This window comes from Micromonospora sp. NBS 11-29 (genome assembly GCF_002140155.1).
GTDB lineage: Bacteria > Actinomycetota > Actinomycetes > Mycobacteriales > Micromonosporaceae > Micromonospora.
In genome coordinates, this window is sequence record NZ_NAPR01000011.1 from 150,367 (window position 1) to 203,960 (window position 53,594).

Here is a 53,594-nt window from a genome sequence, read left to right on the forward strand (position 1 = left end):
AACGGGGTAGTTGGGGGCAGGCCACACCGCCGGTGCGGCAGTCGAGACAGCAGCGGCGGGGAACACGTACCCTTTCCGCATGTCCTCCCCCGCAACGGGCGCGGCCACGCTGACTCCGCGCCGGTCGAGCCGGTTCGTGGCCTGGGTGCGTGCCTGGCGCGCCGGGCTGGTGCCGTTCGACGAGGTCGCCGACGCCATCGCCGGCGACGAGGAGCACCTGGTCGCGGACGCGCCCGGCACCTGGACCGACGTGTCCCTGCGGGAGGCGCTGCCCAGCCTGGCCAAGCACTCCCCGGACGAGATCCGCCTGGTGCTGCCCGCACCGGGCGACCCGCGCGGGCTGCCCGGCCCCGGCGCGTTCACCGGGGCCGCGCTGCTGGCCGGTGAGGCCGTGGTGGCCAGCGGGCTCGGGCTGGTGCCCGAGGTCCGCACGCACACCTCCGGGTCCGGGATGACCTGGGAGACCGTGCTCTGGCGGGTCCACCCGCTGCCGGTGGACGCGCCGAAGGCGTCGCTGAGCACGCCGGGCGCGGCCGAGGCCGAGGCCGAGCTGGCCGCCGCGCTGGCCGAGACGACCGCGGCGCTGACCCGGCTGGACGTCGCCCAGTGGCGGCCCGAGCTGGCCGGCGCGCTCGCCGCGCTGCGTCGCCCGGACGGCACCACCGACCTGCCCCCGGGCTTCGACCCGCGGGCCCGCCGCCTGTTCGCCCGCGCGGCCGTGCTGGACCGCGTGCTCGCGCTGGCCGGGGAGAGCGCGCCGGGCGGCGCGGTGAACACCTACGAGGCGCAGCAACGCGACGCCGCGCTGCGGCCGCTGACCACCGCCTGCCGGCAGGCCCTGGTGGCCGCCTGCAACGCCCCGCTGCGGCTGTAGGGAGCCCGGCTCAGACCTCGTCGATCAGGTCGGCGACCGAGTCGACGATGCGGGACGGCCGGTACGGGTACCGCTCGGCCTCCACCCGGCTGCTGATCCCGGTCAGCACCAGGATCGTCTCCAGCCCCGCCTCCAGTCCGCACAGGATGTCGGTGTCCATCCGGTCGCCGATCATCGCGGTGGACTCCGAGTGCGCGTCGATGGTGTTCAACGCCGAGCGCATCATCATCGGGTTGGGCTTGCCGACGAAGTAGGGCTCCACCCCGGTCGCCTTGGAGATCATCGCGGCCACCGAGCCGGCCGCCGGCAGGGCGCCCTCGACCGAGGGGCCGGTAGCGTCCGGGTTCGTGCAGATGAACCGGGCGCCGTCGTCGATCAGCCGGATCGCCTTGGTGATCGCCTCGAAGCTGTAGGTGCGGGTCTCCCCCAGCACCACGTAGTCCGGGGCGAAGTCGCTGAGCACGTACCCCACCGCGTGCAGCGCCGTGGTCAGGCCGGCCTCACCGATCACGTACGCCGTGCCGCCCGGCCGTTGGTCGGCCAGGAACTGGGCGGTGGCCAGCGCGGACGACCAGATCGCCTCCTCCGGCACGTCCAGCCCCATCCGGGCCAGGCGGGCCTGGAGGTCCCGCGGGGTGTAGATCGAGTTGTTCGTCAGCACCAGGAACGGCTTGCCGGAGGCACGCAGCTTCTTGACGAACTCCGGGGCGCCGGGCACCGNTTGCGGTCATGCATCGTGTCGTCCCCAGGGTGTCGAGGTGATCGGGCTCAGGGCCGGCGGGCCGGGGGCACGCAGCACAGCGCCGGGCAGGTGTCCCAGGCCGGCAGCTCGCCGAGCCGGCGGCGCAGCCGCTCGCCGTCCGGCGCGGTGCGCTCCGACACCAGCTCGCGGACCATCGCCACGAAGCGCGGGTCGGTGCCCGGGGTGCCGGCCCGGACGAAGTCCAGACCGAGCTGCTTGGCCGTCTCCAGGGCCTCGGTGTCGAGGTCCCACACCACCTCCAGGTGGTCGGAGACGAACCCGATCGGGCTCACCACCACGCCGGTCACGCCCTGCTCGGCCAGGGCGGTCAGGTGGTCGTTGACGTCCGGCTCCAGCCACGGCACCCGCGGCGGGCCGGACCGGCTCTGCCAGACCAGGTCGTACGCCAGGTCGGGGGCGGCCGCCGCGTGCACCAGCCGGGCCGTCTCCGCCATCTGGGCGGTGTAACGGCCGCCGTGCGGGCCGGCGGTGGCCGCCGCCGAGACCGGGATCGAGTGCGCGGTGAAGACCAGCCGGGTGCTGTCCCGCCGGGCCGGGTCGAGCTGGGCCAACGCGTCCCGGACCGCGTCGACGTGCGGCTCGACGAAGCCGGGGTGATCCCAGAACTGACGCAGCTTCTCGATCAGCGGGGCGTCCGGGCCGACCGCGGCGCGCGCCGACGCGATGTCCTCCTGGTACTGCCGGCAGGAGGAGTAGCCGCCGTACGCGCTGGTGACGAACGCCAAGGCCCGGGTGACCCCGTCGTCGCGCATCCGCGCGACCGTGTCGGCGAGCATCGGGTCCCAGTTGCGGTTGCCCCAGTAGACCGGCAGGTCGACGCCATGGGCGGCGAAGTCGTCCCGGATCGCCGCGAGCAGGTCACGGCACTGCTGGTTGATCGGCGAGACGCCGCCGAAGTGCAGGTAGTGCTCGGCGACCTCGGCCAGCCGCTCCGGCGGCACCCCCCGCCCCCGGGTCACGTTCTGCAGGAAGGGGAGCACGTCCTCGGGCCGCTCGGGACCACCGAAGGAGACCAGCACCAACGCGTCGTACGCCATGGTGCCCATTCTCCCCCGCCCACCGTGACGCTCGTGCGACGCCCCCTGCTCAGCGCGGTAACGGGTGTTAAGCGGGGCCCCTTCCTATGCAGAATGCGTTAAGAAGGTGCCCCTCCTTTCACCTCAGGCGCCGATGGCGTGGTAGCCGCCGTCCACGTGGACGATTTCGCCGGTGGTGGCCGGGAACCAGTCGGACAGCAGCGCCAGGCAGGCCCGGGCGGCCGGCTCGGTGTCGCCGAGGTTCCAGCCCAGCGGGGCCCGCTCGGCCCAGGCGTCCTCGAACTGCTCGAACCCGGGGATGGACTTGGCCGCGATGGTGCGCAGCGGCCCGGCGGCGACCAGGTTGCTGCGGATGCCCTGCTTGCCCAGGTGCAGCGCCAGGTAACGGGAGGCGGACTCCAGCCCGGCCTTGGCCACGCCCATCCAGTCGTAGACCGGCCATGCCTTGGTGGCGTCGAAGGTGAGGCCCACCACCGCCCCGCCGGCGGACATCAGCGGCAGCGCCGCCATGGCCAGGGACTTGTAGGAGTAGGTGGAGACCTGCAGGGCGGTGGCCACGTCCGCCCAGGGCGCGTCGAGGAAACCGCCGCCGAGGCAGCTCTGCGGGGCGAACCCGATCGAGTGCACCACCCCGTCCAGGCCGTCGACGTGCTCGCGTACCTTGTCGGCCAGGCCGGCGAGCTGTTCGTCGTTCGACACGTCCAGCTCGATCACCGGCGCCGGCTCGGGCAGCCGCTTGGCGATCCGCTCCACCAGGGAGAGCCGGCCGTAGCCGGTGAGCACGACCTGGGCGCCGTTCTCCTGGGCGAGCTTCGCCACGGAGAAGGCGATCGAGGCGTCGGTGATGACGCCGGTGACCAGCAGCCGCTTACCGGCCAGGAGTCCGGACATTGCGTAGTTCCTCCGCGCTCTCGCTCAGTGACCCATGCCGAGGCCGCCGTCGACCGGGATGACGGCGCCGGAGATGTAGCCGGCCGCGTCCGAGGCCAGCCAGGTGACCACCCCGGCCACCTCCTCCGGCTGGGCGAACCGGCCGGCCGGGATGGCCTTGCGGTATTCGGTGCGACGCTCCTCGGGCAGCGCCGCGGTCATGTCGGTGTCGATGAAGCCGGGCGCCACCACGTTCGCGGTGATGTTGCGGCTGCCCAGCTCGCGGGTGATCGAGCGGGCCACGCCGACCAGGCCGGCCTTGCTCGCGGCGTAGTTCACCTGACCGGCGCCGCCGTAGAGGCCGACCACCGAGGAGATGAAGATCAGCCGGCCCCACTTCGCCCGGAGCATCTTCGTCGAGGCCCGCTTGGCGACCCGGAACGAGCCGCTCAGGTTGGTGTCGAGCACCCGGGTGAACTGCTCCTCGGACATCCGCATGATCAGCGTGTCGTCCGTGATGCCGGCGTTGGCGACCAGCACCTCGACCGGGCCCAGCTCGGCCTCCACGGCGGCGAACGCGGCGTCCACCGACTCGGCGTCGGTCACGTCGCACCGCACCCCGAACAGACCCTCAGGGGCCTCCCCGCTGCGGTGCGTCACCGCCACCCGGTCCCCCTGCTTGGCGAAGGCCTGCGCGATGGCCAGGCCGATTCCCCGGTTTCCGCCGGTCACCAGCACGGTGCGGGCCACGGCTCCCCCTCTGCTCCGCTGATCTCTCGGTCGGTCGGAGCCTAGGGGTTACCGGCAGGTAAGCGCTAACCCGAGCAGGTCACCGCCGGACCGGGCGTCCGACGCCGGACCGGGTCAGGTCGGGCGCTCGGCCGCCCGCGCGGCACACTCACCCCCGGTGTACGATCGTCGCGTCTGCGGGCCGGTTCGGTGCCCGCGCTCCGGGCCCCGCCGACTACAGGAGGTGATCGCTGTGCGAGATAGCGATCCTCCCAGTCGTGGCCGGGCCCACCGTCAGCCCCGCTGAGCCACGGCTCGGTCGACGCGGCTGACCCGCTTCCCGCCCTCCGCACCGCACCCGCTTCCCGGCGCCCATCGCCGGGGGTGGCCCTGCCGCGCGGCGGAGCACCCGGTCACGACTTCGTGCGCGTACCTCCTGATCCCCCGCGCGGCCCGCGTCACCGGGCCGACAGTCGCCACGGAGCACCCCCATGAGCCGTTACGTCGCCCCGCTGGGCTTCACCCTCGCCGCCGTCTGGGTGGCGGTCCTGTTCGTCCTGGCCGGCGGCGGTCACTGACCACCGCCGGCCCGGCCCGGCTCAGATCAGGCGGGACGTCCAGAGCAGACTCAGCGCCCCGGCGCAGAGCGCCAGCAGCAGCGCGATCCCCGCGTACCACTGGGTGATCTCCCGCGGCTCGGTGCGGTAGCCGATCGAGCTGCCCATGTCCTGGTAGACCTGCTTCAACTCGGTCGCCGTGGCCGCCTCGTAGAAGTAACCCTGGGTGGTCTCCGCGAGCTGGGAGAGCGCGGTGCGGTCCACCGGCACCCGCTGGAGCTGACCGCCGATGTCGACCTGACCCGAGTCGGTGCCGAAGGCGATGGTGGAGACCGGCACATTGGCCGCCTGCGCCGCCGCGGCCGCCTCCTCGACCGACCGCCCCGACGTCCGGTAGCCGTCGGAGAGCAGCACGATCCGGGCCGGCGGGATGCCGGCGGCGCCGTCGGCCGGCACCGACCGGATCGCCTCCAGGCAGGTGAACACCGCCTCACCGGTGGCGGTCGCCTCGGCCAGCACCAGCCCGTCGATGGCGGTGGCCACCGCGGCCCGGTCCTTGGTCGGCGGCACCAGCACGTTCGCCGCCTTGGCGAACGAGACCAGCCCCACGTTGTAGCTCGTCGGCAGCTCACCGACGAACTGCTTGGCCGCCTCCTGGGCGGCCTCCAGGCGGTTCGGCGACACGTCGTCGGCCTGCATGGACAGCGACACGTCGACCGCGAGCATCACGGTGGCCCGCTCCAGCGGCTCCCGGGTGTCCATCGCCGGCCGGGCCAGCCCGGTGGCCAGCACCAGCAGACAGAGCAGGAACGCGGTGGCCGCGGCGTGCCGCCGCCAGCCCAGGCCCTTCGGCGCGAGGGTGCGCAGCAGGTCGACGTTGGTGAAGCGCAGCGCGTACTGCTTGCGGTGCAACTGCCGCCACACGTACGCGGCGGCGAGGGCCAGCACCGGCAGCACGGCGAGCAGCCACCACGGTTGCAGAAAACGGATCATCGGGTCGTCCCTCGGGTACGGGCGTGCCGCTGCCCGGCGACGAAACGCACCATGTCCAGCAGCCAGTCTCGGTCGGTACGCAGGCGCAGGTGGGCCGCGCCGGCGGTGCGCAACTCGGCGGCGATCGCACCCCGTCGGGCGGCCGCCGCCTCGGCGTACCGGCGGCGCAGCCGCGGATCGGAGGTCTGCACCTCGTGCAGCTCGCCGCTCTCCGGGTCGACCACCGGCAGCACCCCCACGTCGGGCAGTTCCAGTTCCAGCGGGTCGACCACCTCGACGGCCAGCACGTCGTGGCGGACCCGCAACTTACGCAGCGGGCGGCCCCACTGCTGCGGCGGCGCGAGGAAGTCGGAGATCACCACCGCCACGCCGCGCCGTCGCGGCGGCCGGTTGAGCATGTCGGTCAACGCGCCGAGGTCGCTGCGGCCGGGGCGGATCTCGGTGCCGGCGACGGCACGCAGCAGCCCCTGCGCCTCCTTGCGGCCGGCACGGGCGGGCAGCCGAGCGTACGTCCCCACGCCGGTGCCGACCACCGCCCCGATCCGGTTTCCGCCGCGTACGGTGAGGTGGGCCAGCGCGGCGACCGCGGCGGTCGCCACGTCCCGCTTGAGCCATCGCGCGCTGCCGAAGTCCAGGCTGGCCGACAGGTCGACGGCCAGCCAGGTCTCCAACTCGCGGTCGGCCACCGTACGCCGCACGTGCGGCATGGTGGTGCGGGCGGTCACCGGCCAGTCCATCCGGCGTACGTCGTCGCCGGGGCGGTATTCCCGGGACTCCCCCGCCTCGCTGCCGGGGCCCGGCAACAGGCCGGCGTAGTCGCCCTGGAGCAGGCCGTCCAGCTTGCGCGTGACCATGAGCTGCAACCGGGCCAGGACGGCGCCCGAACGGTCGCCGGTGGCCGGCAGGCGGGTGGGTGGAGTCACGGCCGCTGCCCGGGCCAGCCGTTGTGCGGCGCGGCCGGCGGCGGGACGGCCTGCTGGCGGGGCGCCACCGCGGGCAGCGGGATGGTCGACATCACCCGGTGCACGATGTGGTCGGCCGGCACGTCGTCGGCGAGCGCGTCGTAGCTCAGCACCAGCCGGTGCCGCAGGATGTCCGGCGCGATGTCCTGCACGTCCTGCGGCAGCGCGTAGTCCCGCCCGCGCAGCAGCGCCAGCGCGCGGGTGGCCCGGACCAGGCCGAGCGAGGCGCGGGGGCTGGCGCCGTACTGGATGAGCTGGGCCACGTCGGGCATGCCGTGCTCGGCCGGGGCACGGGTGGCGAGCACCAGCCGGACCGCGTAGTCGACCAGCGCGTTGTGCACGAAGACCTGGTCGGCCTTGCGCTGGAGGGCGATCAGGTCCGGGGTGTCGAACACCCGGGCCGGCTCGGGCGGCGCGACGCCCATCCGGTAGACGATCTCGCGCTCCTCGGCGTCGGTCGGATAGCCCACCACGATCTTCATCAGGAACCGGTCCCGCTGGGCCTCGGGCAGCGGGTAGACGCCCTCCTGCTCGATCGGGTTCTGGGTCGCCATCACCAGGAACGGGTCGGGTACCCGGTGGGTCTCGCCACCGATCGACACCTGCCGCTCGCTCATCACCTCCAGCAGCGCCGACTGCACCTTGGCCGGGGCCCGGTTGATCTCGTCGGCGAGNGGAAGTTGACGAAGACCGGGCCCAGCTCGACGTCGAACTTCTCGCTGGACTGCCGGTAGATCCGGGTGCCCATGATGTCGGCGGGCACCAGGTCCGGGGTGAACTGGACCCGGGCGAAGGAGCCGCCGACCACCCGGGCGAGCGTCTCCACGGCGAGCGTCTTGGCCACCCCGGGCACCCCCTCCAGCAGGCAGTGCCCCCGGGCCAGCAACGCGACGAACATCCGCTCGACCATCCGGTCCTGGCCGACGATCACCCGCTTGATCTCGAAGAGCGCCCGCTCCAGCAACGTCGCGTCCTGCGCCGGGGTGGTCGCCGGGGTGGTGGTCGCGGGCGCTGCCGTCGGAGTGCTGGTCACCGGGGGTGGCGCGGCCGGTGGCGCTTCGGTCGGGGTCGGCACGTCGGGCGTGGTCGGCTGGGCCACCGGTCCTCCACAGCTGGGTCGTCGTCGCGGCGTGGTGCACACCAAGACTGTCATGCCTCGCTGAGAGCCGAGGGTGGGAGAGGCACGATTTCCGCCGCGCCGTCACGCCGCGCGGAAAACGCTGAACACCGCTGGACAACAAGGGGTCCGCCGTGTGTACGATTCACCCCGTCGCCGGGCGGCTCCCCCCGTGGCCGCCCGGCGCTAACGCTCCCGGCGTGCGGCCCTAGACTCGCCCCGGTGACCACTCCCACCTCGGACGACGCGCTGATCTGCTCGGCGCGGGGGTGTCGCGCCCCCGCCGCGTTCGAGCTGCGCTGGCACAATCCCCGCCTGCACGCCCCGGACCGGCGCAAGACCTGGCTGGCCTGCCCGGCACACCGCACCTCCCTGGGTGACTTCCTCGACGCGCGCGGCTTCCTGCGCGAGGTGGTGCCGCTGCCGGGATCGCCTACGCTCGAATCGTGAGCGAGCAGACCATCCGACCCCGCACCGCCGGCGGACGCGGCGGGTTTCCCCGGTGAGCGGTGACGACCATGCCGGGCGACCGGTCGCCCCGCCCGGCCCGCTGGAGCCGTGGCCGGACACGGTCCGCTGGCAGCCGATCTCCCGCGACCTGATCTGGGTGGAGCTGATCCGGCTCGGCATCGTGCTCGCCGTGACGCTGGCGGTGCTCGGCGTGGCCTGGGCGATGGCCGGGCACTGGCTGCTCGGGGTCGCCCTCGCCGTGGCGCTGGCGCTGTTCGCGTGGCGGGCGGTCACCATCGTGCGCGCGGTCAGAGCCTGGGGGTACGCCGAGCGGGACGACGACCTGCTGGTCCGGCACGGCCTGCTGGTGCGGCGGCTCTCCATCGTCCCGTATTCGCGGATGCAGTTCGTCGACGTGAGCGCCGGCCCCCTGGAGCGCGCCTTCGACCTGGCCACCGTGCAACTGCACACCGCCGCGGCGGCCAGCGACGCCCGGGTGCCCGGCCTGCGGCCGGCCGAGGCGTCGCGGCTGCGGGACCGGCTGACCGCACTGGGCGAGGACCGGGCGGAGGGCCTGTGAGTCCGGCGAGCGCGCGGCGCGAACCGATCCGGCGAGCCCCGCAGTCGCGAACGGCGGCGTTCCGGTGAGCGAGCCCGGCGCGTCGGCGCCCCGGGAGGACCGCCCCGTCCCACCGCCCGCTCCGGGACCGGTGACGAACGGGCACCCGTGGCCATCCGCGCCGGTACACGGCCCGCCCGCCCCACCTCCCGGCCACGCCCCACCTCCCGGCCCGGCACCGCAACCACCGCCGCCCGGCCACGCCGGACCGCCCGGACCGGCACCGCAACCGCCACCTCCCGGTCACACGGAGTGGCCCGGACCGACACCCCAGCCCACTCCGGGCCCCGGTCCGGTCACGGCGACCGGGCCGTGGCCGGGACCCGTCCCGCCGCCGCCCGGGCCGTGGGGTCCCCCGCCGGGCGGTGCGGAGCCGCGCCGACGGCTGCACCCGCTGAGTCCCGCCCTGCACGGCGCGAAGTCACTGGTCGTGGTGATCGCCGGGCTCTCCTGGTCGACCCTGTCCCGGGTCGGTTTCGGCTGGTTCTCCGTGCTGGTCGCGGTCTTCGTCCTCGGCGCCACCGTGCTGTCGGTGGTGAGCTGGTGGAACACCGGCTACCACATGGTGGGACGCGAACTGCGGGTGCACGAGGGGCTGCTGTGGCGGCGCACCCGGGCCATCCCGCTGGAGCGGTTGCAGGCGGTGGAGGTGGTCCGGCCGCTGCTGGCCCAGCTCACCGGCCTGGCGGAGCTGCGCCTGGAGGTGGTCGGCGGCGGCAAGACCGAGGCGCCGCTGGCGTACCTCGGGGTGACCGAGGCGACCGCGCTGCGACAACGGCTGCTCGCGGTGGCCGGGCACGCCCCGGCACCCACGGCCGCGCCGGCCACCGCGGGAACGCCGCCTCCGCCCGCGCCCACCGGCCGCCGGCTGCACGCGGTACGCAACCAGGATCTGCTGGTCAGCCAACTGCTCACGCCGCAGGCGTTCCTGCTGCCGTTCGGCCTGGCCTTCGTGGTGGCGCAGTTCGTCCGCGAGGGCTCGTGGTCGTTCGTCGCGGTCGCGAGCACACTGACCGCGATGGCCGGCGTGATATTGCAACCGATCCGCCGGGTGCTCGACGACTGGAGCTTCCGGCTGGACCGGGACGGCGACGTGCTACGGGTGCACAACGGGCTGTTGGAGACCCGGGTGCAGACCGTGCCGCTGCACCGGGTGCAGACCGTCGGGGTGACCTGGCCGCTGCTCTGGCGGGTCAAGGGCTGGCTGCGGCTGCGGCTGGAGGTGGCCGGTTACTCCGCCGCCGAGCCGGACGACCGGAACCGCCCGGACCGGCTGCTGCCGGTCGGCGACGCGGGCACCGGCGGGCTGGTCGTGGCGGAGGTGCTGCCCGGCGTACGCCTGAATGAGTTACCGACCACGCCGCCGCCCGCGCGGGCGCGCTGGCTGCGCCCGCTGAGCCGGGCGAGGGTCGGCGCCGGCCTGCACGAGCAGGTCTTCGCGGCCCGCGCCGGGCTGCTGACCCGACATGTGACGCTGGTGCCGTACGCCCGGATCCAGAGCGTGCGGGTCACCCGGGGTCCGGCGCAGCGGCTGCTGCGGCTGGCCACCGTGCACGCCGACACCGCCGGAGGGGCCGGGGCGGCGGCGGTCGACCGGGACCTGGCCGAGGCGTGGGCGCTGGCCGCGGAGCTGACCACACGGGCGCAGGCCGCGCGACACCCGGGCCCCGGCCGCTGACACACGTCCGCCGGCCCGGCCGCCCAGCGGTCCGGGCGTCGGGGGCGGCTAGCCGCGCTCGGCCGGTACCGCGTCCCGGTCACCGGCGTTCCGGTCGCCCGGGGACGGCGGTCCGGCGGGCGCGGTGTCGACCGTCGCGGCGGGCTCCCCGGCGGCACGCNCCACGTACGCCCAGCCGACCAGCACGTCGATCAGGTAGTGCTCGCCGCTGTACATCAGCGTGAACGTCATGGCCAGCGGATACGACAGCAGCAGCGGCCACCACCGCCGGCGCACCGAACGCAGGAAGAACAGCACCACGAACAGCGCGAACGCGGTGTGCAACGACGGCATCGCGGCCACCGGGTTGGAGGCGATCTGCCCTGCGTTGAGCAGGTTGCCCGCCCCGTGCATGCCGATCTCCCGCCACCCTCGGGTGGAGATCCGCGCCACCTCACTGAGCAGCCCGTTCTGCGCCGCCCACCAGGGCGGCGCGGCCGGATAGAGGAAGTAGGTGACCAGCCCGGCCGCGCAGAGGAAACCCCACCGCGCCATGTAGCCGACCCAGCGCTGCCGGTTGCGCATCCAGAGCACCGCGGCCGCCGCCAGCGTGGCCACGAAGTGCGAGAAGTAGATCCAGCTCACCAGCACGTCCCACCAGCGCACCTGGGCCGGATCGTAGAGGTGCTGCTGGAGCCAGACGGTCGGCACCTCGCCGCCGGTCGCCCACCCGGTGAGGAACCGGTCGGCGACGATCAGTTCCATGGCATGCGGGGTCGCGCCGTTGTCCGCGAAACCACGGGACAGGTTGTACGCGGCGAGCAGCAGCACCACCGGGATCCAGTCCCGGGCGAAGCGCAGGTGGCTGCGCCACGGCCGGGCCGAATTCCAGGCGATCGTGCCCGCCCAGATCCATACGAACGCGTAGGCCGGATCGGTGGGCAGGCCGATGGCGAGCCACGCGGCCACGAAGGCGACGCCCCAGACGGTCATCGCGATCACGCGACGGCGCCCGCCGTCGGGAGACGCGGGCGGTCCGGCGGGGGCGGGGGGCGGAGGATCTGTCAACACGGCCATCGCGGACAAGGTTAACGGCGGGCGACCGGCGTGCCGACGCCGACCGCCGGGCGGCCTGCGCAACCCGGCGGCGTCGACCCGACCCCGCCAGCGCGGCGGCGCGGCGGCGCTGGCGCAAGACCAGGTCTGCGCCGGGCCTGACGGGACCCCCGGCACGGCACGACGGCCCAGCTGGCAGTACGGCACGACCGCCGGAGATCCTGTTGGCCCTGCGAACGTGGGGACGTCAGGCATCGAGGCGTCCGGGCCGGCCGCTTCGCGGTAGCGGGACTGCGGCGCGATCACGGATGTCGCACTTCTACTCTCGGTGACCACAGCGGAGCGTGGACGACTCCACTGGAATATACCCCAGCGTCATAATTATGCCTCTCAGGCATATCACGTCCCTTGCTCATGTTTCGCTGGCCATGACACCGCCCGGCGCGGAGCGCCAACGGCGGCGACCCGTCTACGCCATCAGGTTCGTAGGCGCGATGGAGCGACCCGGGCCTACGCGGGAAGGCACATCGGATGAGCCGCCACCCGGCCACCCGGCCACCCGCCGGCTACGCGCGTCGGTGGCGGTGCGGACGGCGGACGGGCCCGACCGGGCTGCACTAGGCTCGGCCGCATGCAGGAGCAGCCGGAGTCGCCCTTCGTACCGGGCCTGACCGCCCGGGTCGAGCTGACCGTCACCGACGCGGACACCGCCCGGGCCGTGGGGTCGGGCGACGTGCCGGTGCTCGGCACCCCCCGGGTGCTGGCGCTGGCCGAGGCGGCGACGGTGGCGGCCACCGCGCCCCGGATGCCGTCCGGCGCCACCACCGTCGGGGTACGGGTCGAGCTGGAGCACCGGGCCGCCACCCCGGTCGGGCGCACGGTGACCGCGCACGCCGAACTCGTCAAGGTCGACGGTCGCCGGCTGGTCTTCGAGGTGACCGTCACGGACGGGCCCACGGTCGCGGCGCAGGGGCGGGTGGAGCGGGCGCTGGTCGACCGGCAGCGCTTCGTCGAGCGGGCCGCACGCGCGTGACGACCGCCGGCTTCGAGGAGATCGCTCCCGGCGTACACCTGCTGCGCGAACCGCTGCTGAGGGTCAACGTCGTGCTGGTGGTGGGTGACGGCGCGGCGCTGCTGGTGGACACGCTCTCCACCGCCGGGCAGGCCCGGGAGCTGGCGGCCGCCGCGCGGGCGGTGACGCCGCACCCGTGGACGATCGTCAACACCCACCACCACTTCGACCACTGCTTCGGCAACGCCACGCTGGCCGGGCCGGACACCCCGGTCTACGCGCACGCCCAAGCCGTGGCGGTGCTGCGCGACCACCCGGAGGAGCTGCGCCGGGCGGCGTACGAGGAGATGCGCGCCGGGCAGCCGGCGCTGGCCGAGGAGCTGGCGCGGGCCGAGCTGCGGACGCCGACGCACGAGGTACGCGAGGAGACGGTGCTGGACGTCGGGGGGCGGCGGGTGCTGCTGCGCCACCCCGGGCACGGGCACACCGACGCCGACCTGGTGGTGCGTGTGCCGGACGCGGACGTGCTGGTCGCGGGTGATCTGGTCGAGCAGAGCGGACCGCCGGCGTTCGAGGAGTCGTACCCGTTGCAGTGGCCGGACGCGGTGGCGGACCTGCTGCGGCTGACCACGCCGACCACGGTGGTGGTGCCCGGCCACGGCGAGCCGGTCGGCCCGGAGTTCGTCCGCGAGCAGCACGCGCAGCTCGCGCGGCAGGCGTGGCTGATCCGCGCCGGTCACACCGGCAGCGCCCCGCCCGAGCGGGTGGCCGCCGAGTCGCCGTTCGGCGCCCGACCCGGCCTGATCGCGGCTCGCCGGGGCTACGCCGAACTCGACGGCACGGCCTGACCACCCGGCGCGACGGGACGCGGACGGAGACGACCGGACGCCGGACAGCGCCGAAAGGCGGGGCGTGGCCGGGACGTCGGATCCGGAACGGCCGGCGCGGGCGGACGACGGTGCGCGGCGGGCCGGTCAGGTGCGGGCGCGCAGAGCGGTGAGCAGGGCGGCGACGTGCGGGGCAGCGGCCAGCACGGCCGCCCGGGCCACCGGGTCGAGGCCGGCCAGGGACTCGGTGAGCAGGGCGGCGCGGTGCATCTCGTAGTCGGCCATCCGCCGGCTGGCCGCCTCGGTGATGTGCAGCCGGACCACCCGGCGGTCGGCCGGGTCGCGGTCGCGGCGCAGCAGCCCGGCGTCGGTGAGGTCGCGGACCAGCGTGCTCACCGTGTTCGGCGCGGTGCCGAGTCGACGCGCCACCTCCTTGCCGCTGATCCCGGGCGCGGCCCGGACGAGCAGGAGCAGTTCCACCTGGGCCTCGGGCAGCGGGTCCCGGTCGGCGCGGGTGCCGGTCTTGCGGCGCAGCAGCCGGTGCAGCTCCCCCAGCGCGGCCCCGAACCGCGCGATCTCCTCGTCGGCCGTCACGGAGTCACCTGCTTCACATCGCAACAGTTCTGCCTACAGAGATAAGGTTACCCGGACGCACCAGATCCAGGGGGTACCTTCCGTGAGCCAGCCCGTGCGGACCGCCGCGCGCCCGCCCGTCGACCGTCCCGCCGCGCCGGGCGGAGGCGTGACCCTGCTGGTGCTGCTCGGCACGCTTACCGCGATCGGCCCGCTCTCGCTGGACATGTACCTGCCGGCGTTCCCGGCGATGACCCGCGAGCTCGGCGCCGACCAGGCCGGCATCCAGCTCTCCCTGACCACCTGCCTGATCGGCCTGGCGGTGGGCCAACTGGTCACCGGCCCGCTCAGCGACCGCTGGGGGCGGCGGCGTCCCGTGCTGGTCGGCGTCGTCGCGTACGCCGTGTTCGCGCTGGCCTGCGCCGCGGCACCCAGCGCCCCGCTGCTGGCCGGCGCGCGATTCGCCCAGGGGCTCGCCGGCGGCATGGGCGTGGTGGTCGCCCGCGCGGTGGTCCGCGACCTCTACTCCGGCCGGGACGCGGCGAAGTACTTCTCCCGGCTCACCCTGGTCTTCGGCGTGGCACCGGTGGCCGCGCCGAGCGTCGGCAGCCTGGTGCTCCGGTTCGGCTCCTGGCAGGCCGTCTTCCTCACCCTGGCGGTGATCGGCGCGCTGCTCGCCGTCGCGGTCGCGCTGCGCCTGCCGGAGACACTGCCGGCGGAACGTCGCAGCACCGGGGGCCTGGCCGACACCGCCCGGACCATGCGGTCGCTGGCCGCCGACCGGGTCTACCTCGGGTACGCGCTGACCCAGGGCTTCGCGTTCGCCGGGCTGTTCGCGTACATCTCGGGGTCGTCGTTCGTGTTCCAGGACGTCTTCGGCGTCTCGGCGGCGGTGTTCAGCGTGGTCTTCGGGGTGAACGCGCTCGCGTTGGTCGCCACCGGGCAGCTGAACGCCCGGCTGCTCGACCGGTTCAGTCCGCGCCGGCTGCTGGTCACCACGCTGGTGGTCGGCCTGGTCACCGCCGCCGGCGTGCTGACCGGCGCGCTCGCCGGCAGCCTCGCCGTCACGGCGGTGGCGCTGTTCGCCTTCGTCGGCTCGCTGGGCATGGTGATGCCGAACAGCACCGCGCTGGCGCTGGACGCGCACGCCCGGCACGCCGGCACCGCCGCCGCGTTGATGGGCGGCATCCAGTCGGTGGTCGGCGCGCTCGCCGCGCCTCTGGTCGGCCTCGGCGGCGAGGGCAGCGCGCTGCCGATGGCCGCCGTCCTGGCCGGTGCCGCCGCCCTCTCCCTGACCGCCGTCCTCACCCTGGCCCGCTCGCGCTGACCCGCCGGGCGCCCGGCGTTCGGTGTTAACAAGGGGCCCCGCCTCTACCCGAAGCGTTAAGAAGGTGCCCCTCCTTTCACGCGAAGCGGGTGGTGACGGCGGGGCGGGTGGGCATGGCGGTGGCACCGCCGGGCGACTCGCACACCAGCGCGGCGACCCGGAGCGCGAACGCCACCCGGTCGCGCCACCCGGCGGCGTCGGCCGGCTCGCCGGCGACGAGCAGCTCGGCCACCAGCGCGCCCATCACCGAGTCGCCGGCGCCGGTGGCGTCCACCGCGTCGACCTTCGGCGCGGGCACGCGTACCACGTCGTCGGCGGCGGCGACCAGGGCGCCGTCCGCGCCGAGCGTGACCACCACGGTGGTCGCGCCCAGTTCCCGCAGGTACGCGGCCACGCCCTCGACCGGCTCCGCCGGGTAGAGGACCCGGGCGTCCGCCGCGCTCAGCTTGACCAGGTGCGCCCCGGCGGCGAACTCGGCGACCACGCCGCGTAGCCGGTCCAGCGCGTCGGGGCCGGTGAGCAGGCTGGGGCGGACGTTCGGGTCGAACACGCGCAGCCCGCCGACGGTCCACCAGGCGCGGCGGGCGGCGGCCAGCACCGGCGGGTCGAGCAGCACGATCGAGCCGCAGTAGAGCACGTCCGCGCCCTCGACCAGCGCCACGTCGAGGTCGTCCGGGCCGAGCAGGGCGTACGAGCGGGGCTCGCCGTAGAAGCGGAACTCGGGCTCCGGGCCGGCGAACGTGGCCACGGCCAGCGCGGTCGGGGCCGGCACGGTCACCGCCCCGGCCACGCCGACGCCGGCGTCGGTGAGGAAGGCACGGATCCGGCCGGCGAGCGCGTCGTCGCCGAGTGAGCCGACGAACTGCACGTCACCGCCGAGCCGGGCGACCGCCACCGCGACGTTGAGCGGGCCGCCGCCGATCGCCTGCCGGTAGACGGGCACCCCGTCCTGCTCGGCGTCGAGCAGGTCGACCAGCGCCTCGCCGAGCACCACCGCGTACCCCATCCGGGCCCCCTCTCTCGTCCTCCCCCGATCCTGTCGCATCGCGGAGGCGGACCGCGACGCGACCCGGACATCGATCGGCGGCTATTGCGCGCGGCGGTCCGACGTGGTGAGATGGCGGTTACCGGGAGGGCGCGGGGGGCTGCCGCGCATCCGGGTCGAGCCGACGCGAGGGCATCCACGGTCCGTGGCACGGACCGCAGGCGGTGCGCGTCCCCGACGGCCCCGGCCGCACGCCGGGCGTGGGCACCGCGATCGTCGCATACCGCTCATCCGGCGGGGCGTACCCGTTGTCGGGTCCCGCTCCGCGAGTCAGGAGATCCCCGTGCACCGATCCCGCACGGCCGCACTGGTCACCGCGGCCCTCACCCTGGCCCTGGGCGCGTTCGCCCTGGCCTCCAATTCCGACCCGGCCGCCGCGCACGGCGCGGCGATGACGCCGGGCGCCCGCACCTACCTGTGCTGGAAGGACGGCCTCACCGGCAGCGGTGAGATCCGGCCGAACAACCCCGCCTGCGCGTCGGCGGTGGCCCAGAACGGGGCGAACTCGCTCTACAACTGGTTCAGCGTGCTGCGCTCGGACGCGGGCGGCCGGACCACCGGGTTCATCCCCGACGGCAAGCTGTGCAGCGGCGGCAACCCGAACTTCAGCGGCTACGACGCGGCCCGCAACGACTGGCCGGTCACGCACCTGACCGCCGGGCGGTCGATCGAGTACCGCTACAGCAACTGGGCCCACCACCCGGGCACGTTCTACTTCTACGTGACCAAGGACAGCTGGAGCCCGACCCGGGCGCTGGCCTGGAGCGACCTGGAGGAGCAGCCGTTCCTCCAGGTGACCAACCCGCCGCAGCGGGGTGCGGTCGGCACCAACGACGGCCACTACTACTTCACCGGCAACCTGCCGAGCAACAAGAGCGGCCGGCACATCATCTACTCGCGCTGGGTCCGCTCGGACAGCCAGGAGAACTTCTTCGGCTGCTCGGACGTGACGTTCGACGGCGGCAACGGCGAGGTGACCGGGATCGGCTCGGGCGGCACCACGCCCCCGGACAGCCCGACCCCGGGCCCGACCACCCCGACGCCCGGCCCGACCGTCACGCCCACCACGTCGCCGACCACCACGCCGACGACGCCGCCGGCCGGCGGCAACTGCATGGCGGTCTACAAGATCGTCAGCACCTGGGGCGGCGGCTTCCAGGGCGAAGTCATGATCATGAACCACAGCACCCGGACGTACAGCGGTTGGACCGCGTCCTGGACCTGGCCGAGCGGCCAGACCATCAACCAGGTGTGGAACGGCACGCTGAGCGGCAGCGGGGCGTCGGTGTCGGTCACCAACGCCGCCTACAACGGCAGCGTCGCACCGGAGGGCACCACCACGTTCGGCTTCACCGCGAACGTCTCCGGCCAGAACACGCTACCCACGGTCACCTGCACCGGCCGGTGATCCCGACCTGAACGGAAGGGCCCCCGGGGTACGCCCCCGGGGGCCCTTCACCGTCGTCGGGTCAGCGCACCATGCTGCCCACGACCGGCTTGGTGAGCAGCGCGGACTGGTTGCGCTGGATGCCCGGGTCGAGCGTCTTCGCCACGAAGATCGCGTGCCAGACACAGAAGATCAGCACGGTCCACACCTTGCGGGAGTGGTCCGCCTCCTCCCGCTTGTGCTCGTCGAGCAGCCGCATCGCGTACGACAGGTCGATCAGGTCGCCCGCGCCCGAGGTGGCCAGCACGTGCCGGGCCCACTCGTACATCTCGCCCCGCAGCCACACCCGGGTCGGGGTGGGGAAGCCCAGCTTCTTGCGGTTGACGATGGCCGGCGGGACCACGCCCTGCAACGCCTGGCGCATCGCGTACTTGGTGGCCTCGGAGCGGGGCGGCAGCTTCAGGTCGACCGGGATGCCGGCGGCGACGTTGAACACCTCCCGGTCCAGGAACGGCACCCGCACCTCCAGCGAGTGCGCCATCGAGATCCGGTCGGCCTTGACCAGGATGTCGCCGCGCAGCCAGGTGTAGAGGTCGACGTACTGCATCTTGGTGACGTCGTCCAGCTCCGTGCACTCGGCGTAGATCGGCGCGGTCACGTCGGTGTAGCGCACCGAGGGGTCGTAGCGACGCAGCAGGTGCTGCTTCTCCTCCTCGGTGAACATCCGGGCGTTGCCGTAGTAGCGCTGCTCGATCGGGGTGGTGCCGCGTTCCAGGAAGCTCTTGCCCTTGACCCCCTGCGGGATCGCCCGGGAGACCGCCCGCAGACCCTTCTGCACGCCGTCCGGGAGGCCGTTGACGCCGCTCAGCGACAGCGGCTCGCGGTAGATCGTGTAGCCGCCGAAGAACTCGTCCGCGCCCTCGCCGGAGAGGACCACGGTGACGTGCTCGGCGGCCTTCTTCGCCACGAAGTAGAGCGGCACCAGGGCCGGGTCGGCGACCGGGTCGTCGAGGTGCCAGACGATCTTCGGCAGCGCGTCGATCATGTCCTGCGGCCCGATCTTGGTCGGGATGGTGGTCACGTCGAGGTGCCGGGCCGAGTCCTGGGCCACGTCGATCTCGGAGTAGCCGGGCACGTCGTAGCCGACGGTGAAGGTGAGGATGTTCGGGTTGAACTCGCGGGCCAACGCCACCACGGCGGTGGAGTCGATGCCGCTGGACAGGAACGAGCCGACCGGCACGTCCGAGCGCATGTGCATCCGGACGCTCTCCCGCAGCGTCTCCCGGATCTCGTGGTAGAGCCGCTGCTCGTCGGGGACCGGGGCGGGCCGGAACACCGGCCGGTACCAGCGGCGCACCTCGATCCGGCCGCCCGGGCTCCAGGTGAGGTATTCCCCGGACCCGATGCGGCTGATGCCCTTGTGCAGCGTGCCCGGCTCCGGCACGTACTGCAGGGTCAGGTAGTGGCTCAGGTTCGCGGTGTCGATCCCCGCGTCGCCCTGGTACGCGGAGTGCGCGAACGGCAGCAGCGCCTTCTTCTCCGAGGCGAGGTAGAGGCCGTCCTGCGTCTGGAGGTAGTGCAGCGGCTTGATGCCGAAGTAGTCCCGCGCGCCGAAGGCCCGCCGCTCCTGCCGGTCCCAGATCACGAACGCGAACATGCCGCGCAGCTTGGTGAGCACCTGCTCACCCCAGTAGTGGTAGCCGGCGACGATCACCTCGCCGTCGCCGTTGGTGGCGAACTGGGCGCCGTAGTCGCGGATCAGCTCGTCGCGCAGTTCGATGTAGTTGTAGATCTCGCCGTTGAAGGTGAGCAGGTAGCGTCCGCCGGCGTACGGCAGGGGCTCGTGACTGAGCGCCACGTCGATGATCGCCAGGCGCTTGTGCGCGAACACGCCGTCCGCGTACCGCCCGGTGGCGTCGCCGACCACCTCGACCCCGGTCTCGTCCGGGCCACGGTGGTGCAGGCACTCCAGTGCTCCGGCGATGTGGTCGCGGTGGGCGGCGGCGTCGCCGCGCGCGCTGAAGAAGGCCAGGAGTCCGCACATGGCGGTCATCTTTTCACGCGGGCCAACCGGACGCTGCGGCACCGCAGGCCCCTCCCGCTGTCGTGGGCGCGATACCGTCTGGACCAGCGATGAGGCTCGAGGAGGACGATCATGGCCGAGGAGCGGACGCAGCAGGGCAAGCCGGCGGACGGCACCGAGTCGCACGACCCGGACTACCCGGAGGCGTTCCTGGCGTTCATGCGGCAGGGATGGCGGGACACCGAGCTGACGGTCGGCCCGCGCCCGGAGGTGCCCAACCACGCCAAGCGGCGGGCCGCGCTCTCCGCCGCCTTCCCCGGCGAGACGCTGGTCATCCCCACCGGCAACGAGAAGGTACGGGCCAACGACACCGAGCACCGGTTCCGGCCGGGCAGCGACTTCGCGTACCTGACCGGCGACCTCGATCCGGACAGCGTGCTGGTGCTGCGCCCGAACGGCGACGCCACGTTGTTCATGCGCCCCCGCTCGTCGCGGGAGACCGACGAGTTCTTCCGCAGCCGGCACGGCGAGCTGTGGGTGGGCCGCCGGCCCACGCTCCGGGAAAAGTCGACCGAGTTGGGGCTGCCCACCGCCGACCTGACCGGGCTGGAGGCCGCCCTGGCCGACCTCGCGCCGGGGCGTACCCGGGTGTTGCGCGGTTTCGACGCCCGGGTGGACGCGGCGGTGCGCCCCTACGACGGCGCCCGGGTCGACGGGCAGCCCGGCCGGGACCGTGAGCTGGCCACCGCGATCGCCGAGTTGAAGCTGGTGAAGGACGAGTGGGAGGTCGCCCAGCTCCAGGAGGCCTGCGACGCCACGGTTCGCGGCTTCGAGGACGTGGCGCGGGCGCTGCCGGCCGACCGCGGCGTCGCCGAGCGGCTGCTGGAGGGCGTCTTCGCGCTGCGGGCCCGGCACGACGGCAACGACGTCGGGTACGGCTCGATCGTGGGCTCGGGCGAGCACGCCACGATCCTGCACTGGGTGCACAACCACGGCGCCACCCGCCCCGGTGAGCTGCTGCTGATGGACATGGGGGTGGAGAACCGCAACCTCTACACCGCGGACGTCACCCGGGTGCTGCCGGTCGACGGCCGGTTCACGCCGCTGCAACGGCAGGTGTACGACGCGGTCCACGCCGCACAGCAGGCCGGCATCGCGCTGTGCCGGCCCGGGGTGGCGTTCCAGGACGTGCACCTGGCGTCGATGCGGGTGCTCGCCGAGGCGCTCCACGACCTCGGTCTGCTGCCGGTGAGCGTGGACGAGGCGATGGACCCGGCGTCGACCGTCTACCGCCGGTGGACGCTGCACGGCACCAGCCACATGCTCGGCATCGACGTGCACGACTGCGCGAACGCGCGCAAGGAGATGTACCGGGAGGGGTCGCTCGGCGAGGGCTACGTGCTCACCGTGGAGCCGGGTCTGTACTTCCAGCCGGAGGACGAGATGGTGCCCGAGGAGCTGCGCGGCATCGGCGTCCGGATCGAGGACGACATCCTGGTCACCGCCGACGGCCCGGTGAACCTCTCGGGCGGGCTGCCCAGCCGCTCGGACGAGGTGGAGACCTGGCTGGCCGAGCAGCGGGAGGCGGGGCCGCGCCTGCCCGGCTGAGTCGTCCGGGCCACCCGATCCTCGGCGGGCCCCACCACCGGCCTCCGGGACGCCTGCCGCGTTCCGGAGCCCCGGGGTGGGGCCCGCCGTCGTTTGCGCCACCGCGCACTGAATGCGCGCTTTCTTCGGATACGGTGGTGCTCAGCGGTCAAACCGCCCAACCCGCACCCTTATGCGGGTTTTTTTCATGAATGGGCACAGAGCGAAGAACCTTCTCATACGGTGTTGTTCAGCAGCTACAACCGATTTGTAGCGAAGGCCGCCTCGCTGTGGCGAAGCGACCTTGTCAGGTACAAGGAGAGGGCAGAGAGCTCCGATGTCCAACTACCTTCGCAACAACGATGACGCCACCACCCGCGAGACCACTTCCCCGTTCCGGCGTCGCCGGCTCTGGCTCGCGACCGGCGTCGTGGGCCTGACCGGAGCGGTCAGCCTCGCCGGCGTGGCCTACGCGACGACCGGCGTGACCGGTCCGCACCGCCTCGCCGACGTGAAGTGGTCGACCGCGCAGCAGCTCCGCGACGGCGACCACGGCAACGAGGCGGCCGAGGACGAGCACGGCAAGGACGAATACGGCCGGGACGGCAAGGACGAGCACGGCCCGGACGGCAAGGACCGCGGCCACGAGGGTCGGGACCGCGGCGAGTGGGGCACCGAGGAGGACCACGGCCGGGTCCGCGAGGTGGGCTGCGACGACGACGCCCTCGTCGACGCCCTGGAACTCACCAACCGCGACCACGGCGGCACCATCAAGCTCGCCAAGGACTGCACCTACGAACTCGGCGTCAAGGACCGCAAGGTCGGCGGCGGCCTGCCCGAGATCAAGCAGGACGTGACCATCAAGGGCAACGGGTCCACCATCAAGCGCGACGCCGAGGACGCGTTCCGCATCTTCCGGGTCGCCGACGGCGGGCACCTCACCCTCAAGGACCTCACCGTCACCGGCGGCAACGCCTCGGGATTCAAGTACCCGGGCGGGTCCACGGCGGTGACGCCCTCGGCGGCGAGCGGNGGCCACCACCGCGGCCCAGTCGGCCACGGCACCGGCCGCCCCGGTCGCGGTCAAGGCCGCCCCGGTCGCAGCGCTGGTTGCCGCGGCACCGGTGCCGGCCACCGCGGCCCAGGCCGCCACGGCGGCGCAGGCTGCCACGGCGGCGCAGGCTGCCACGGCGGCGACCGCGGCCACGCTGGCGGGTCCGGGGGCCGAGAAGGAGGGCGAGGGTGACGGGGGTGCGCTGCTCATCGAGCGCGGCGGCAGTGCCCACCTGCACGACGTCACGCTGAGCGACAACAACGCCGAGCACGACGGCGGCGCGGTGGCCAACTTCGGCCGCCTCTGGCTGGAGGACAGCAGGGTCCACGACAACCACGCCCAGGGCGACGGCGGCGGCGTCTTCAACCGGGGCATCCTCAAGGTCGACCAGAGCCACGTCGACGACAACACCGCCGGCGGCAACGGTGGCGGCATCGCCAACGGCAGCGGGCTCGCCGGCAAGTACGGCGCCGCGGCCTCGGAGCTGAAGAGCTACGTCCCGTCGGGCAAGCACGAGGAGGCCGGCACCGTCGAGATCATCGGCTCCGACCACGGCAAGAACGGCGGCAAGGACGGCGAGAAGTCCTCGCTGTCGGACAACCACGCCGGGAAGAACGGCGGCGGTCTGTTCAGCAGCGGCGGCTACGTCACCGTCAGCTTCACCGCGATCACCGGCAACAGCGCCAGCGAGAACGGCGGCGGCATCTACGCTGAGAACACCGACCTGGACCTCGACAAGGTCATCGTCGCCAAGAACCACGCCGACGGCGACGGCGGTGGCGTGGTCACCACCGGGGGCAAGCACTGGGGCTACCCCGACACCCGCAAGGAAGGCAGCGCCACCATCGCCGACAGCATCATCGCCGACAACACCGCCAACCGCTTCGGCGGCGGCATCTTCAACGGCGAGTGGCTCGTCAAGATCGAGGAGGGCTTCCTCGTCCGCCCGCGCGACGAGGACGACAACGCCGCCCTCACCATCCGCGACACCCTGGTCAAGGGCAACACCGCCCTCAACGGCGGCGGCATCTTCAACAACAAGGCGAAGATCACCCTGACCAAGACCCGCGTCACCGAGAACACCGCCACCGATACCGGCAAGCTGCACCGCGTCGCCGGCGGCGTCCTCAACCACGAGGGACACGTCAAGCTCGACGACGAATCCCTGATCAGCGACAACGACCCCACCAACTGCGCCAACACCGTCGAGGACTGCTTCAACTGAACCGACGGCAGGTACGCGCCGGCCCCCCTGCCCACGGGCAGGGGGGCCGGTCGTTGCCGCGTCAGCTCCGGACGAAGACCGCCACGCTGCGCGCCGGCACGGTGAACGTGCCGCCCGCGCGGTCGAACGAGGCGGTCCGCAGCACCGGGTCGGCCGAGTTCCGCAGCACCGGGTGCAGCGCCACGTCCGCCCCGCGCAGGCCGGTGACGGTCTGCTTCGCGGTCTCCGGAGTGGCGTTGAAGATCACCGTCACCGACGTCCACGCGCCGCCCAGCCCACGGACGTCCAGCGTCATGGTGAGCACGCCCGGGGTCTCCTTCTCCCCGGACAGCGGGAACGCGACCCGCTTCTGCACCTGCTCGGCGGTGGGCAGCCCGAACACCGGCGAGGAGCGGCGGATGCGCAGCAGCTCCGCGTACCGGGCGTCAGCCAGGTCGATCGCCGCGCAGTCCGGCACCAGCTTCGCGTCGGCCAGCAGCGGCTTCGCGTACGGCCACTTGTCCTTGTTGTCCGCCTCCGGTGGCAGGCCGGCGCCGAACCCGTTGCCCTGGGCGCAGTCCCAGCGGATCTGGTTGAACCAGTCGCCGGAGTTGAACGAGTTGCGGTCCAGCGACTTCGAGCGCAGCCGCTCCGAGCCGGCCGTCACGAACCCGGGGCCCTGCCCGAGCGCGGTGGTCGCCAGCGCGAGCACCTGCATCCGGGCCCGGTCCCGCGCCGAGGTGCCCTGCGGCAGCTTGTACGCCAACGCGTCGTACAGGATCTCGTTGTCGTGCGCGTCGACGTACGTGACCGCCTCGCCCGGGGCGGCGGTGTAGCCGGCCGGGGAGCCGTTGTAGTCGACCTGGCCGCCGGTGACCCGCTTCCCGGCGGAGTCGGTGAACGTGTAGTCGCGCAGGTTGCCGGTCAACCCGACCTTGATCAGGTCGTGGGCGTGCAACAGCCGGGCCCGCTGCTCGGCCGTCGAACCGTTGACCTCGTCACCGTTCGGGTCGGTGAACAGGCCGGAGGCGAAACCCTGCACGCGGGGATTGGCGTCGAACGGACCACCGCCGCGCACCGCGTCGCGGAGCCGGTCGTTGAACGTGCCGATCCCGGTGCCGGCCATGTTGGCCTGGGTGGCCTGCACGAACCGGGCGTCGTCGGCGACCTCGCCGAAGTTCCAGCCCTCGCCGTAGAGCAGGATCTTCCTGCCGTCGACCCCGTCGCGGGCGAGCGTGAGCTTGTCCAGCGCGGCGCGCACGGCCAGGATGTTCGCCTTCGGGTGGTGGCCCATCAGGTCGAACCGGAAGCCGTCCACCTTGTACGCCTTGGCCCAGGTGACCAGCGAGTCGACCACGAGCTTGCCCATCATGGCGTGTTCCGGGGCGGTGTTGGCGCAGCAGGTCGAGTTGGCGACCGCACCGTCGTCGAGCAGCCGGTGGTAGTAGCCGGGAACCACCTGGTCGAGCACCGACTTTCCGTCGGTGCCGGCGGCCGAGGTGTGGTTGTAGACCACGTCCATGACCACCCGCAGGCCGGCCTGGTTGACCCCGGCGACCATCTGCCGGAACTCGGTGGTGCGCTTCGCGCCGGTCGGGTCGACTGCGTAGCCGCCCTCCGGCACGGTGTAGTGCAGCGGGTCGTACCCCCAGTTGTAGCCATCCTTCTCGGCCACCGCCGCGACGCACTTCTGCTGCTGGTCCGAGTCCGGCGGCAGCTTCGCCAGGTCGCAGGCGGGCTGGGCCTGGTCGGCCCGCTTCTCCGGGATCGTGGCGAAGTCGAACGCCGGCAGCAGGTGCAGGTGGTTGACCCCGGCGTCGCCGAGCGCCCGCAGGTGCTTCATGCCGGCCGTGTTCGGGTCGGTGAACGCAAGGTAGGTGCCCCGGCGCTCGGCCGGCACGGTGGTGTCGGCGATGGAGAAGTCCCGCACCGACAGCTCGGAGATCTGCGCCTTGGCCGCCGGCACCGGGGCCGGCTTGCGCAGGTTCGCCCACCCGGCCGGCGCGAGCGCCGGGTCGGTCAGGTCGACGATCTGGCTGTGCGTGGAGTTGGGCGCCAGCGCCACCGAGTACGGGTCGGTGACGGACGCGGTGACCACCTTCTGCGCCGCCGGCTGCCACGCCTGCACCTGGTAGCGGTAGTAGCGGCCGGTCCACGCGGTGGTGCCGCGCACCGACCAGACGCCGGTGCGGTCGTCGCGTCGCATCGACACCGTGGTGGTCGGCTGGGCGGTGGGCGAGTCGAACAGTTGCAGCGACACCGTCCGCGCGGTCGGCGCCCACACCGCCAGGGTGGGCACCCGGCCGGCGAACGTCGGGCCGAGCTTCGCGCCGGTCGCCGCCGCGTAGACGTCGTCGAGCACGCCCGGGATCTGCACGCCGGTGGCGCGCAGCAGCGCGCCCTCGGCGTCGCGTTCGGTCACCACGAGCTGCCCGCGCAGCGCCGCCGGCACCTTGGCCAGGTCGGCGCGGTCCAGCGTGAACGCCTGCGAGGCCCAGAGATGGGGGTACGCCTGCCGTTGCGCCTCGGTCAGCCCGTTGCGCCGCGCCCGCAGCGGCAGCGTGGTGTACGTGCCGGTCAGCTCGCCGTCGACGACGCCGATCCCGCCGGCCGGGGCGGCGAGGAGCGCGTACTTCCTGCCGTCGGTGGCGCCGGTGGCCCAGGCGACGGTGGACCGGTCGATCCACTGCGCCTTCTGCTTGGTCAGGTCGACGTCCTTGGCCGCGCCGGAGCTGGTCGCCGGCAGCAGCCGGCCCTTGACGCCGGCCAGCAGCCACACCTCGTGCCCGACGGTCAGGTCGAGCCGCTGGTCGTCCGGCTGATCCTTCTCGTCGCCGTTGTGCAGGATGTAGCTCAGCCCGGTCGCGCCGGCGGCGAGGGGCACCCGGAACACCGCGCCGTACGCGTCGATCTTCGCCGGCTTGAGCGGGGCGGCCCAGTCGGTCGGGGTGGCCGCGCCGTCCCACAGGTGCAGACCCCAGCCGTCGTACCTGCCGTCGGCCTTGCGCCAGTGGATGACCGCGGTGCCCTGGTCGACCGGCGGCGCGGGCTCACCGGTGGCCGCCTCCCGGGTCGGGTAGAGCGTCGGGTCGCCCTGCTTGACCCAGACCTCGCCGGTCTGCGTCACGTCGATCGTGCGGTCGTTCGCCACGTCCTTGTTGCCGTCGGAGTCGACCACGAGGAAGCCGACGGACTTCGCGCCCGGCTTGAGCTTCACCCAGGCGAACCGGCCGTAGGAGTCCTCACCGGCGAACGGCTGCCCCTTCGGCCACTCGGTGACGTACGCCGGGTCGATGTCGCCCCAGGCGTAGAGCCCCCAGTCGGCGTACCCCCCTTCCGGGCGCTGGTAGTGCACGATCGCCCAGTCCCGCGACGCGCCCTGGGCCGGGGTGCCGACCGTGCCGATGGTGCGGGCGGTGGCGGTGCGGCCCTTCCCGTCGCGGACCACCGCCTTGTATTCCACCTTCGTGCCGCCGGGCAGGCCGGTCAGGTCGTGGTGGACCGTGTACGGGGCGCGGTCGGCGGTGCCCAGCAGCGTCCACTTGCCGCCCGGAACCCGGGCGGCGAACGTGACGGTGGCGAGCGGGTCGCCGGTGACCTGGGCGGTGATCGCGGTGGTGGTGGCGACCGGGGCGTCGCCCGGCTCGGTGAGCGTGATCGTCGGGGCCGCGCCCGGCTGCGGGATCGCCCGGTCGGCCTTGAGCACCACGGCCGACATCGCCGGCACGGTGAGGCTCAGCTTGCCGTCGGCGCCGGCCGTCGCGGTGGCGGCGCCACCGTAGACGCCGGTGAAGCGGGTGCCGTTCGACCAGGTGTCCACCGTGACAGTCTGCGGGGTCGACGCGTTGTTCACCGCCGCGACGTGTTCCACCCGCTCGGAGGGCAGGACGCGGGAGAACGCGAAGACGCCGGGACCGTCGGCGGCGTACCGGGTGACCTGGACGCCGTCGCGCAGCGCCGAGTGCGCCGCCCGCAGCCGGCCCAGCTCGGCGATGGTGCGGTACAGCGGGTGCCGGGTGTCGTACTGGTCGACGGCGTGCGTGCGGGTGGTGCCGATCAGGTCGTCGTCGAGGTAGTCCGCAGTGCGCGAGGCGAACATGTCCTGCCGCGCGTCCTTGTCGCCGCCGGGGCCGGTGAAGCCCTGCTCGTCGCCGGAGTAGACCACCGGCTGCCCGCGGGTGAGGAACATGAGCTGGTGGGCGAGCTGGTCGCGACGCAACTGAGTGGCGTCGTCACCGCCGGCCGCGGCGATGAACGAGCCGATCCGGCCCATGTCGTGGTTGCCGAGGAACGTGGGCAGCCGGTTGGCGGACGTGTCGCGGGCCGAGTAGAGGTCGTCCTTGGCGTACACGTCGGCGAGCGCCTTGGCGGAGCCCTCGGCGGCGGTGTAGCCGCGCGCCGCCTCCTGGAACGAGAAGTCGAGCGTGGCCGGCAGGCCGCCCTGCCGGACGTACGTCGACTCGATGGCCTGGTCGGCGCTGTAGACCTCGCCGAACATGAAGAAGTCCTTCTTGCCGGCCTTCGCCGCGGCGGCATCGATGCCGCGGCTGAACTGCGGCCAGAAGTCGAGGTTGGTGTGCTTGACCGTGTCCAGGCGGAAGCCGTCGACGCCGGCCCGCCCGATCCACTGGGCGTAGATGTCGGTCATGCCGCGCACCACCTCGGGACGCTCGGTCCACAGGTCGTCGAGGCCGAAGAAGTCGCCGTACTCGCTGTTCTCCCCGGCGAAGGTGGAGTCACCGCGGTTGTGGTACATGGTCGGGTCGTTGAGCCACGCCGGGACCTTGGCCTTCGCGTCGGCCGGGGTGGCGAACGTCGGGGTGTACGGGAACGACGTCGCGTCGACCCGCGGGAACTTCCGGGTCCCGTCGGCGTAGTTGCGGTCCTCGAAGGCCCGGCCCTGCGCGTCGGTGTATGGCGCGGTCTTCTTGTCCACGTAGCCGTACCTGTCCTCCGCGTAGCGGATGATGTCGGCGGTGTGGTTGACGATGATGTCCAGGTAGACCTTGATGCCGCGCCGGTGCGCGAGGTCGACCAGTTTCTTCAGCTCCGCGTTCGTGCCGAAGTGCGGGTCGACCTGGGTGAAGTCGGTGATCCAGTAGCCGTGGTAACCGGCCGAGACGTCGGCGCCGGTGCCCTGCACCGGTCGGTTCTTGAAGATCGGGGCCAGCCAGATGGCGGTGGTGCCCATGCCCTGGATGTAGTCCATCTTGTCGATGACGCCCTTGAGGTCACCGCCGTGGTAGAAGCCCTTGTCCTCGGGGTCGAGGCCGGTGGTGAGCCGGTCGCCGGTGAGGCCGCCAGCGTCGTTGCGCTTGTCGCCGTTGGCGAAGCGGTCCGGCAGCACGAAGTAGAACTGCTCCGCCTTCGCGGTGGTGAGGCCGGCCTTCAGCAGCGCCTCGGCGGAGGGCTCCCGGCTCCACTGGGGGGCGTTGCCGGCGGCCAGGACGTCGGGGGTCGCGGTGCGGTCGGCGCCGTCGGCGCCGACCTGGTGGAGGGCCACCGGGACCCCGACGAGGGTGAGCACGAGGAGGGAGACCAGGGCGAGCAACGCCTTGGGGGATGTCGGCGTCGGTGTCATCGACGGCCTTTCTCTGGTCGCTGATTCGCCCGCACGCTAGCCCTTGCCGAAAAATTCTGCAATACCTTGCAAACGATGCCGCAACATGACCGCAACCTTGCAAAGCAAGGGTCGGGCCGCCGTCGTCGATTCAGAGGCCGGCGCAGGTCACGCCGTCAACCGTGCAGGCGTCCGGACGGGTCGTGCCGGTCCGCTCGAAGTGGAACCGCACCGGCACCGACGCGCCCGCGGCCAGGTCGACGCCGCTGCGGTAGGTGAACGTCGAGCCGTCGGCGCCGAAGGTCCCCTGTTCGATGCCCTCGGCCCAGGCGGTGACCAGTCGGCCCTGCGGGAACGTCAGCCGCACCGTCCACCCCTGTGCCGCCCGACCGGTGTTGACCAGCCGCACCTCGCCGATGAAGCCGCCGTCGAAACTGCTCACCACGGCGTACCGGCCGGTCACCACGGACGGCGGGGGCGGCGGCGGGGACGGGGGCGCCGCGGAGCGGACGCCACCGGGCGGGACGACGGTCGACGCGGCCGGCGTCGGCCGGGCGGGCAGCACCGTCGACCGGGGTGACAGACCCGGGACCACCGGCCGCGCGGCCGTGCTCACCGGCCCACCCGACACAACGGGCGGGGNTCCGGGAACGTGCGCCGGCCCCGCACCGAACCGAGCGCCACCACCAGCAGCACCAGCATGACGACCACGCCGATCGCGACGACGATCCACGGGGACGAGGTGACGGCGGCACCGGGGGACGGCCCGGGACGACGCGTGCGGAACATGGCCCTCCTTCGGCGGGCGAGCCGCCCGGCTGCCCTACCCGTTCCGGCGGACCGGGCCAGCGTAGCCAGGCGGTCCCGGTGATGGCGACCTTGCGTCCGGGGCCTGCCGCCCGGGCGGGCCACCTGATACGTTGCACGCCGATCGATGACCATGATGGCTAGTGCAGCCGGCAGGACGGGTGGCCAGTGACTGAGTGGCAGGGCAACATCCGGCGCGCGTCCACGGAGGACGCCGCCCTCGTGACCGGGATCCTCGCCGAGGCGTTCATGCGGGACCCGGTGAGCGGCTGGATCTTCCCGGAAGACGACCACCGGGCCCGGGCCCATCCCGCCTTCTTCGGACCGTTCGTCGCGCTGGCGCTGCGGACCGGCGAGGTCCATGTGGCCGGCGACGGGCTGGGCGCCACGCTGTGGCTGCCGGTCGGCGACGACCACGGGGCCGACGAGGGCGACGAGTTCGCCACGATGGAGGCCGCCATCGGGCCGGAGGCGATGAAACGGTTCGGTGTGCTCGACGAGCTGATGACCGTCAACCACCCGGGCGAACCGCACTGGTATCTACCGTTCATCGCGGTGCACCCGGACCACCACGGCAGGGGCATCGGCTCGGCCCTGCTGCGCGACAAGCTGGCCGAGCTGGACGCCGCCGGCACCGCCGCGTACCTGGAGGCCAGCACGCCGCGCAACGCGGCCCTCTACGAACGGCTCGACTTCCGGCGCCGACCGGTCACACTGGACCTGCCCGGCGGGCCCACGCTCTATCCGATGTGGCGCGACCCGGCCTGAGCGATCACGTCCCGCCCCGGGCCGGCCCGGGGCGGGACCGTCAACGGCGTACCGTCGTGGTGCTCACGTCCAGCGCGCCGACCACCGCGGCGAGCAGCCCTTCGAGCTGCGCCGGCAGGAACCGCCGGCAGTCCCGCATCCGCCCACCGACCTGCGGATCGAAGATGTGCGTGGCGAGCCCGACCGCCTCGGCGAGGCTCGCCAGCAGCAGCGTGCCCGGGTCCAGCTCGGCCGGGGACGAGTGCATCAGCATGGCGGTCAGCCGTACCCGCGGCGAGGCCGCCTGGTTCGGGTCCATCGCCGGCCACCGGACCTGACGGCCGATCAGTTTGCCCTGCTCCCGGCGGAGGACGCCGGCGGTGACCAGGCGGGTGCCCACCCGCTCGTTGATGTTCAACTGCGTCCGCAGGTAGCGGATCCACAGTCGAGCGGGATGCGCGCCCTCGCGCCGCAGGATCTCGGTGATCAGCAGGTCCGTCAGCGGCTCCTGCCACAGCCGCGGGTCCACGGCGGCGATGCCNGATCCGGCCCTCGAACATCAGCTCGGCGAGCGCGGCGCCGGCCAGCCCACACTCCAGCCGGTCGACGGAGACGTGCGGCTTGCCGGTGAACTCGTCGTGTCCGATGAGGAACAGCGCATCGGCTAACCGGTACGTGGCTTGTGCCCCGGGGTAGGTCATGGTCCATCCTCGAACGGTGGCCGTGATCGTCGACACGGGACGGTACGGCATGACCACGCACAGCTCAATTCCGGTCGAACAGGCGCGTCCTAATCGATATCGAAGTGGGGTTGTGACGATCAGTGATCACCAATACCCTGCTTCAGGCTGTCCCGAAGTAGACACCCCTATTTTCTCTTCCTCCCTCCCCCTGGAGAAGCCTTGTCCTCCGATCCGTTCTTCTCCGACGGTGGGCTACGCCGTGGCCGTCTCGGCACCGCCCATCTCGTCTTCTTCACCGTCGCCGCATCGGCCCCGCTGACCGTTCTGGGCGGCGGCGTCACCACCATGTACGCCGTCAGCGGCAACATCGGCGCCGCGCTGGGCTTCGTGTTGCTCGCGGGCGTCCTCGCCATCTTCGCCACCGGCTACGCCGCGATGAGCCGGTACGTCGCCAACGCGGGCGCGTTCTACGCGTACATCGCCAACGGACTCGGTCGGGCCGGCGGGGTGGCCGGCTCGGGGGTCGCGCTGGCCGCGTACAACGCCATCCAGATCGGCCTCTACGGCCTGTTCGGCGCGATCATGAAGGACTTCATGACGGCCAAGGCCGGGCTCACCCTCGACTGGTGGGTGTGGGCGCTACTGGCCTGGGTCTTCATCGGCCTGCTCGGCGTCCTGCGCATCGATCTGAACGCCAGCGTGCTCGCGGTGCTGCTCGTCCTGGAGTGCGTGGCGGTGCTGATCTTCGACCTGGTGGCGTTCGCCCACCCCGCCGACGGCAACGTCACCACCGCCGGGATCGACTTCGGTCATCTTTTCGGTGCCGGGTTCGGCGCGGTGCTGGCATTCACCATCGCCTCCTTCACCGGCTTCGAGAGCGGTGCCATCTACAGCGAGGAGGTGAAGGACCCGCGGCGCACGGTGGCCCGGGCCACCTACATCGCGGTCGCGTTCACCGGTCTGTTCTACGCCTTCTCCGCCTGGGCGCTGACCGTGCTGACCGGGCCGGAGAACGCGCCGCAGGCCAGCGCCGAGGCCGGCCCCGGCGTGATCTTCGGTGCCCTCGACGAGTACTCCGGCGCCGTGATCGCGGACATCGCGAACGTCCTGTTCATCACGAGCGTGCTGGCCGCCCTGCTGTCGTTCCACAACGGCGTGGCCCGCTACCTGTTCGCGCTCGGCCGGGAGAACGTCCTGCCCCGCTTCCTCGCCGCGACGTCCAGCCGCAGCGGCGCCCCGATCGCGGGCTCGCTGATGCAGAGCGTCCTGGCCGTGGTGGTCTTCCTGGGCTTCGCGACGACCGGCCGGGACCCGGTCATCGACCTGTTCACCTGGCTGTCCGGCTCGGCCGCGGTCGGCGTCGTGCTGCTGATGACGCTCACCTCGGCCGCGGTGGTCGGCTTCTTCCGGGGCCGCTCCGGCCCGGAGACGCTCTGGCAGCGGGCCGTCGCCCCGGTGCTCGGCACCGTTCTGCTCGCCGCCGTGCTGCTGGTGCTGCTGTTCAACTTCGACGCGCTGCTCGCGCCGGACACCGCGAGCTACCTGAAGTGGCTGCTGCCGGCGATCCCGGTGGTCGCCGGGCTGCTCGGCCTGGTCTGGGGCGCGGTGCTCCGGTCCAGCCGGCCGGACACCTACCGTCGGATCGGCCAGCTCGATGAGGAGGGCCTGCACGAGCCCGGCCTGCACTCGGCGCCCGAGCCCGACCGGTGGGCCGCCTCCCACCGCTGAGCAGGTAAGGCGGGGCCCCTTCTCAACGCATCCGGTTGAGAAGGGGCCCTTCCTAACACCCGCAGCGGATCACCGCGCAGATCACCAGGCCGTCGTCGGCGGCCCGCAGCAGGTAGCGGTAGCGCTCGCCGGGCACCGCTGCGCCCTGGCTGTCCAGGAACTCCCAGCGCACCGCCACCTCGGTGAGCAGCGCCGAGACCGGCTGCACGTCCTCGATCTGCGCGTTCGCCGCGACCAGCTCCCGCTCCTGGTAGTCCGGGGCGGCGCCGACGAAACTGAGCGCCACCGCCGCCGGCGAGGTGAACGAGAAGCTGTACGTGTCGGCGACCACCAGCCCCGGCAGGGCGTAGCAGCCGGCGATGGCCGGCAGGTCGGCGCTGGTCAGCGCCACGCCGTACCGGTCGAAGAAGTCGGAGAGCGTGTCGAGGTCGGTGGAAGCCGTCACGGGTCTTCCCTTAGCCGGGCGGCCGGCCCGGCAAACCTGGTCAACGGGGCGGGACGCGTACCTCGATCTCCGCACCGAGCTGCGCGCCGCCGGTCAGGGCCAGGTCGTCGCCGCTCCAGAACCGTCCCGGGTCGTACCAGTTGGGCCGCCGGCCGGCGGGCAGCAACCCCATCGCCTCGTAGGTCACCGCCACCACCTCCGCGCAGTACGCCGTCTCCAGCGCCCGGTCGCGCACCGACGTGCCCCCGCCGTCCGAGGTGGACGCCGGCACCGCCGGCGCCGCGCCGGCAGCGGTCCGTCGGCGCGGCGACGGCACCCGGCCCCGGGCCCACCGCCACGCGAGCTGCGCGGTGGACGGGAACGGCGTGCCGTCCAGCCGTGCCACGGTACGCAGCACCGCCTCCTCCATGGCGGCGTCGGCCGGCGGTTCGAGCTGGCGCAACCAGCCCCGCTGGCCGTACCGGTTGGCCCACACGCAGACCGCGTCCCGCAGGTCGTGCAACTGCACGCCGCGCTGGCGGGTGCCGGTCCACATGTCCGGCAGCGAGCGGCCCAGCTCCGCGTGCCACATCAGGGGCGGCATGTCGTCCAGCACCACCGCCATGCCGACGTGGTTGACCGGGCTGTTGGTGGTGAACTGGATGGCGCGGTCCGGCACGCTGCGCCCACGGAACACCCACAGGTCGCCGGTGCGGGTCAGCTCCACGGCCTCGTCCAGGCTGATGCTCATGAGGGACTACCCTAAGCCGATGCGGCAACGGATGCGGTGGTGGAAGGTGCTCGGTCTGGCCGGGCTCGCGGGCGTCGCGGCGACGGGCGTGGTGGTGGCCCGGGCGGAGCGGCAGCGCCGGGCGTACACCCCGGAGGAGATCCGGGACCGGCTGCGGGAGCGGCACGCGAAGGCATCGTCCTCCTGATCGGAGGGTCACCGAGCGGGACGCTCCTGCCCTACCATCACGGGATGGGAGACATGTTCTGGGAGATACCGTTCGTGCTCGACCCGGCGCCGGCCCGGGTCGAACGCCACGGCGACGTCGACCTCTACCTCCCGGCCAGCGACGGGCGGCACCCCGCGGTCGTGGTGGCACACGGTGTGCCCGGGCCACCCGAGGCGCCCGAGGCGCCGGACTGGCCGCTCTACCGAGGCTACGGCTCGCTGCTGGCCGGGCGGGGCGTGGTGGTCGCGATCCCCCGTCTCCGTGTGGCGAGTCCCGACGGCCTGACCACGGTCGCCGCGCGCGTCGCCGACACGGCCGACCTGCTCCGCGCCGACCCCCGCGTCGACCCCGACCGCCTGGCCCTCTGGTTCTTCTCCGGCGCCGGCCTGCTGCTCGGCGACTGGCTCCGCGACCCGCCCCCCTGGTTGCGCGGCCTCTCCGCGACGTACCCCCTGCTGGCGCCCCTGCCGGAGTGGCCACCGGTCGACCCCCGCTTTCACCCTCTCGACGCTCTCGACGCGAGCACGGCCAACCCGCCGCCGCTCGTGCTGACCCAGGTCGGGCGGGAGCGGCCCGAGGTCGCCGCCAGCGTCTCGGCCTTCACGACCGCCGCACGCCGGCACGGGCTGCCGCTGCACCTGGTCGACGTACCGAACGGGCGGCACGGGTTCGACGCCCTGGACCACACCGAGGAGTCGCGCGTCGCCGTGCACGCGGCGTGCGATGCGCTGCTTCACCTGCTCGGCGAAGTGGCCACCTCCGACACGCCCTGACGCCGCCGCTTCGGCGACCCGGCGTCGGTCGTCCTCCCGCGCGTCAGCGCTCGGTCGCCCCGACGGTCTCGGGTTCCTCGGGGGCCTCGGCCGGGGCCAGCCGCTTCGCGCGGCGACGCAGCCACGCGGTGCTGACCAGGCCGGCGAGCACGGCGAGCACCAACCCGGCCCAGGAGATGTCCTTGAGCCAATGCTCGGCGGCCCGACCGAGGGAGAACAGCAGGTACGTCGTGCCGAACGCCCAGACCAGGCCGCCGGCCGCGTTCGCCACCAGGAACCGGCGGTACGGTACGTGCAGCGCCCCGGCCAGCGGGCCGGCGAGGATGCGCAGCAGGGCGACGAACCGGCCGAAGAAAATCGCCCAGACCCCGTGCCGGGCGAAGCTCTGCTCGGCGCGGGCCAGGTGCGCCGGGCCGAGATGCTTGGGAAAGCGCCGGCCCAGCCGTTCGAGCAGGGGTCGACCGCCTCGGCGGCCCACCGCGTACCCGATGGAGTCACCGACGATCGCGCCGGTCGCGGCGGCGATGGCCACCCACTCGGGCTGGACCGCCCCGGTGGCGGCGAGCAGGGCGGAGCTGACCAGCACGATCTCGCCGGGCAGGGGGATGCCCATGCTCTCGACGCCGATCACCCCGGCGACGATCAGGTAGATCACGCCCGGGGGTAGCGCGGAGAGCCAGTGCTGAACGTCGACCACCCGCCGACCCTACCCTCACTTCCCCGTCCCGGAGGGTGGCACGAGGTTGCGCCGATAGCAAGACGGACGTACGGTTTTTGGGGACCGACCAAGGTAAGTGTCGCCTAAGCACGGCGGCGCCCCGGTCGGTGCGACAAACTGCTCAGGACTACTCACGGTCGCTGGTATGAAGGAGTACGACGTGGCGAGCCTCGACACCTTCGGTGCGAAGACCCAGCTACGCGTCGGAGACGCGAGCTACGAGATTTTCAGGATCGACAAGGTGGAGGGCCACGAGCGGCTGCCCTACAGCTTGAAGGTCCTGCTGGAGAACCTGCTGCGGACCGAGGACGGCGCGAACATCACCGCCGACCACATCCGGCAGCTCGGCGCGTGGGACGCCACCGCCGACCCGAGCGTGGAGATCCAGTTCACCCCGGCCCGGGTGCTGATGCAGGACTTCACCGGTGTGCCCTGCGTCGTCGACCTGGCCACCATGCGCGAGGCGGTCCGCGACCTCGGCGGTGACGCCACCAAGGTGAACCCGCTCGCCCCGGCCGAGCTGGTCATCGACCACTCGGTCATCGCCGACCTCTTCGGCCGCGAGGACGCCTTCGAGCGCAACGTCGAGCTGGAGTACGAGCGCAACAAGGAGCGCTACCAGTTCCTGCGCTGGGGCCAGACCGCGTTCAACGAGTTCAAGGTGGTCCCGCCGGGCACCGGCATCGTGCACCAGGTCAACATCGAGTACCTGGCCCGCACGATCATGGAGCGCGGCGGTCAGGCGTACCCGGACACCGTGGTCGGCACCGACTCGCACACCACCATGGTCAACGGCCTGGGCGTGCTGGGCTGGGGCGTCGGCGGCATCGAGGCCGAGGCCGCGATGCTCGGCCAGCCGGTCAGCATGCTGATCCCCCGGGTCGTCGGCTTCAAGCTCTCCGGGGGGATGCCGGCCGGCACCACCGCCACCGACCTGGTGCTCACCATCACCGAGATGCTGCGCAAGCACGGCGTGGTCGGCAAGTTCGTCGAGTTCTACGGCCCGGGCGTGAGCGCCGTGCCGCTGGCCAACCGCGCCACCATCGGCAACATGTCCCCGGAGTACGGCTCCACCGTGGCGATCTTCCCGATCGACGGCGAGACCATCCGCTACCTGGAGCTGACCGGTCGCGACGCGGCTCAGGTCGCGCTGGTCGAGGCGTACGCCAAGGAGCAGGGCCTCTGGCACGACCCGGAGCGCGAGCCGGAGTACTCGGAGCGGCTGGAGCTGGACCTGGGCACCATCGAGCCGTCGCTCGCCGGCCCGAAGCGCCCGCAGGACCGGGTGCCGCTGGGCAGCGCGAAGACGCTGTTCCGCGCCGCGCTCACCGACTACGTGGCCGCCGACGAGACCGGCGGCGACCCGGGCCGCAAGCCCGGCGTGCCGCAGCAGGAAAAGCCGTTCGGCACCGACGGCCCGGCCGACGAGGCCAGTGCCGAGTCCTTCCCGGCCAGCGACGCCCCGGCCAACGGCGTCAACGACCCGGCGGACGCGCCGCGCGACCTGGAAACCGCCGCGGTGGGCGCGGGCGGCCGGGCCACCAACCCGGTCCGGGTGACCGGCGCCGACGGCGTCGAGTACGAGTTGGACCACGGCGCGGTGGTGATCGCCGCGATCACCTCCTGCACCAACACCTCGAACCCGCAGGTGATGATCGGCGCCGCGCTGCTGGCCCGCAACGCGGTGGAGAAGGGCCTGGCCCGCAAGCCGTGGGTGAAGACCACCCTCGCCCCGGGCTCGAAGGTCGTCATGGACTACTACGACCGCGCCGGCCTCACGCCCTACCTGGAGAAGCTCGGCTTCAACCTGGTCGGCTACGGCTGCACCACCTGCATCGGCAACTCCGGCCCGCTGCCGGAGGAGGTCTCCGCCGCCGTCAACGACGGCGATCTGGCCGTCGTGTCGGTGCTCTCCGGCAACCGCAACTTCGAGGGCCGGATCAACCCGGACGTCAAGATGAACTACCTGGCGTCCCCGCCGCTGGTGGTCGCGTACGCGCTCGCCGGCACCATGGACATCGACCTCGCCAACGAGCCGATCGGCGAGGACGCCCAGGGCAACCCGGTGTTCCTGCGGGAGATCTGGCCGAACACCGCCGAGATCCAGGACGTCATTGCCTCGGCGATCGGCGCGACCGGCTTCAGCGCCGCGTACGCCGACGTGTTCGCCGGTGACGAGCGCTGGCAGTCGCTGCCGACCCCGACCGGTGACACGTTCTCCTGGGACGGCGAGTCGACCTACGTGCGCAAGCCCCCGTACTTCGAGGGGATGCGGCAGGAGCCGACCCCGGTGCGGGACATCGCCGACGCCCGCGTCCTCGCGAAGCTGGGCGACTCGGTGACCACCGACCACATCTCCCCGGCCGGCTCGATCAAGGCGGACTCCCCCGCCGGCACGTACCTCGCCGAGCACGGCGTGGCCCGGCACGAGTTCAACTCGTACGGCTCCCGCCGCGGCAACCACGAGGTGATGATCCGGGGCACGTTCGCCAACATCCGGCTGCGCAACCAGCTCGTCCCCGGTGTGGAGGGCGGCTTCACGGTCAACCACCTGACCGGCGAGCAGACCTCGATCTACGACGCCTCGATGGCCTACCAGGAGGCGGGCGTCCCGCTGGTCATCCTGGCCGGCAAGGAGTACGGCTCGGGCTCGTCGCGCGACTGGGCGGCCAAGGGCACCATGCTGCTGGGCGTCAAGGCGGTCATCGCCGAGTCGTACGAGCGGATCCACCGCTCGAACCTGATCGGCATGGGCGTGCTGCCGCTGCAGTTCCCGGGCGGCGAGACCGCCGAGTCGCTGGGCCTTACCGGCACCGAGACGTTCTCGATCAGCGGCGTCACCGCGCTCAACGACGGAGACACCCCGCGCACGGTGAAGGTCACCACCGACACCGGCGTGGAGTTCGACGCCGTGGTTCGCATCGACACCCCGGGTGAGGCGGACTACTACCGGCACGGCGGCATCCTGCAGTACGTGCTGCGCCGGATGATCGCCAGCTGAGTTCGCATGTAAGGAGGGGCCCCTTGTTGACGCCTGGCGTTAACAAGGGGCCTCTCCTTACACGCTGATCGGGTCGGTCACCACGGCACCAAGCCGTCGTCCTCGAAGAACGCGCCGGTCGGTCCGTCGTCGGGCAGCGTCGAAAGCCGGATCGCAACCGCCGCGCCCTGCTGCGGCGTCCGCACGCCGCGGAAGCCGTTGAGGTCGGTCGCGGTGAAGCCGGGGCAGGCCGCGTTGATCAGGATGCCCGTGTCGCGCAACGCCCGGGCGTACTGGATGGTCACCGCGTTCAGCATCGACTTCGACGGCGAGTAGGCCACGGACAGCGGCCCGGTCTGGTGCTCGCCGGCGGAGGCGCTCTGCCGGGTCAGGGAGCCGACGCCGCTGGACATGTTGACGATCCGGGGCGACGCCGAGCGGCGCAGCAGCGGCAGCATCGCCTCGGTCACCCGGATGACGCCGATCACGTTGACCTCGACGGCCGCCCGTACGGTCGCGACATCGACGTCGCCGGGCTGCTGCGGCATCCCGCCGGTGATGCCCGCGTTGTTGACCAGCACGTCCAGGCCGCCGGCCTGCTCATGGAGCAGGCGGGCGGCGGCGGTCACGCTCGCGTCGTCGGTCACGTCCAGGGGTACGCCGAACGCGTCCACCCCGTCCGCGCGCAGCTTCGCCACCGCCGCCTCCCGGCGCTGCTCCTCCCGGGCGCCGACGCCCACCCGCCAGCCCAGCGCGCCCAGGCCGGCCGCGATCTCGTACCCGATACCCTTGTTCGCGCCGGTGACCAGCGCAATCGTCGATTCGCTCATGTGGTCGATCCTGTCCGCGCCGTCACCGGGCGGCCAACACCGTCTCGGTAGCGTGCGATACCCGCCGGGTATCAGGGCGGGGTACGGTGGTCGGATGGAGACGCGGGAGCTGCGCTATTTCGTGGCGGTCGCCGAGGAGCTGCACTTCGGCCGCGCCGCGCGCCGCCTCGGCATCGCCCAGCCTCCGCTGTCGCGGGCGATCCGCCAGCTCGAACGGCGGCTCGGGGCGACGCTGCTGGAACGCGACAGCCGGGCCGTGACGCTGACCCCGGCCGGCGCGGTGCTGCTGCGCGAGGGCCGGGCCGCGCTGGACGCGGTGGCCGCCGCCGACCGCCGTACCCGCCGCGCCGCGTCCACCGGGAGTGGCGAGCCGGTCCTGGTGCTGGCCACGAAGGCCGGCGCGTCCAGTGAGCTGCTGCCGAAACTGCTCGACGCGTACGCCGCGGAGCCCGACGCGGTCGCCGTGGAGGTGCTGCTGTGCGGCATCGGTGAGCAGGAGCGGTTGTTGCGTGACGGACGGGCCGACGTGGCGCTGCTGCACCTGCCGTTCGACTCGACGCGCGGGCTCGACACCGAGGAACTGGTGACGGAACAGCAGGTGGTGGTGCTGCCGGCCGGCCATCCCGCCGCCGGCCGGCGTGAGCTGTCGATGGCCGACGTCGCCGCGCTGCCCGACCTGCCGACGCCACGGTGGCCACGGGCGGACGGCACGTATCCGGACGGCCCGGGGCCGGAGGTCCGGGACCACGCCCAGTTGTTCCAACTGATCGCGCTCGGCCGCACCGCGGTGGTGCTGCCCGAGTCGTGCCGCACCCTGCTGCGCGCCGACCTCGCCGCGGTTCCGGTGCCGGACGCGCCGGCGGTGACCACGGTGATCGCCTGGCCGCCGCACAGCCGGTCCCGGGCGTTGGCCGGTTTGGTCCGCACCGCCACCCGCCTCTGAGAGCACCGCCTCCCACGCTCGCCGATCGGTGCCAAAGTCCCGGAGGCCGCGCCGCCTGAACGCCGCAACGTCCCTAGATCGGACCGACCCGCCCGGCCCGCCTCCGCCGGCCGCATGGAGCCGGGCCAAGCCGAGCCGCGCCCGCGCCAGGCGCAGCCGGGCGAGCGTGGGACCGCGCCGGACCAGGCACAGCCCGCCGGGACCGGGGCCAAGCCGGGACCGGGGCCAAGCCGGGACCGGGGCCAAGCCGGGGCCGGGGCCGGACTGGCGCAACATCACGCCTCTGGCCCGCCGCGTCGCGGGCGTGTCGCAGCGAGCGAAATAGAAGTACGTGACGCGGTATACCTCACAGACATAATTATGACTCTTAGGCATACCGTCAACTAAGCAATACATGTTCTCGCTAGGGTCACCCAGGGTAACTGAGCGGCCTCCGTCCGCCCGCACAGCAGCCAACAGCCAACAGCCAACAGAGGACTAAGCCAGTAGATCCTTGCGCATCTGCTGGGTGACCACCCGGTAGCCGGACGTCCGATAGAGCTCGGCGGCCGTCTCGTTGGCGCCGAAGACGTTCAACTCCAGCGCCCGGGCACCCCGCTCCCGGGCCGCCTGCTCCCCCGCCGCCAGCAGCGCGCGTCCCAGCCCTCGTCCGCGATGCTCGGCGGCCACCTCGATGTCCTGGATGAAGGCGCAGTCGGCCAGGCCACGCGGATGGGTCAGGCTGATCCAGATCCGGCCGACCGGGGTGCCGTCGGCCCGCACGCCGACCAGGAGAAGTTGGCCGGGAGTGGCCATGCCGTCCGGCAGCAGGGCGGCGATGGCCGTCCGCGCCCGATCGACGCCCTCCTCGGCGGTCCAGTTGCCGGCCGTGACGTGCTCGCGCGCGTACTCGACGGCCAACTCGTCCCGCCAGCGGTCGAACTCCTCCGGTGACATCGCCCGGAGGCGCACGGCCGGCTCAGTCACCGGCGGCCCGCCGGCGGGTCTCCCGCAGCTTCATGGCGTGCTCCAGCAGCGTGATCAGCACCTCCTTGGCCGACTCCCGCTGGCGCGCGTCACAGAGCACCACCGGCACCCCCGGGTCCAGGTCGAGCGCCGCCTGGACCTCGTCGAGCCGGAACTGCCGGGCCCCCTCGAAGCAGTTCACCGCCACCACGAACGGCGTCCCCCGCCCCTCGAAGTAGTCGATCGACGGGAAGCAGTCGGCCAGTCGGCGGGTGTCGGCGAGCACCACCGCGCCGAGCGCGCCGAGCGCCAACTCGTCCCAGACGAACCAGAACCGGTCCTGTCCGGGTGTGCCGAACAGGTAGAGCACCAGGTCGTCGCTGAGGGTGATCCGGCCGAAGTCCATCGCCACGGTGGTGGTGGACTTCGCCTCCACCCCGGACAGGTCGTCGATGCCGATCCCGGTCTCGGTCAGCACCTCTTCCGTGCGTAGCGGGCGGGTCTCGCTGACCGCGCCGACCATGGTGGTCTTGCCGACGCCGAAACCACCGGCGATCAGGATCTTGATCGCGGTGGGCAGCGGTGCCGCTCCCGCCGGCCGCTCAGAGCGCCCGTAGTCCATTGATTACCGCCTCGAAAACGTGCTCGTCGGGAAGGCCGGCGGCGGTTGCGCGCGGCTCGCGGACCTGCACCAGACTGCGGGCCGCCAGGTCTCCGAGGAGAACCCGGACGGTGCCCACGGGCAGGTCGAGATGGGCGGCGATCTCGGCCACGGACTGGATCCGCTGACAGAGGCCGACTATCGCCACGTGCTCCGGGCCCAGCCCGGACTCCGACCCCACCTCGGTGCGGGTCGCGGTCACCAGGGAGATCAGGTCGAACGTGCCGGTCACCGGGCGCGCCCGGCCGCCGGTCACCGCGTACGGGCGCACCACCGGGCCGGCGTGGTCGTCGACCCACTCGTGCTCCGCGGGCTCCCCCCGGCCGGTCATCGCGCCGTGTTCTCGCCGAGGGGCTGTTCCCGGGTGGGTGACGCGACGAACCGGCCGACCCGGGTGACCAGCATGGCCATCTCGTACGCGATCAGGCCGACGTCCGCGTCCTCCGACGCCAGCACCGCCAGGCAGGCGTTGCGGCCGGCCGCGGTGACGAAGAGGAAGGAGGACTGCATCTCGATGATGGTCTGCTGCACGTGACCACCGCCGAACCGCTTGCCCGCGCCGCGGGCCAGGCTCTGGATACCCGCCGCCATCGCCGCGAGGTGCTCGCCGTCGTCCCGACCCAATCCGCGGGACGAGGCCATCAGCAGTCCGTCGGTGGAGAGCGCCACGGCGTGTTCCGCCTGCTTGACCCGGCCGACCAGGTCATCCAGCAGCCACGTCAGATCCGCGCTCGAAGCCGTCTTCTGCGCCACTCGTCGTCCTCTTCTCCCCGGCTGTGCGCCGTTCTCGTCCCGGATCCGTCGGCGTCGACGTCCCGGTCAGGTAACCTGCTCGTTCCCGTCGGCCGGCCCGCCGCCGGCCCCGTGCGCCCCGCCGAGCAGCCGGGCCGCGTCGGTGCGGCCACGTCGGGTTCCACTCTGGTAGGAGCTCATCATTCGGCGTACCTGTTCCGGTGCCCGCGCCGTGTCGTCGGGCCCGTCGTCGTCCGCCTCGTCGGGCTGGTCGTGCCGCAGCTCCGGCACGAGGTTGGCCTGGCGTACCCGGACGGGCAGACCGGCATCGGTCACCGGCGGCACCTCCCCGCCGGCCGCCGCGGGCGCGGCCCGGGTCTCGACCACGGCCAGCTCCGCGGTGGGCTCGGCCACCGCGGACTGCCGTTTGCGGGTACGCGCGGGCAGCCCGGACGGGGTCAGTCGAGGCGTCTCCGGCACCGGCGTGGGATCCGCCGTGAGCATGCCGGACCCGACGGGCAGGACCCCGGCGGAGGTGTCCTCGCCGGCCCGGTCCGCGACGGGTTGCTTGCCCGGCGCGGCCGACGTGCCCTCCGGCGCCCTGGCGGGCAGTGCGGCGGGCGTGGTGGTGGTTTCGGTGTCGGTGTCGGTGTCGTGAGCGCCCGGATCAGCGGCGGCCGTGATCAGTTCCCGCGGGATCAGCACCACCGCCGTCGTTCCGCCGTACGCGGACTCCTTGAGCTGCACCTTCACGCCGTGCCGCTCGGTGAGCCGGCTGACCACGAAGAGACCGAGCCGGGCGGCGTCGGCCAGGTTCAGCTCGGACCGGTCGACGATCCGCGCGTTCGCGGCGGCCAGCTCGTCGCCGCTCATGCCGAGGCCGCGGTCCTCGATCTCGATGGCGAAGCCGTTGGCGACCAGTTGGCCGCGCACCTCCACGGCGGTCTGCGGCGGCGAGAAGGACAGGCCGTTCTCGATCAGCTCGGCCAGCAGGTGGATCACGTCGCCGACGGCGCGGCCGGTCAGCGACACCGCGCCGAACGGTCGCACGGTCACCCGGGTGTAGTCCTCCACCTCGGCGACCGCGCCGCGCACCACGTCGACCATCGGCACGTTGCGCCGCCAGGCCCGGCCGGGCGTCGACCCGGAGAGCACGATCAGGTTCTCCGCGTTACGCCGCATCCGGGTGGCCAGGTGGTCGACGCGGAACAGGTCCTCCAGCTCCTCGGCGTCGTGTTCCCGGCGCTCCATCGCGTCGAGCAGGGTCAGCTGGCGGTGCACCAGCGCCTGGGTACGCCGGGCCAGGCTGAGGAAGACGTCGCGGACGTTGCGGCGCAGCTCAGCCTGCTCGACGGCGGTGCGGACGGCGGTTTCCTGCACCACGTTGAAGGCCTTGCCGACCTGCCCGATCTCGTCGTCGCCGAACTGTAGGGGTGGCGCCTCTCGCGCGACGTCCACCTCCTCCCCGTGGCCCAGCCGCTCCACCACGCTGGGCAGCCGCTCGTTGGCCAGCCGGAAGGCCGCCTCCCGCAGCCGTTCGAGCTGGCGGACCAGCGCCCGCGCCGTGGTGATCGAGACGATCACGGACGCGACGACGGCGATCAGGCCGAGACCGGCCGCGAGCACCAACCGGATGATGACGCCGACCGCGACCGGGGTGGCCCGGGACACGATGTCGTCACCGCCGGCGAGGATCACCGAGCGCAGCTCGGCCATCGCCTGTTCGGCGGCACCCTGCCAGGCCGCCGCGGTGACCGGCGGGCGCACGTCCTCGCCCTTGGTCGCGAGCACCCGGTCCTGCAGGGTACGTAGCTGCTGGAACGCCTCCCCGTCGACCATCCGCTGGTAGCGGGTCCGGTCGGTCGGGGCGAGTTCCCGGGCGGTGCGGTCGGCGAGGAACCACTGTGCGCCGACCAGCCGGGCGAAGGCGGTCTGCTCGGCGACGGTCAGCCGGTTGGCCGAGACCGCGCCGGTGAGCAGGGCGTCCTGTTGGGACAGCAGCTCACGGGACCGGTTCAGGTCGATCAGCGCGGCGGTGTCCCGGGCGATCTGGTCGTCGTCGAGACCACCGAGGGCGTCGAAGACGGCGAAGATCCCGTCGACCGCCTCGTCGTACGCGGTCAGCGTCGCGGTCCGGTCGATGGTCTTGCGACCCACCTCCTCGCGGACCTGGCCGAGCTGGTCGATCTCGGTCTTCAGCTCGGCGAGCCGCTGCTCCAGCTCGTCGCTGGCCGGGACCTCGGTGCGCCAGTCCCGCACCGAGCGCCACAGCGCGGCGGCCGTCTCGTCGGTGCGTCCACGCTGGGCCTGTAGCTCCTGCAACTGTCCGGGATCGGACTCACCCAGGTAGCGCAACGAGAGCCGACGCTCGTTCTGCAACTCCAGCAGCAGCGGGTCGCTCGGCTCGAAGACGCGGGCGTTGAGCGCCTGCACGCCGAGCAGGTTGAACCCGTCCCGCACGGTCACCCAGGCCGCGAAGGCCCAGAGCGCGGTGAGCGACGCCAGCAGGGCGATGATCTTCGTACGGAGATTCGTACTGCGGGAACCCATCACACCGTCCTGGCCCGGTCTTCCGTCGGTTCGAAATCCGATCGACTCCGGCGCACGCTAGCAGTCGTCGTGAACCTCATTCAAGCGATCCTGATCATGGTGGGTGCCGGGTGCGGCCACGGCGAGCGGGCCCGTCCGGAGGCGGCCAGCACCGCTGCGCGCACGATCAGCGTCGGGCGGTAGAGGTCCTTGTCGTGCCAGAGCGCCGGCTCGTCGTCGCTTCCGTCCAACTCGGACAGTCTACGTCGGCCCCGCGCCAACGCCACCCCGATCCGCGGGTCCCCCGGGCGGCCGGCGCCGGCCAGGGCGAGCACCGCGTACGCGGTCTCCTCCGTGGTGCCGTGCCAGCGTCCCCACGAGCCGTCGGATCGTTGGGTGTCCAGCAGCCAGCCGACGCCCCGCTCGACGGCGTGCCGCGCCGCGCCGTCGGGCGCGTGGTCGGCCAGGGCGAGCAGCACCGCGTACGTCGCGTAGTACGCCGACGCGTGCCACCGGTCCTCCCACCGCCCGTCCGGCTCCTGCCGCTCGACGAGCCAGTCGGCGACCCGGCGGCGGGCCGCCGTGACACCGGGCCGGCTGGGGTGCTCGCCGAGCGCGTCGAGGACGTGCGCGTTGGTGGTCAGCGACGCCCCGTCCTCCCCCGGCCAGGTGCAGAAGTGCCGTCCGGTGTCGTACCCGGCGAGCGGGGCGACGCCGAGCGGCCGGCCCAGCCGGGCCAGCGCGTAGAGCACGACCGAGGTGGTGTCCGCGTCGGCGGGCAGGCCGGGTGCGGTGGCCGCGCCGGACGCGTCGACCGCGTCGCGCAGGCCGGCCAGCACCGGCTCGGGCGCGCCCACCGGGACGCCGGCCCGGACCAGGACGGCGAGCACCCAGGCCCGTTCGAAGACGGTGATCGGGCTGGCGCAGGGCACCGGGCCGTGCCGGCCGACCGCGTGCAGGTAGTCGAGGGCCGGTCCCGGTTCGGGTCGACCGAGCCAGGCGGCCGTGGCGGCCGGCGAGGCGCCCACCGAACCGCTCGTCGACGGGCGCACACCGACCGCCCGGTACGCCAACTCGCCGGTCACCTCCAGCGCGTGCGCCAACTTCGCCGGCACCGGACGACGGGCGGCCAGCAGACCGCGTACCCGGGTCAGTCGGCTCGGGTCGAGACCGGCCGGCAGCGGCAGGCGGGGCCGGTCGGCCCACCCGGTCAGCCCGGGCGGCGGACCCGCCGGCCCGGTGAGGTGTCGGTCCACGGCGGTCAGCAGCGCCGGCACGATCAGGTCGGTGGCGGGCAGGTCCGGCGGGGCGTCGCCGCGCAGCGCGCCGGCCAGGAACGCGATGCCGCGCAGCGCGGCGGCGGCCGGCACCGCGGCCGGCCCGTCCCGGTGCAGCGTCGCCAGCAGCGCCTCGACCGCGCTGAGCGTCGGCACCAGCGCGTAGCCGCCGGGGCCGCCCCAGCCGCCGTCCGGGCGTTGCCGGTCGAGCAGCCAGGTCAGGCGCGCGTGGTGACCGGGCAGCCAGGGGGCGGACGCGACCAGCCGGCCGGTCTCGTAGACCGAGGGCGAGGTCTGCCCGGCCGGTTCCCCGGCGAGCGCCTCGACCAGGGCCCGCGCGGGGCCGGTGGCGACCGCCGTGGGCTGGGCGGTGAGGCTCACCCCACCCCCCAGAAGTCGGTGTGCCGGTAGAACCCGGTGGTGAAGCCGAGCTGCCGGGACAGGAAGTCCGCCTCCCGGGGCACCTCGTCGGCCAGCCGCGCCAGCCGGCTGCGGCAGTGGTCGACCTGCTCGGCGAACCGCCGCTCGACCTCCGCCGGGTCGTCCACCAGCAGCAGCGCGTTCAGGTCGCCCGAGGCCACGTCCCGGCGGTGGGTGCCGAGGTCGTTCACCAGCCGCAGCGCCCGCTGCACGTCGTCGCTGACCTCGATCAGCCGGTCCAGGGTGGCGCCGTCGGACGCCGATCCGGTGTGGATCCAGTGCGCCACGTTGACCACGGTGGCGGCGAGGTTGTCGGCGTTGTCCAGATAGTCGGCGAGCGTGGGGCGCGCGCTGCGCCGCCACGTCCACTCCCGGGCCATCGCGTCGAGCGTGCGTTCCATCGTGGTGCGCCACCGTCCGCGCAGCGCGTCGTAGCCGGGCGCGTCGGCCAGGTCGTCGCGCAGCTCGGCGAGGAACCGGCCCAGCGGGTCGTCGGAGCCGGCCCCGTCGAGCACGTCCAGACAGGTACGGCTGATCCCGTCGACCTCGGCCCGGCTGGTGGCCCGGTGGTCGACCAGCCAGTCCACGGCGAAACCCCAGAGCACCGCGCGGTTGGTGACCGCCAACTCCTCGGCGGTGTGCCACGGGGCGCTGAACGCCATGGCCGACGCGATGCTGCTGAACAGCGTCGCGTCGAAGGGTTCGCCGGGAAACAGCTCGGGGTGCGCGGCGGCGGCCCGGCGCAGGCCACGCTGGCCGTGCGCGGCGAGCGCGCAGATCCGGCCCTGCTCCGCCGCGGCGGCGATCGGGTCCGGGGTGCGTCCGTCGGTCACACCGGCTCCGTCCGGCCGGCGGCGAGCAGGGTCAGCTCGACCCGTTCGCGGGGCCGCAGCGCCGCGGCCAGGCGCAACCCGGGTACGCCGGTGCGGTGCAGCCGGAACCGGTAGCGGCTGAGCATGGTGGCGAGGATGAGCTGTGCCTCCAGGTAGAACAGGTACATGCCGAGGCACTGGTGCGGGCCGCCGCCGAACGGGAAGTGGGCGTACCGGTGGCGGGTGCGGACCTGCTCCGGCCGGAACCGTTCCGGGTCGAACTCGTCCGGGCGGTCCCAGAACTGCCGCATCCGCTGGGTGATCAGCGGGCTGACCGCCATGGTGGCCCCGGCCTCGATGGGCACGCCGTCGATCTCGTCGTCGGCGACCGCCCGGCGCGGGATGATCCAGCCGATCGGGTAGAGCCGCAGCAGTTCGTCCAGCACCATCCGGGTGTAGGTGAGCCGGCCCAGGTGCTCCCGGCGTACCGGCCCGTCGCCCACCACCTCGTCGATCTCGGCGTAGAGCCGCCCAGCCACCTCCGGGTGCTCGTCGAGGTGCGGCCAGGCCCAGGTCAGCACGTTGATGGTGGTCTCGGTGGTGGCGGCGAACATGGCCACGGTGTCGTTGCGGACCTGCCGCTCGTCGAGCTGCCGCCCGTCGTCGGTGCGGGCTCGCCAGAGCGTGGAGATGATGTCGTCGCCCCGGTCGGCGTCGTGCCGGGTCTGTCGGACGATCGGCACCAGCACGTCGTCGACGACCTGTACCGCGCGGCGGAACGTGCGGTCGCCCGGCATCGGCAGCGACAGCGGCGCGAACGGCACCACGATCCGGGGGATGACCGCGGTGGCGATCCGGTCCTGCGCGGCGATCACGCGCATCGCGTCCGGCACCGAGATGCGGTCGGCGAAGAGCACCTTCATGATCGCGCGGCTGACGATGCGGGCCTGCTCGACGCCGATGTCGACCGGGCGGCCGGCGCGGTACGGCTCGTCCAGTTCGTCGACGGCGTCGCGGATCGCGTCGGCCATGCCGTCGATCAGCGCCTCCACCCGCCGGGCGGTGAACATCGGCTGGAGCATCCGGCGGCTGGCCGACCAGATCTGGCCCTCGCCGAGGATGCCCTCGCCGAACAGGCGCNNACGGAGCACGTGCTGCACGTGCCGTGGGTGGGTGACCAGGTAGGGGCGGAACGAGCCGAGGTTGAGCCGCACCAGGTCGCCACCGCTGCGGTTGCCCACGTCGATCAGCGCGCGGGCCGGGTCCCGCAGGACGGCCGGCAGGATCTGCCGCAGCGGTACGGTGTGGGGCCGGCCGGTGGGCCGGGACAGGTTGGGTGAATCGGCCACCTGAACGCTCCCTCGGGTTGCTGAGGGTCGTTGCCCCGACTCGACCCGTTACGTTGCCCGCGAGCATGCCATCCTGAGCGGGGAATCAAAAGGCAGCTCAGAGGATATTTCACGGAACAACGATCTCTTTGTCGAGAATGGAGACGGTGGGATGTGCGTCACGCCGCACGCCTTCCGCCCGATCGCGTCGGGGAGTACCGCGCGCGGAGGCGTCCGCTGTGCCAAGCTTCGGGCATGGACGACAAGACCATCCTCAGCCGGATCTCGGAACTCGTCGACGAGGAGCACCGGCTGCGCTCGGACGCGCAGCAGCACGAGGCCGGCACCGACGACGAGGCCCGGGAGCGCCTGCGGCACCTGGAGGAGTCGCTGGACCAGTGCTGGGACCTGCTCCGCCGGCGGCGGGCGGCCCGACAGGCGCACGGCGACCCGGACGCGCAGGGTGAACGCCCGGTGCCGGAGGTCGAGCGTTACCTCCAGTGATCCGACGGGTCGGCCAGCACGGCGGCCACGGCGGGGATCAGCCCGTCCTCGACCCGGGTCGGCGCGAACCGCGGGTCCGACCAACGGCGGCCCCGGTGCAGCCAGACGCTGGGCAGGCCCACCGCGGTCGCGCCGCCGATGTCGGCCTCCGGGCTGTCGCCGACCACCCACGCGCCGCGTAGCGGAATCCGGGCCCGCTGGGCGGCGAGCGCGAAGATCCGCGGGTTGGGCTTGCTGACGCCGGCCTCCTCGGAGATCACCCAGTCGGCGACGTACCGGTCCAGGCCGGTCGTGCGGATCTTGGTGTCCTGCTGGCGGGCCGCGCCGTTGGTGACCACCACCGGCACCCAGCCGGCGTCGGCGGCGATCCGCAGCGCGCACGCCACCAGCGGGTCCAGCCGCATGTGCGCCACCACCCCGTCGTGCAGCTCGTCCACCAGGTCGATCGAGGGCATGCGCAGGCCGTAGCGGTCGCGGATGGCGTCGGCCACGTCCCAGCGGTTGGTCAGTCCGTCCGCGTCGACGGAGACCAGCCAGTCGAGGTCGGTGGGCGGCGCGCCGACGCCCTCCAGGAAGCGTGCTCCCCAGGTGCGGAACGGCCCGTCGCGATCCAGCAGGGTGTTGTCCAGATTGAGCAGGAGCAACGGCACCTGAGCACCCTACGGGAACGGCCGCGGCACCGGCAGGGCCGAGGGTGCCAAACGGCGCGGTCAGGCGACCAGCGTCGCGCGGGCGGCGCCGGCGTGGGGCAGCCGGTCCAGCAGCATGGTGTGCGCCGCGCGGGTGGCCGCCAGGGCCTCCGGGTCCAACGTCGCCACCAGCACGTCCTCCCCGGTGTCCGCGCCCCGGGCCAGCGGCCGGCCCTCCGGGTCGTAGACCGCCGCACCACCGTTGAACCGCCACGGATCCGCGCCACCGACCGCGTTGGCGAAGACCACGAACATCGTGTTGTCCAACGCGCGGGCGGCGTAGTAGAGGTCACGGCGGTGCGCCGAGCCGGCCAGGTAGCCGCTCGGGCAGAGATAACCGTGTGCGCCGTCGTCCGCGGCGGCCCGGCCGTGCTCGGGAAAACAACCGTCGTAACAGATGCCGAGCCCGAACCGCCACCCGTCGACCACCAGCGTGGCGCCGCGCCGACCGGCGTCGAACAGGTCGCGCTCGCCGCCCCAGAGCTGCTGCTTGTCGTACCCGTCGGTGACCGTGCCGGCCGGGTCCACGACCAGCGACGAGATCGTGCGCCGGCGGTCGGGGTGGCGGACCGCCGCGCCGATCACCACGGCCGCGCCGGCCGCCACGGCGGCGGCGCGCAGCGGATCCAGGCGCGGGTCGTCGACCCGGCCGTCGGCGTCGGCGGCCACGTCCGTCCCGACCGGGTCCGCACCCAGCGACGGCGGATGGTACGCGGGCAGGAACAGCTCGGGCAGCACGACGACGCGGGCCCCGGCGGCCCGGTCGACCAGGCGGGCGGCGGCGTCGGCGTTGCTGGCGACGTCGCCGGGCACCGGTTGGGCCTGCACGGCGGCGACGGTCAACGGGCGGCTGGGGATCGACACGACCGGATGGTAGCGAACACCCTTCGCAAGCCGTACGTACGGTTTGCGCCGACCCCTTCCACCTGGGACGATCGTGGCGTGCCCAGAGTAAGTCAGGACCAGCTCGACGCGCGTCGGCAGGAGATCCTCGCCGCGGCGCGGGCGTGTTTCGCCCGGCACGGCTACGAGGGCGCCACCGTGCGGCGGCTGGAGGAGGCCACCGGCCTCTCCCGGGGCGCGATCTTCCACCACTTCCGGGACAAGGACTCGCTCTTCCTCGCCGTGGCCGAGGACGACGCCGCCGCCATGGTGGAAACCGTCGCCCGCAACGGCCTGGTCCAGGTGATGCGGGACCTGCTCGCCCGCGCGGTCTCCCCGGACACCACCGGCTGGCTCGGCAGCCAACTGGAGGTCTCCCGCCGACTGCGCACCGACCCGGCCTTCGCCAGGCGCTGGGCCGAGCGCTCCGCGGCCATCGCCGAGGCGACCCGGGAACGGCTGCTCCGGCAGCGGGAGGCCGGCGTGCTCCGCGACGACGTGCCGATCGACGTGCTGGCCCAGTTCCTGGAGCTGGCGTACGACGGGTTGGTGCTCCACCTGGCGATGGGCCGCCCGGCCGGCGACCTGGGACGCGTGCTCGACCTGGTCGAGGAGGCCGTCCGCCGGCACTGAAGTCTCGGTCCGGTAACTGGCCCCGCCACGAATTTCGGCGCTGGCGCACCTGCTCCACAATGGGGCGCGACCCCTTCGGCGACAGGAGCAGACCATGACCGTCCTCGCGGCCGACACCTGGGGCGTCCCCGGCCCCGTCTTCCTGCGCTGGTACCTCGTCGCGGCCGTCGTCCTGGTCGTCGGCGCGGCGGTGTACCGGTTCCGCGCGCTGGCCGGCACCCCGGTGGTCAACCACGGGGAGCTGGGACCGCAGCAGGTCGCGTTCCTCAACGGGGGTGACCAGCTCGCGGTCTGGACCTCGCTCGGCGGGCTGCGCCGGGCCGGCGCGGTGGGCGTGCACCCGGACCGGCGGCTGGCCGTCGGCGGACCGCTGCCGGCCGGGGTCACCCCGCTCGACCAGGCCGTCCACCACGCGGCCAGCCGTGGCCTGCGGTCCCGGGAACTGGCCCGCGACGAGTGGGTCCGGCGGGCCCTCGACGACCTGCGTCACGGGCTGGTCCAGCGCGGCCTGGCCCTGGACCGGGAGCGCCGCCGGGCGCTGCGGCGCTGGCCGCTGCTCATCGGCGCCCTGCTGGCGTTCGGCGTCGTACGCGCCTTCTCCGGGCTGACCCACAACCGGCCGACCGGCTTCCTGGTGCTCATCCTGTTCCCCCTGTTCTTCGCGTTCCTGCTGCTCAACCGCGTGCCCTGGCGTACCCGGGCGGCCACCGCCGCGCTGCGCGACCTGCGTCGCCGGCACGCCTGGCTGCGTCCCGCCGCCGCCCCCGCGTACGCCACGTACGGCGCGTCGGACGCGGCCCTGGGCGTGGCGTTGTTCGGCACCGCCACGCTCTGGACCATGGACCCGGGCTTCGCCGAGCAGGCGGAGATCCAGCGTCAGGCGATGGGCACGGGTGGCGGCGGCTCCGGCACCTCGTGCGGCGGCAGCAGCAGCTCCTCCTGCTCCGGCGGCAGCTCCTGCGGCGGTGGCGGCGGGTGCGGGGGCGGCGGCGGTGGCGGCGGGTGCGGCGGATGACCGGCCCGTCCGGCGTCGGCATCGGCTGGCGTCCCGAGATCGCCGGCTTCGTGGCCGGGCTGCCGGGGCTGCGTTTCGTCGAGGTCGTCGCGGAGGCGGTCGCCCCGGCCGCCCCGCCCGAGGGCCTGACCGAGCTGCGCGAGCGTGGCGTCACCGTCGTACCCCACGGGGTGCGGCTGTCCCTCGGCGGCGCGGAGCCGGTCGACCCGGCCCGGGTGGCCCACCTGGCCGGCGTGGCCACCGCGCTGGACGCGCCGCTGGTCAGCGAGCACATCGCGTTCGTGCGGGCCGG

The 53,594-nt window shown here is 73.1% G+C and carries 44 protein-coding genes and 4 pseudogenes; 20 read left to right on the top strand and 28 right to left on the bottom strand.

Annotated elements, in window-relative coordinates; translation table 11 throughout:
• The first annotated feature begins 79 nt into the window (after window positions 1–79).
• Window positions 80–874, top strand: coding sequence for a hypothetical protein (locus B1205_RS14380; RefSeq protein ID WP_089156076.1), 795 nt, complete (start codon window positions 80–82; stop codon window positions 872–874).
• A 10-nt stretch (window positions 875–884) separates the two neighbouring features.
• Here B1205_RS14380 and B1205_RS14385 read toward each other — a convergent pair.
• The 7 genes and pseudogenes from B1205_RS14385 to B1205_RS14415 form a co-directional block, all read right to left on the bottom strand.
• Window positions 885–1,598, bottom strand: a pseudogene (locus tag B1205_RS14385) (HAD-IIA family hydrolase); the annotation flags it as partial.
• Between the two features lie 44 nt (window positions 1,599–1,642).
• Window positions 1,643–2,674 (bottom strand): ferrochelatase, encoded by a 1,032-nt coding sequence (locus tag B1205_RS14390; protein WP_089156157.1) that lies wholly within the window; start codon window positions 2,672–2,674, stop codon window positions 1,643–1,645.
• A 123-nt stretch (window positions 2,675–2,797) separates the two neighbouring features.
• Entirely contained in the window at window positions 2,798–3,565 is a 768-nt protein-coding gene (gene fabI, locus B1205_RS14395) for an enoyl-ACP reductase FabI (protein WP_089156078.1), read from the bottom strand.
• 24 nt (window positions 3,566–3,589) lie between these two features.
• Entirely contained in the window at window positions 3,590–4,294 is a 705-nt protein-coding gene (fabG, locus tag B1205_RS14400; RefSeq protein ID WP_089156079.1) for a beta-ketoacyl-ACP reductase, read from the bottom strand.
• 578 nt (window positions 4,295–4,872) lie between these two features.
• Entirely contained in the window at window positions 4,873–5,823 is a 951-nt protein-coding gene (locus B1205_RS14405; RefSeq protein ID WP_089156080.1) for a VWA domain-containing protein, read from the bottom strand.
• Window positions 5,820–6,764, bottom strand: a complete 945-nt coding sequence (locus B1205_RS14410) for a DUF58 domain-containing protein (RefSeq protein WP_176308602.1) — start codon at window positions 6,762–6,764, stop codon at window positions 5,820–5,822. The genes B1205_RS14405 and B1205_RS14410 overlap by 4 nt, the downstream gene beginning before the upstream one ends.
• A pseudogene (locus B1205_RS14415) lies at window positions 6,743–7,884 on the bottom strand (AAA family ATPase). The gene B1205_RS14410 and the pseudogene B1205_RS14415 overlap by 22 nt, the downstream one beginning before the upstream one ends.
• A gap of 240 nt (window positions 7,885–8,124) precedes the next feature.
• Between B1205_RS14415 and B1205_RS14420 the strand changes: the two are divergent.
• The 3 genes from B1205_RS14420 to B1205_RS14430 all read left to right on the top strand — a co-directional run bounded on the left by B1205_RS14420 (window position 8,125) and on the right by B1205_RS14430 (window position 10,649).
• On the top strand, window positions 8,125–8,352 hold the full coding sequence (locus B1205_RS14420) for a hypothetical protein (RefSeq protein WP_089156082.1): 228 nt from the start codon (window positions 8,125–8,127) through the stop codon (window positions 8,350–8,352).
• Between the two features lie 52 nt (window positions 8,353–8,404).
• Window positions 8,405–8,932 carry a PH domain-containing protein gene (locus B1205_RS14425; RefSeq protein WP_089156083.1) on the top strand — a complete coding sequence of 176 codons (528 nt, stop codon included), beginning with the start codon at window positions 8,405–8,407 and terminating at the stop codon, window positions 8,930–8,932.
• Between the two features lie 424 nt (window positions 8,933–9,356).
• Window positions 9,357–10,649, top strand: a complete 1,293-nt coding sequence (locus B1205_RS14430; protein WP_089156158.1) for a PH domain-containing protein — start codon at window positions 9,357–9,359, stop codon at window positions 10,647–10,649.
• Window positions 10,650–10,697: 48 nt separating this feature from the next.
• Here the strand turns inward: B1205_RS14430 and B1205_RS14435 are convergent, their stop codons facing one another.
• Window positions 10,698–11,705: a phosphatase PAP2 family protein gene (locus B1205_RS14435; protein WP_089156084.1), complete on the bottom strand. Its 1,008-nt coding sequence runs from the start codon at window positions 11,703–11,705 to the stop codon at window positions 10,698–10,700.
• A gap of 610 nt (window positions 11,706–12,315) precedes the next feature.
• Here B1205_RS14435 and B1205_RS14440 point away from each other — a divergent pair.
• Window positions 12,316–12,717, top strand: coding sequence for a thioesterase family protein (locus tag B1205_RS14440; protein ID WP_089156085.1), 402 nt, complete (start codon window positions 12,316–12,318; stop codon window positions 12,715–12,717).
• A complete protein-coding gene (locus B1205_RS14445; RefSeq protein ID WP_089156086.1) occupies window positions 12,714–13,544 on the top strand; it encodes an MBL fold metallo-hydrolase in 831 nt (276 codons plus the stop codon). Before B1205_RS14440 ends, B1205_RS14445 begins: the two co-directional genes overlap by 4 nt.
• A gap of 126 nt (window positions 13,545–13,670) precedes the next feature.
• Here the strand turns inward: B1205_RS14445 and B1205_RS14450 are convergent, their stop codons facing one another.
• Window positions 13,671–14,117, bottom strand: coding sequence for a MarR family winged helix-turn-helix transcriptional regulator (locus B1205_RS14450; protein WP_089156087.1), 447 nt, complete (start codon window positions 14,115–14,117; stop codon window positions 13,671–13,673).
• Window positions 14,118–14,199: 82 nt separating this feature from the next.
• Here B1205_RS14450 and B1205_RS14455 point away from each other — a divergent pair, with 82 nt between their 5' ends.
• A complete protein-coding gene (locus B1205_RS14455; RefSeq protein ID WP_089156088.1) occupies window positions 14,200–15,423 on the top strand; it encodes a multidrug effflux MFS transporter in 1,224 nt (407 codons plus the stop codon).
• A gap of 76 nt (window positions 15,424–15,499) precedes the next feature.
• Here the strand turns inward: B1205_RS14455 and B1205_RS14460 are convergent, their stop codons facing one another.
• Window positions 15,500–16,429 carry a carbohydrate kinase family protein gene (locus B1205_RS14460; protein ID WP_089156089.1) on the bottom strand — a complete coding sequence of 310 codons (930 nt, stop codon included), beginning with the start codon at window positions 16,427–16,429 and terminating at the stop codon, window positions 15,500–15,502.
• A gap of 322 nt (window positions 16,430–16,751) precedes the next feature.
• On the opposite strand from B1205_RS14460, the gene B1205_RS14465 reads away from it, so the two are divergent.
• Window positions 16,752–17,876 (top strand): lytic polysaccharide monooxygenase, encoded by a 1,125-nt coding sequence (locus B1205_RS14465; protein WP_089156090.1) that lies wholly within the window; start codon window positions 16,752–16,754, stop codon window positions 17,874–17,876.
• Window positions 17,877–17,937: 61 nt separating this feature from the next.
• Here the strand turns inward: B1205_RS14465 and asnB are convergent, their stop codons facing one another.
• Window positions 17,938–19,899 carry an asparagine synthase (glutamine-hydrolyzing) gene (gene asnB, locus B1205_RS14470; protein WP_089156159.1) on the bottom strand — a complete coding sequence of 654 codons (1,962 nt, stop codon included), beginning with the start codon at window positions 19,897–19,899 and terminating at the stop codon, window positions 17,938–17,940.
• A gap of 111 nt (window positions 19,900–20,010) precedes the next feature.
• Between asnB and B1205_RS14475 the strand changes: the two genes are divergently transcribed.
• Together B1205_RS14475 and B1205_RS31560 are read left to right on the top strand one after the other, a co-directional pair.
• Window positions 20,011–21,486, top strand: coding sequence for an aminopeptidase P family protein (locus B1205_RS14475; RefSeq protein ID WP_089156091.1), 1,476 nt, complete (start codon window positions 20,011–20,013; stop codon window positions 21,484–21,486).
• A 1,103-nt stretch (window positions 21,487–22,589) separates the two neighbouring features.
• Complete coding sequence (locus B1205_RS31560; RefSeq protein ID WP_441338494.1) at window positions 22,590–23,744, top strand: hypothetical protein; 1,155 nt, start codon at window positions 22,590–22,592, stop codon at window positions 23,742–23,744.
• A 61-nt stretch (window positions 23,745–23,805) separates the two neighbouring features.
• Here the strand turns inward: B1205_RS31560 and pulA are convergent, their stop codons facing one another.
• On the bottom strand, window positions 23,806–29,304 hold the full coding sequence (pulA, locus tag B1205_RS14485) for a pullulanase-type alpha-1,6-glucosidase (RefSeq protein ID WP_089156092.1): 5,499 nt from the start codon (window positions 29,302–29,304) through the stop codon (window positions 23,806–23,808).
• Window positions 29,305–29,434: 130 nt separating this feature from the next.
• Window positions 29,435–29,899, bottom strand: coding sequence for a cellulose binding domain-containing protein (locus B1205_RS14490; protein WP_254909948.1), 465 nt, complete (start codon window positions 29,897–29,899; stop codon window positions 29,435–29,437).
• 359 nt (window positions 29,900–30,258) lie between these two features.
• On the opposite strand from B1205_RS14490, the gene B1205_RS14495 reads away from it, so the two are divergent.
• A complete protein-coding gene (locus B1205_RS14495; protein WP_089156093.1) occupies window positions 30,259–30,858 on the top strand; it encodes a GNAT family N-acetyltransferase in 600 nt (199 codons plus the stop codon).
• 40 nt (window positions 30,859–30,898) lie between these two features.
• Here the strand turns inward: B1205_RS14495 and B1205_RS14500 are convergent.
• A pseudogene (locus tag B1205_RS14500) lies at window positions 30,899–31,589 on the bottom strand (GOLPH3/VPS74 family protein).
• A 150-nt stretch (window positions 31,590–31,739) separates the two neighbouring features.
• Here B1205_RS14500 and B1205_RS14505 point away from each other — a divergent pair.
• Window positions 31,740–33,248, top strand: coding sequence for an APC family permease (locus tag B1205_RS14505; protein WP_089156094.1), 1,509 nt, complete (start codon window positions 31,740–31,742; stop codon window positions 33,246–33,248).
• 52 nt (window positions 33,249–33,300) lie between these two features.
• Here B1205_RS14505 and B1205_RS14510 read toward each other — a convergent pair whose 3' ends face one another.
• The gene (locus B1205_RS14510) at window positions 33,301–33,693 is read right to left on the bottom strand and encodes a hypothetical protein (protein WP_089156095.1); all 393 of its coding nucleotides are present in this window, start codon (window positions 33,691–33,693) and stop codon (window positions 33,301–33,303) included.
• 40 nt (window positions 33,694–33,733) lie between these two features.
• Entirely contained in the window at window positions 33,734–34,423 is a 690-nt protein-coding gene (locus B1205_RS14515) for a hypothetical protein (RefSeq protein WP_089156096.1), read from the bottom strand.
• On the opposite strand from B1205_RS14515, the gene B1205_RS29140 reads away from it, so the two are divergent.
• On the top strand, window positions 34,422–34,610 hold the full coding sequence (locus B1205_RS29140; RefSeq protein ID WP_140158048.1) for a hypothetical protein: 189 nt from the start codon (window positions 34,422–34,424) through the stop codon (window positions 34,608–34,610). The genes B1205_RS14515 and B1205_RS29140 overlap by 2 nt on opposite strands.
• Before the next feature lie 44 nt (window positions 34,611–34,654).
• Window positions 34,655–35,404, top strand: coding sequence for an alpha/beta hydrolase (locus tag B1205_RS14520; protein WP_089156097.1), 750 nt, complete (start codon window positions 34,655–34,657; stop codon window positions 35,402–35,404).
• A 43-nt stretch (window positions 35,405–35,447) separates the two neighbouring features.
• Here B1205_RS14520 and B1205_RS14525 read toward each other — a convergent pair whose 3' ends face one another.
• On the bottom strand, window positions 35,448–36,101 hold the full coding sequence (locus B1205_RS14525; protein ID WP_089156098.1) for a DedA family protein: 654 nt from the start codon (window positions 36,099–36,101) through the stop codon (window positions 35,448–35,450).
• 166 nt (window positions 36,102–36,267) lie between these two features.
• Here B1205_RS14525 and B1205_RS14530 point away from each other — a divergent pair, with 166 nt between their 5' ends.
• Window positions 36,268–39,123, top strand: coding sequence for an aconitate hydratase (locus tag B1205_RS14530; RefSeq protein WP_089156099.1), 2,856 nt, complete (start codon window positions 36,268–36,270; stop codon window positions 39,121–39,123).
• Window positions 39,124–39,200: 77 nt separating this feature from the next.
• Here the strand turns inward: B1205_RS14530 and B1205_RS14535 are convergent, their stop codons facing one another.
• A complete protein-coding gene (locus B1205_RS14535; protein WP_089156100.1) occupies window positions 39,201–39,932 on the bottom strand; it encodes an SDR family oxidoreductase in 732 nt (243 codons plus the stop codon).
• Between the two features lie 94 nt (window positions 39,933–40,026).
• Between B1205_RS14535 and B1205_RS14540 the strand changes: the two genes are divergently transcribed.
• Window positions 40,027–40,875, top strand: a complete 849-nt coding sequence (locus tag B1205_RS14540) for a LysR family transcriptional regulator (protein WP_089156101.1) — start codon at window positions 40,027–40,029, stop codon at window positions 40,873–40,875.
• A 477-nt stretch (window positions 40,876–41,352) separates the two neighbouring features.
• Here the strand turns inward: B1205_RS14540 and B1205_RS14545 are convergent, their stop codons facing one another.
• The 8 genes from B1205_RS14545 to B1205_RS14580 form a co-directional block, all read right to left on the bottom strand.
• Entirely contained in the window at window positions 41,353–41,811 is a 459-nt protein-coding gene (locus tag B1205_RS14545) for a GNAT family N-acetyltransferase (protein ID WP_254909950.1), read from the bottom strand.
• Window positions 41,812–41,833: 22 nt separating this feature from the next.
• On the bottom strand, window positions 41,834–42,442 hold the full coding sequence (locus B1205_RS14550; protein ID WP_089156103.1) for a GTP-binding protein: 609 nt from the start codon (window positions 42,440–42,442) through the stop codon (window positions 41,834–41,836).
• On the bottom strand, window positions 42,423–42,812 hold the full coding sequence (locus B1205_RS14555; RefSeq protein ID WP_089156104.1) for a DUF742 domain-containing protein: 390 nt from the start codon (window positions 42,810–42,812) through the stop codon (window positions 42,423–42,425). Before B1205_RS14555 ends, B1205_RS14550 begins: the two co-directional genes overlap by 20 nt.
• Complete coding sequence (locus B1205_RS14560; RefSeq protein WP_089156105.1) at window positions 42,809–43,234, bottom strand: roadblock/LC7 domain-containing protein; 426 nt, start codon at window positions 43,232–43,234, stop codon at window positions 42,809–42,811. The genes B1205_RS14555 and B1205_RS14560 overlap by 4 nt, the downstream gene beginning before the upstream one ends.
• Before the next feature lie 66 nt (window positions 43,235–43,300).
• The gene (locus B1205_RS14565) at window positions 43,301–45,763 is read right to left on the bottom strand and encodes a sensor histidine kinase (protein ID WP_089156106.1); all 2,463 of its coding nucleotides are present in this window, start codon (window positions 45,761–45,763) and stop codon (window positions 43,301–43,303) included.
• A gap of 80 nt (window positions 45,764–45,843) precedes the next feature.
• The gene (locus B1205_RS14570; protein WP_089156107.1) at window positions 45,844–47,400 is read right to left on the bottom strand and encodes a prenyltransferase/squalene oxidase repeat-containing protein; all 1,557 of its coding nucleotides are present in this window, start codon (window positions 47,398–47,400) and stop codon (window positions 45,844–45,846) included.
• The gene (locus tag B1205_RS14575; RefSeq protein WP_089156108.1) at window positions 47,397–48,272 is read right to left on the bottom strand and encodes a terpene synthase family protein; all 876 of its coding nucleotides are present in this window, start codon (window positions 48,270–48,272) and stop codon (window positions 47,397–47,399) included. The genes B1205_RS14570 and B1205_RS14575 overlap by 4 nt, the downstream gene beginning before the upstream one ends.
• On the bottom strand, window positions 48,269–49,582 hold the full coding sequence (locus B1205_RS14580; protein ID WP_176308604.1) for a cytochrome P450: 1,314 nt from the start codon (window positions 49,580–49,582) through the stop codon (window positions 48,269–48,271). The genes B1205_RS14575 and B1205_RS14580 overlap by 4 nt, the downstream gene beginning before the upstream one ends.
• Window positions 49,583–49,834: 252 nt before the next feature.
• Between B1205_RS14580 and B1205_RS14585 the strand changes: the two genes are divergently transcribed.
• Window positions 49,835–50,083 carry a DUF2630 family protein gene (locus tag B1205_RS14585; RefSeq protein WP_089156110.1) on the top strand — a complete coding sequence of 83 codons (249 nt, stop codon included), beginning with the start codon at window positions 49,835–49,837 and terminating at the stop codon, window positions 50,081–50,083.
• On the opposite strand, the gene B1205_RS14590 is transcribed toward B1205_RS14585, so the two are convergent.
• Window positions 50,071–50,733: an HAD family hydrolase gene (locus B1205_RS14590; protein ID WP_089156111.1), complete on the bottom strand. Its 663-nt coding sequence runs from the start codon at window positions 50,731–50,733 to the stop codon at window positions 50,071–50,073. The two genes, B1205_RS14585 and B1205_RS14590, sit on opposite strands and share 13 nt — an antisense overlap.
• Before the next feature lie 60 nt (window positions 50,734–50,793).
• Entirely contained in the window at window positions 50,794–51,636 is an 843-nt protein-coding gene (locus B1205_RS14595) for a carbon-nitrogen hydrolase family protein (protein ID WP_089156112.1), read from the bottom strand.
• Between the two features lie 78 nt (window positions 51,637–51,714).
• Here B1205_RS14595 and B1205_RS14600 point away from each other — a divergent pair, with 78 nt between their 5' ends.
• From B1205_RS14600 to B1205_RS31565, 3 genes and pseudogenes are all read left to right on the top strand, one after another.
• Window positions 51,715–52,287 carry a TetR/AcrR family transcriptional regulator gene (locus B1205_RS14600; protein WP_089156113.1) on the top strand — a complete coding sequence of 191 codons (573 nt, stop codon included), beginning with the start codon at window positions 51,715–51,717 and terminating at the stop codon, window positions 52,285–52,287.
• 94 nt (window positions 52,288–52,381) lie between these two features.
• Window positions 52,382–53,302 carry a TIGR04222 domain-containing membrane protein gene (locus B1205_RS14605; protein ID WP_089156114.1) on the top strand — a complete coding sequence of 307 codons (921 nt, stop codon included), beginning with the start codon at window positions 52,382–52,384 and terminating at the stop codon, window positions 53,300–53,302.
• A pseudogene (locus tag B1205_RS31565) lies at window positions 53,299–53,594 on the top strand (multinuclear nonheme iron-dependent oxidase); the annotation flags it as partial. The gene B1205_RS14605 and the pseudogene B1205_RS31565, both read left to right, overlap by 4 nt.

What these genes read in the sequence shown, in the direction of transcription:
- B1205_RS14380 (WP_089156076.1), top strand. Translation starts at nt 80, where the DNA reads ATGTCCTCCCCCGCAACGGGCGCGGCCACGCTGACTCCGCGCCGGTCG.
- B1205_RS14390 (WP_089156157.1), bottom strand. Translation starts at nt 2,674, where the DNA reads ATGGCGTACGACGCGTTGGTGCTGGTCTCCTTCGGTGGTCCCGAGCGG.
- fabI (WP_089156078.1), bottom strand. Translation starts at nt 3,565, where the DNA reads ATGTCCGGACTCCTGGCCGGTAAGCGGCTGCTGGTCACCGGCGTCATC.
- B1205_RS14405 (WP_089156080.1), bottom strand. Translation starts at nt 5,823, where the DNA reads ATGATCCGTTTTCTGCAACCGTGGTGGCTGCTCGCCGTGCTGCCGGTG.
- B1205_RS14440 (WP_089156085.1), top strand. Translation starts at nt 12,316, where the DNA reads ATGCAGGAGCAGCCGGAGTCGCCCTTCGTACCGGGCCTGACCGCCCGG.
- B1205_RS14460 (WP_089156089.1), bottom strand. Translation starts at nt 16,429, where the DNA reads ATGGGGTACGCGGTGGTGCTCGGCGAGGCGCTGGTCGACCTGCTCGAC.
- asnB (WP_089156159.1), bottom strand. Translation starts at nt 19,899, where the DNA reads ATGTGCGGACTCCTGGCCTTCTTCAGCGCGCGCGGCGACGCCGCCGCC.
- B1205_RS14475 (WP_089156091.1), top strand. Translation starts at nt 20,011, where the DNA reads ATGGCCGAGGAGCGGACGCAGCAGGGCAAGCCGGCGGACGGCACCGAG.
- pulA (WP_089156092.1), bottom strand. Translation starts at nt 29,304, where the DNA reads ATGACACCGACGCCGACATCCCCCAAGGCGTTGCTCGCCCTGGTCTCC.
- B1205_RS29140 (WP_140158048.1), top strand. Translation starts at nt 34,422, where the DNA reads ATGAGGGACTACCCTAAGCCGATGCGGCAACGGATGCGGTGGTGGAAG.
- B1205_RS14515 (WP_089156096.1), bottom strand. Translation starts at nt 34,423, where the DNA reads ATGAGCATCAGCCTGGACGAGGCCGTGGAGCTGACCCGCACCGGCGAC.
- B1205_RS14520 (WP_089156097.1), top strand. Translation starts at nt 34,655, where the DNA reads ATGGGAGACATGTTCTGGGAGATACCGTTCGTGCTCGACCCGGCGCCG.
- B1205_RS14530 (WP_089156099.1), top strand. Translation starts at nt 36,268, where the DNA reads ATGAAGGAGTACGACGTGGCGAGCCTCGACACCTTCGGTGCGAAGACC.
- B1205_RS14535 (WP_089156100.1), bottom strand. Translation starts at nt 39,932, where the DNA reads ATGAGCGAATCGACGATTGCGCTGGTCACCGGCGCGAACAAGGGTATC.
- B1205_RS14540 (WP_089156101.1), top strand. Translation starts at nt 40,027, where the DNA reads ATGGAGACGCGGGAGCTGCGCTATTTCGTGGCGGTCGCCGAGGAGCTG.
- B1205_RS14545 (WP_254909950.1), bottom strand. Translation starts at nt 41,811, where the DNA reads ATGTCACCGGAGGAGTTCGACCGCTGGCGGGACGAGTTGGCCGTCGAG.
- B1205_RS14550 (WP_089156103.1), bottom strand. Translation starts at nt 42,442, where the DNA reads ATGGACTACGGGCGCTCTGAGCGGCCGGCGGGAGCGGCACCGCTGCCC.
- B1205_RS14555 (WP_089156104.1), bottom strand. Translation starts at nt 42,812, where the DNA reads ATGACCGGCCGGGGGGAGCCCGCGGAGCACGAGTGGGTCGACGACCAC.
- B1205_RS14565 (WP_089156106.1), bottom strand. Translation starts at nt 45,763, where the DNA reads ATGGGTTCCCGCAGTACGAATCTCCGTACGAAGATCATCGCCCTGCTG.
- B1205_RS14585 (WP_089156110.1), top strand. Translation starts at nt 49,835, where the DNA reads ATGGACGACAAGACCATCCTCAGCCGGATCTCGGAACTCGTCGACGAG.
- B1205_RS14605 (WP_089156114.1), top strand. Translation starts at nt 52,382, where the DNA reads ATGACCGTCCTCGCGGCCGACACCTGGGGCGTCCCCGGCCCCGTCTTC.